53 protein-coding genes and 1 riboswitch (2 of these 54 only partly in view) are annotated in these 55681 nt (G+C 72.9%); of the genes, 32 read left to right on the top strand and 21 right to left on the bottom strand.

Features of this window, described 5'->3' with window-relative positions; translation table 11 throughout:
* A protein-coding gene (locus tag ACFRU2_RS13655; RefSeq protein ID WP_382971587.1) for a hypothetical protein crosses the window boundary here: on the bottom strand, window positions 1-249 show its beginning. 405 nt of this gene lie to the left of the window's left edge; the window shows 249 of its 654 coding nt (coding positions 1-249); it begins with the start codon at window positions 247-249; its stop codon lies off the left edge, out of view.
* 175 nt (window positions 250-424) lie between these two features.
* Between ACFRU2_RS13655 and ACFRU2_RS13650 the strand changes: the two genes are divergently transcribed.
* Together ACFRU2_RS13650 and ACFRU2_RS13645 are read left to right on the top strand one after the other, a co-directional pair.
* A complete protein-coding gene (locus tag ACFRU2_RS13650; RefSeq protein WP_382971585.1) occupies window positions 425-1672 on the top strand; it encodes a sensor histidine kinase in 1248 nt (415 codons plus the stop codon).
* 4 nt (window positions 1673-1676) lie between these two features.
* The gene (locus ACFRU2_RS13645; RefSeq protein ID WP_382971583.1) at window positions 1677-2351 is read left to right on the top strand and encodes a response regulator; all 675 of its coding nucleotides are present in this window, start codon (window positions 1677-1679) and stop codon (window positions 2349-2351) included.
* A 26-nt stretch (window positions 2352-2377) separates the two neighbouring features.
* On the opposite strand, the gene ACFRU2_RS13640 is transcribed toward ACFRU2_RS13645, so the two are convergent.
* Complete coding sequence (locus ACFRU2_RS13640; protein ID WP_382971581.1) at window positions 2378-4348, bottom strand: protein kinase; 1971 nt, start codon at window positions 4346-4348, stop codon at window positions 2378-2380.
* 127 nt (window positions 4349-4475) lie between these two features.
* Window positions 4476-4862, bottom strand: coding sequence for a hypothetical protein (locus ACFRU2_RS13635; protein ID WP_382971579.1), 387 nt, complete (start codon window positions 4860-4862; stop codon window positions 4476-4478).
* Between the two features lie 191 nt (window positions 4863-5053).
* On the opposite strand from ACFRU2_RS13635, the gene ACFRU2_RS13630 reads away from it, so the two are divergent.
* Window positions 5054-5938 (top strand): hypothetical protein, encoded by an 885-nt coding sequence (locus ACFRU2_RS13630; protein WP_382971577.1) that lies wholly within the window; start codon window positions 5054-5056, stop codon window positions 5936-5938.
* 74 nt (window positions 5939-6012) lie between these two features.
* Here ACFRU2_RS13630 and ACFRU2_RS13625 read toward each other — a convergent pair whose 3' ends face one another.
* Complete coding sequence (locus tag ACFRU2_RS13625; RefSeq protein WP_382971576.1) at window positions 6013-6765, bottom strand: hypothetical protein; 753 nt, start codon at window positions 6763-6765, stop codon at window positions 6013-6015.
* Between the two features lie 94 nt (window positions 6766-6859).
* On the opposite strand from ACFRU2_RS13625, the gene ACFRU2_RS13620 reads away from it, so the two are divergent.
* A complete protein-coding gene (locus ACFRU2_RS13620; RefSeq protein WP_382971574.1) occupies window positions 6860-7744 on the top strand; it encodes a LysR family transcriptional regulator in 885 nt (294 codons plus the stop codon).
* Between the two features lie 57 nt (window positions 7745-7801).
* On the opposite strand, the gene ACFRU2_RS13615 is transcribed toward ACFRU2_RS13620, so the two are convergent.
* A complete protein-coding gene (locus ACFRU2_RS13615) occupies window positions 7802-8779 on the bottom strand; it encodes a hypothetical protein (protein WP_382971573.1) in 978 nt (325 codons plus the stop codon).
* A gap of 274 nt (window positions 8780-9053) precedes the next feature.
* Here ACFRU2_RS13615 and ACFRU2_RS13610 point away from each other — a divergent pair, with 274 nt between their 5' ends.
* The gene (locus ACFRU2_RS13610) at window positions 9054-9647 is read left to right on the top strand and encodes an AAA family ATPase (protein WP_382971571.1); all 594 of its coding nucleotides are present in this window, start codon (window positions 9054-9056) and stop codon (window positions 9645-9647) included.
* Window positions 9648-9678: 31 nt separating this feature from the next.
* Here ACFRU2_RS13610 and ACFRU2_RS13605 read toward each other — a convergent pair whose 3' ends face one another.
* Entirely contained in the window at window positions 9679-10305 is a 627-nt protein-coding gene (locus tag ACFRU2_RS13605) for a hypothetical protein (protein ID WP_382971569.1), read from the bottom strand.
* A 181-nt stretch (window positions 10306-10486) separates the two neighbouring features.
* Here ACFRU2_RS13605 and ACFRU2_RS13600 point away from each other — a divergent pair, with 181 nt between their 5' ends.
* From ACFRU2_RS13600 to ACFRU2_RS13585, 4 genes are all read left to right on the top strand, one after another.
* Entirely contained in the window at window positions 10487-11128 is a 642-nt protein-coding gene (locus ACFRU2_RS13600; RefSeq protein WP_382971567.1) for a class I SAM-dependent methyltransferase, read from the top strand.
* A 249-nt stretch (window positions 11129-11377) separates the two neighbouring features.
* Window positions 11378-12364: an N-acetylmuramoyl-L-alanine amidase gene (locus tag ACFRU2_RS13595; protein WP_382971564.1), complete on the top strand. Its 987-nt coding sequence runs from the start codon at window positions 11378-11380 to the stop codon at window positions 12362-12364.
* 148 nt (window positions 12365-12512) lie between these two features.
* Window positions 12513-13328: a hypothetical protein gene (locus ACFRU2_RS13590; protein ID WP_382971563.1), complete on the top strand. Its 816-nt coding sequence runs from the start codon at window positions 12513-12515 to the stop codon at window positions 13326-13328.
* Window positions 13329-13431: 103 nt separating this feature from the next.
* On the top strand, window positions 13432-14442 hold the full coding sequence (locus ACFRU2_RS13585) for an LLM class F420-dependent oxidoreductase (RefSeq protein WP_250745660.1): 1011 nt from the start codon (window positions 13432-13434) through the stop codon (window positions 14440-14442).
* 35 nt (window positions 14443-14477) lie between these two features.
* On the opposite strand, the gene ACFRU2_RS13580 is transcribed toward ACFRU2_RS13585, so the two are convergent.
* A complete protein-coding gene (locus ACFRU2_RS13580) occupies window positions 14478-15428 on the bottom strand; it encodes an NADP-dependent oxidoreductase (RefSeq protein WP_382971561.1) in 951 nt (316 codons plus the stop codon).
* An 82-nt stretch (window positions 15429-15510) separates the two neighbouring features.
* On the opposite strand from ACFRU2_RS13580, the gene ACFRU2_RS13575 reads away from it, so the two are divergent.
* The gene (locus ACFRU2_RS13575) at window positions 15511-16455 is read left to right on the top strand and encodes an AraC family transcriptional regulator (RefSeq protein WP_382971559.1); all 945 of its coding nucleotides are present in this window, start codon (window positions 15511-15513) and stop codon (window positions 16453-16455) included.
* 2 nt (window positions 16456-16457) lie between these two features.
* On the opposite strand, the gene ACFRU2_RS13570 is transcribed toward ACFRU2_RS13575, so the two are convergent.
* Together ACFRU2_RS13570 and ACFRU2_RS13565 are read right to left on the bottom strand one after the other, a co-directional pair.
* Window positions 16458-16898, bottom strand: a complete 441-nt coding sequence (locus tag ACFRU2_RS13570; protein WP_382971557.1) for a hypothetical protein — start codon at window positions 16896-16898, stop codon at window positions 16458-16460.
* A 90-nt stretch (window positions 16899-16988) separates the two neighbouring features.
* Window positions 16989-17633 (bottom strand): hypothetical protein, encoded by a 645-nt coding sequence (locus ACFRU2_RS13565; RefSeq protein ID WP_382971555.1) that lies wholly within the window; start codon window positions 17631-17633, stop codon window positions 16989-16991.
* 126 nt (window positions 17634-17759) lie between these two features.
* Here ACFRU2_RS13565 and ACFRU2_RS13560 point away from each other — a divergent pair, with 126 nt between their 5' ends.
* Entirely contained in the window at window positions 17760-18062 is a 303-nt protein-coding gene (locus ACFRU2_RS13560; RefSeq protein ID WP_382971554.1) for a hypothetical protein, read from the top strand.
* Between the two features lie 21 nt (window positions 18063-18083).
* Here ACFRU2_RS13560 and ACFRU2_RS13555 read toward each other — a convergent pair whose 3' ends face one another.
* A complete protein-coding gene (locus ACFRU2_RS13555) occupies window positions 18084-18662 on the bottom strand; it encodes a hypothetical protein (protein WP_382971552.1) in 579 nt (192 codons plus the stop codon).
* Window positions 18663-18841: 179 nt separating this feature from the next.
* Here ACFRU2_RS13555 and ACFRU2_RS13550 point away from each other — a divergent pair, with 179 nt between their 5' ends.
* The 3 genes from ACFRU2_RS13550 (at window position 18842) to ACFRU2_RS13540 (ending at window position 22188) form a co-directional block, all read left to right on the top strand.
* Window positions 18842-19006, top strand: a complete 165-nt coding sequence (locus ACFRU2_RS13550) for a hypothetical protein (protein ID WP_382971550.1) — start codon at window positions 18842-18844, stop codon at window positions 19004-19006.
* A 153-nt stretch (window positions 19007-19159) separates the two neighbouring features.
* Window positions 19160-20476 (top strand): hypothetical protein, encoded by a 1317-nt coding sequence (locus ACFRU2_RS13545; RefSeq protein ID WP_382971548.1) that lies wholly within the window; start codon window positions 19160-19162, stop codon window positions 20474-20476.
* A 32-nt stretch (window positions 20477-20508) separates the two neighbouring features.
* The gene (locus tag ACFRU2_RS13540) at window positions 20509-22188 is read left to right on the top strand and encodes a hypothetical protein (RefSeq protein ID WP_382971546.1); all 1680 of its coding nucleotides are present in this window, start codon (window positions 20509-20511) and stop codon (window positions 22186-22188) included.
* A 71-nt stretch (window positions 22189-22259) separates the two neighbouring features.
* Here ACFRU2_RS13540 and ACFRU2_RS13535 read toward each other — a convergent pair whose 3' ends face one another.
* The 3 genes from ACFRU2_RS13535 to ACFRU2_RS13525 all read right to left on the bottom strand — a co-directional run bounded on the left by ACFRU2_RS13535 (window position 22260) and on the right by ACFRU2_RS13525 (window position 25562).
* A complete protein-coding gene (locus ACFRU2_RS13535; protein WP_382971544.1) occupies window positions 22260-23348 on the bottom strand; it encodes a prenyltransferase in 1089 nt (362 codons plus the stop codon).
* A complete protein-coding gene (locus ACFRU2_RS13530) occupies window positions 23345-24103 on the bottom strand; it encodes a class I SAM-dependent methyltransferase (protein ID WP_382971542.1) in 759 nt (252 codons plus the stop codon). Before ACFRU2_RS13530 ends, ACFRU2_RS13535 begins: the two co-directional genes overlap by 4 nt.
* Window positions 24104-24164: 61 nt before the next feature.
* Complete coding sequence (locus ACFRU2_RS13525) at window positions 24165-25562, bottom strand: glycosyltransferase family 4 protein (RefSeq protein WP_382971540.1); 1398 nt, start codon at window positions 25560-25562, stop codon at window positions 24165-24167.
* A 225-nt stretch (window positions 25563-25787) separates the two neighbouring features.
* Between ACFRU2_RS13525 and ACFRU2_RS13520 the strand changes: the two genes are divergently transcribed.
* Window positions 25788-26456 carry a TetR family transcriptional regulator gene (locus tag ACFRU2_RS13520; protein WP_382971539.1) on the top strand — a complete coding sequence of 223 codons (669 nt, stop codon included), beginning with the start codon at window positions 25788-25790 and terminating at the stop codon, window positions 26454-26456.
* Window positions 26457-26556: 100 nt separating this feature from the next.
* Here the strand turns inward: ACFRU2_RS13520 and ACFRU2_RS13515 are convergent, their stop codons facing one another.
* The 3 genes from ACFRU2_RS13515 to ACFRU2_RS13505 all read right to left on the bottom strand — a co-directional run bounded on the left by ACFRU2_RS13515 (window position 26557) and on the right by ACFRU2_RS13505 (window position 29090).
* On the bottom strand, window positions 26557-27195 hold the full coding sequence (locus ACFRU2_RS13515) for a hypothetical protein (RefSeq protein WP_382971537.1): 639 nt from the start codon (window positions 27193-27195) through the stop codon (window positions 26557-26559).
* Window positions 27196-27378: 183 nt separating this feature from the next.
* On the bottom strand, window positions 27379-27612 hold the full coding sequence (locus tag ACFRU2_RS13510) for a ferredoxin (RefSeq protein ID WP_266958309.1): 234 nt from the start codon (window positions 27610-27612) through the stop codon (window positions 27379-27381).
* A complete protein-coding gene (locus tag ACFRU2_RS13505) occupies window positions 27612-29090 on the bottom strand; it encodes an aldehyde dehydrogenase (RefSeq protein ID WP_382971535.1) in 1479 nt (492 codons plus the stop codon). Before ACFRU2_RS13505 ends, ACFRU2_RS13510 begins: the two co-directional genes overlap by 1 nt.
* A gap of 180 nt (window positions 29091-29270) precedes the next feature.
* Here ACFRU2_RS13505 and ACFRU2_RS13500 point away from each other — a divergent pair, with 180 nt between their 5' ends.
* The 7 genes from ACFRU2_RS13500 (at window position 29271) to ACFRU2_RS13470 (ending at window position 37535) form a co-directional block, all read left to right on the top strand.
* The gene (locus ACFRU2_RS13500) at window positions 29271-30353 is read left to right on the top strand and encodes an MBL fold metallo-hydrolase (protein ID WP_382971533.1); all 1083 of its coding nucleotides are present in this window, start codon (window positions 29271-29273) and stop codon (window positions 30351-30353) included.
* A 79-nt stretch (window positions 30354-30432) separates the two neighbouring features.
* Window positions 30433-30513, top strand: a riboswitch (cobalamin riboswitch).
* Between the two features lie 142 nt (window positions 30514-30655).
* Window positions 30656-31912 carry a prenyltransferase/squalene oxidase repeat-containing protein gene (locus ACFRU2_RS13495; RefSeq protein ID WP_382971532.1) on the top strand — a complete coding sequence of 419 codons (1257 nt, stop codon included), beginning with the start codon at window positions 30656-30658 and terminating at the stop codon, window positions 31910-31912.
* Window positions 31912-32589: an SCO2322 family protein gene (locus ACFRU2_RS13490; RefSeq protein ID WP_382971530.1), complete on the top strand. Its 678-nt coding sequence runs from the start codon at window positions 31912-31914 to the stop codon at window positions 32587-32589. Before ACFRU2_RS13495 ends, ACFRU2_RS13490 begins: the two co-directional genes overlap by 1 nt.
* Complete coding sequence (locus ACFRU2_RS13485; RefSeq protein WP_382971528.1) at window positions 32586-33932, top strand: energy-coupling factor transporter transmembrane component T; 1347 nt, start codon at window positions 32586-32588, stop codon at window positions 33930-33932. Before ACFRU2_RS13490 ends, ACFRU2_RS13485 begins: the two co-directional genes overlap by 4 nt.
* Before the next feature lie 9 nt (window positions 33933-33941).
* Window positions 33942-35903: an ATP-binding cassette domain-containing protein gene (locus ACFRU2_RS13480; protein WP_382971526.1), complete on the top strand. Its 1962-nt coding sequence runs from the start codon at window positions 33942-33944 to the stop codon at window positions 35901-35903.
* On the top strand, window positions 35900-36784 hold the full coding sequence (locus tag ACFRU2_RS13475; protein ID WP_382971524.1) for an ECF transporter S component: 885 nt from the start codon (window positions 35900-35902) through the stop codon (window positions 36782-36784). The genes ACFRU2_RS13480 and ACFRU2_RS13475 overlap by 4 nt, the downstream gene beginning before the upstream one ends.
* Before the next feature lie 295 nt (window positions 36785-37079).
* Window positions 37080-37535: a transglycosylase SLT domain-containing protein gene (locus ACFRU2_RS13470; protein ID WP_382971522.1), complete on the top strand. Its 456-nt coding sequence runs from the start codon at window positions 37080-37082 to the stop codon at window positions 37533-37535.
* Between the two features lie 121 nt (window positions 37536-37656).
* Here the strand turns inward: ACFRU2_RS13470 and ACFRU2_RS13465 are convergent, their stop codons facing one another.
* Window positions 37657-38826 (bottom strand): steroid 3-ketoacyl-CoA thiolase, encoded by a 1170-nt coding sequence (locus ACFRU2_RS13465; RefSeq protein ID WP_250745683.1) that lies wholly within the window; start codon window positions 38824-38826, stop codon window positions 37657-37659.
* A gap of 275 nt (window positions 38827-39101) precedes the next feature.
* On the opposite strand from ACFRU2_RS13465, the gene ACFRU2_RS13460 reads away from it, so the two are divergent.
* Complete coding sequence (locus tag ACFRU2_RS13460) at window positions 39102-40346, top strand: cytochrome P450 (RefSeq protein ID WP_382971520.1); 1245 nt, start codon at window positions 39102-39104, stop codon at window positions 40344-40346.
* Between the two features lie 166 nt (window positions 40347-40512).
* Window positions 40513-40863, top strand: coding sequence for a DUF6193 family natural product biosynthesis protein (locus ACFRU2_RS13455; protein WP_382971518.1), 351 nt, complete (start codon window positions 40513-40515; stop codon window positions 40861-40863).
* Window positions 40864-41285: 422 nt separating this feature from the next.
* On the opposite strand, the gene ACFRU2_RS13450 is transcribed toward ACFRU2_RS13455, so the two are convergent.
* A complete protein-coding gene (locus ACFRU2_RS13450; RefSeq protein WP_382971517.1) occupies window positions 41286-43226 on the bottom strand; it encodes a bifunctional glycosyltransferase 87/phosphatase PAP2 family protein in 1941 nt (646 codons plus the stop codon).
* 224 nt (window positions 43227-43450) lie between these two features.
* Here ACFRU2_RS13450 and ACFRU2_RS13445 point away from each other — a divergent pair, with 224 nt between their 5' ends.
* On the top strand, window positions 43451-43804 hold the full coding sequence (locus ACFRU2_RS13445; RefSeq protein WP_382971515.1) for an antibiotic biosynthesis monooxygenase family protein: 354 nt from the start codon (window positions 43451-43453) through the stop codon (window positions 43802-43804).
* 59 nt (window positions 43805-43863) lie between these two features.
* Here the strand turns inward: ACFRU2_RS13445 and ACFRU2_RS13440 are convergent, their stop codons facing one another.
* Window positions 43864-44259, bottom strand: a complete 396-nt coding sequence (locus tag ACFRU2_RS13440; protein ID WP_382971513.1) for a nuclear transport factor 2 family protein — start codon at window positions 44257-44259, stop codon at window positions 43864-43866.
* Between the two features lie 105 nt (window positions 44260-44364).
* Between ACFRU2_RS13440 and ACFRU2_RS13435 the strand changes: the two genes are divergently transcribed.
* Window positions 44365-44910 (top strand): GNAT family N-acetyltransferase, encoded by a 546-nt coding sequence (locus ACFRU2_RS13435; protein ID WP_382971511.1) that lies wholly within the window; start codon window positions 44365-44367, stop codon window positions 44908-44910.
* A 37-nt stretch (window positions 44911-44947) separates the two neighbouring features.
* Here ACFRU2_RS13435 and ACFRU2_RS13430 read toward each other — a convergent pair whose 3' ends face one another.
* Window positions 44948-47008 (bottom strand): DHA2 family efflux MFS transporter permease subunit, encoded by a 2061-nt coding sequence (locus ACFRU2_RS13430; protein ID WP_382971509.1) that lies wholly within the window; start codon window positions 47006-47008, stop codon window positions 44948-44950.
* A 200-nt stretch (window positions 47009-47208) separates the two neighbouring features.
* Between ACFRU2_RS13430 and ACFRU2_RS13425 the strand changes: the two genes are divergently transcribed.
* Window positions 47209-49410, top strand: a complete 2202-nt coding sequence (locus ACFRU2_RS13425; protein WP_382971507.1) for a peptidoglycan-binding protein — start codon at window positions 47209-47211, stop codon at window positions 49408-49410.
* Window positions 49411-49543: 133 nt separating this feature from the next.
* Window positions 49544-50224 (top strand): HAD-IA family hydrolase, encoded by a 681-nt coding sequence (locus ACFRU2_RS13420; protein ID WP_382971505.1) that lies wholly within the window; start codon window positions 49544-49546, stop codon window positions 50222-50224.
* Between the two features lie 1331 nt (window positions 50225-51555).
* On the opposite strand, the gene ACFRU2_RS13415 is transcribed toward ACFRU2_RS13420, so the two are convergent.
* Window positions 51556-52008, bottom strand: coding sequence for a VOC family protein (locus ACFRU2_RS13415; protein WP_382971503.1), 453 nt, complete (start codon window positions 52006-52008; stop codon window positions 51556-51558).
* A gap of 114 nt (window positions 52009-52122) precedes the next feature.
* Here ACFRU2_RS13415 and ACFRU2_RS13410 point away from each other — a divergent pair, with 114 nt between their 5' ends.
* From ACFRU2_RS13410 to ACFRU2_RS13395, 4 genes are all read left to right on the top strand, one after another.
* On the top strand, window positions 52123-52329 hold the full coding sequence (locus ACFRU2_RS13410; RefSeq protein ID WP_382971502.1) for a hypothetical protein: 207 nt from the start codon (window positions 52123-52125) through the stop codon (window positions 52327-52329).
* A 423-nt stretch (window positions 52330-52752) separates the two neighbouring features.
* The gene (locus ACFRU2_RS13405; protein WP_382971500.1) at window positions 52753-53424 is read left to right on the top strand and encodes an HNH endonuclease family protein; all 672 of its coding nucleotides are present in this window, start codon (window positions 52753-52755) and stop codon (window positions 53422-53424) included.
* 161 nt (window positions 53425-53585) lie between these two features.
* A complete protein-coding gene (locus ACFRU2_RS13400) occupies window positions 53586-55238 on the top strand; it encodes an alkaline phosphatase D family protein (protein ID WP_382971498.1) in 1653 nt (550 codons plus the stop codon).
* Window positions 55239-55395: 157 nt separating this feature from the next.
* On the top strand, window positions 55396-55681 hold the start of the coding sequence (locus ACFRU2_RS13395; protein ID WP_250745542.1) for a DedA family protein. Its footprint extends 341 nt past the window's final position; only the first 286 of its 627 coding nucleotides appear in the window; it begins with the start codon at window positions 55396-55398; the stop codon falls past the right edge of the window.

Raw genomic sequence — 55681 nt, 5'->3', positions numbered from 1 at the left:
CGGCTCGTCGGGCTCGGCCAGCGCGAAGCCGTGTGCGTCGAAGGAGAAGCGGACCTGCTGACCGTCCGCCCGGTACATCTTGGCGGAGCCGGTGAGACTCGATTCCTTCGGCGCCTTCCTCGCCTGGTCCGAGGCGGATGCGGAGGCGGAGGCGGAGGCAGAAGCGGAGGTGGAGACAGCGAGGCCGCCGATGACCGCCAGTGCGGTGAGCCCGACGACGGACGTACGGAGGGCGGTACTGCGCAGCATGATGAACTCCTATATCCCGGCGACCGGTTGAGCCGCCGTTCGGTGTGGCATCAGCCTCCGCCACCGGCCCGATCCGCAACCATCGGCCGATCGGTAGATCCGCTCGGGGGCTCGGCGGACCCTCTATGCCGTTCGGCAGAGGCCTCCGACCCGGACAGCGCCTAAGCTCGTGGAGGTGAAGATCACGGGCATGGCACACCGGGACCCTGCCGTCATCGCCGTGGCGACCGCAGCCTGCTGCACCGCCGCGGCCTTCCTGGGCCTGCGGCCGCTGCCGGCGCTCGTGGCCGTCGCCATCGCCCTCGGCACCTTCGGCTGCTTGCCCCGGTCGCGCCAGTGGACCGGGGCCGCCACGGGCGCCGCCGGTGGCCTGCTCCTGCTGGCCACCTTCGCCTGGCCCGGACGCGGAACGGCCCGGGGGTCGGTGTGGCAGTTGGTGGCCGTGGGAGCGGTACTGCTGCTCCTGACGGCTGCGGTGCGCTGGTCGCCCCGGCGCCCACTCCTTGCGGGCGGCGGGCTCGGCGCCGCGGCCGTCGCCGTGTGGACCGTCCCCCTCGTACCGGACGTCTCCTTCTTCGAATCGCTCGGGTTGACGGCGTTCTGGTCGGCGCCGGTGCTCGTGTCGGTCGTCGTCGGCGGCTATCCCCGCCTGATGGCGGACCGCCGCCGGCAGGCGGTCCTTGCCGCGCGCCGCGCCCAGCAGCTCGAACTCGCCCATGACCTGCACGATTTCATCGCCCACGACGTGAGCGGCATCGTCGTCCAAGCCCAGGCGGCCCGGTTCGTGGCCGAGCAGGATCCGGCGGCTGCGGCCCGGGCGCTGGAACGGATCGAGCGGGCCGGACTCGCGGCACTGGCCTCGATCGACCGCACGGTCCGGATGCTGCACGCCGCCGACGAGAGCACCGGCGGCGGCAACGGCGAAGCTGACGGTGACCGCGGCACACGTACGGCCCTCGCCGGCATCGACCAACTCGGCGAGGTCGTCGACCGGTTCGGCGAGACAGGACAGGTACGGGCCCGGCTCGACCTGGCCCCGGGTGTCGCCGACGCGCTCTCCCGCGAGGGCGCCGCCACGGTCCACCGGGTCGTGGTGGAGGCGCTCACCAACGTACGCCGTCACGCCCCGGGGGCGGCCGCCGTCCACGTCGCGCTCAGCACGGACCGTACGACCGTCGAGGTCAGCGTGACCGACGACGGCGGACGCAGCCGCACGTCGCACCTGCCCGCACTGCCGCGCCTCGACCGGGGCCCCCGGGGCGGCGGCGGACTGCTCGCGCTGGCCGAACGCGTGCGGGCCGGCGGCGGCACCTTCGGCTCCGGCCCCCACCAGGACGGCTGGCGCGTGACCGCGACCCTTCCCGCGGCCGGGACACAGCCCCCTGGACCGCACACCGCCGGACCACGGGTCACGGCATCATGATCCCGTGACCACCCGCATCCTGATAGCCGACGACCAGGAAGACGTGCGCAACGGCTTCCGCCTCATCCTCGACTCGCAGCCCGACATGACCGTCGTCGGGGAGGCCGCCGACGGCGCGTCCGCGGTGGAACTCGCCCGTGCACTGCGGCCCGACCTCGTCCTCACCGACATACGGATGCCGGGCCTGGACGGCCTGGAGGTGACGCGGCTCCTGGCGGGTCCGACCGCCGAACACCCCGTCCGCGTGGTCGTCGTCACGACCTTCGACCTGGACGACTACGTGCACACCGCCCTGCGCAACGGTGCCTGCGGATTCCTGCTGAAGCGGTCGGGTCCCAACCTGCTGATCGAGGGCGTACGGGCGGCGATGGCCGGGGACACTCTGATCAGCCCGCAGCTCACGGTCCGGCTGCTGCGCAGCCTCTCCGCGCCGCAGCACCTGCCGCAGCCCGCCCCCGAGGCACGCACCGCGACCGTGGACCCCCTGACCGCGCGGGAGCGCGAGATCGCCCTGCTCGTCGCACGCGGACTGACCAACGCCGAGGTCGGCGCCGAGCTGTTCATCTCGGCGGGCACCGCCAAGACCCATGTCGCCAACATCCAGGCGAAGCTGGCGGTGCGCAACCGGGTGGGCATCGCCGCGTGGGCCTGGGAGACCGGCCTGGCGGGCGGCGCCTGACACCGGCGCCTGACACCGCTCGGGCGTCAGGACTTCTCGTAGTAGTAGCCCTCGCCGTGCGAAGGGCCCACGTTGTGCTGGAGGCCGGCCGGCAGGCTCTTGGTGAAGAAGGAGGGGTCCAGGACCCCGCAGAACTGGCTGGTGGACTTGGACTTGTCCACCGCGGCCGCGCCGATGTTGATCCGGGTCCCGCCGGAGGCCAGCGAGGTCACCTTGGCGATGTTCTCGCAGTGCCCCATCTGGGACTCGTTGATCAGGCGGACCGCCCCGGACCGGGTGATGATCACCGTGCCCGGCTGGCCGATGTTGAAGTCGCCCTTGTAGGTCCAGGTCCCGGCGAAGTACGCGGGCACCGCGTCGCCGCCGCCGGAGCCGCCGCTGGGCGAACCTCCGCCGCTGGGGGAACCGCCGCTCGGGGAGCCGCCGCCGCTCGGGGAGCCCGCGCCCCCCGGGGTGGCGCCCGGGCTGGTGCCCGTACCGGTGCCTCCGCCGGCCGGGCCCCCGCCTCCGCCCTGGCTCGCGCTGCTGCCGCCCGGGGTGCCGGCGCCCCCGCCGGGGGTCCCCGCGCCCGCCGCCGCGCCCTGCCCGGCGGCGGCCTGGCCGTCCGGCGCCGGTACGGGCGGGCTCTGGGGGTTCTCGGAGGTCGGTGCGCCCGGGGCCGGTGAACCGCTCGCCGCCGAAGGGGAGCCGCCGGAGGCGCCGGGCACCACGGGCGCACTGCTCGCCGGGGGCGAAGCCAGCCGCCCGCCGCCGTCACCGCCGTCGAACGGCTGGAGCAGGGCCACCGTGCCCCCGCCGACGGTGAACACCAGGACGGCCGGCACCGCGACGGTCAACCGCCGCCGTGCCCCGCGCCGTTCCCGCGGCGCTGCACCGCCGGCGGTGGACGGCCCGGCTGCCGGCCCGGTCGCCGGGTCAGCGCCCTCGACGGCCCCGACGGCCGCGACGACCTCGACGACCTGCTCGCCGGACTCCCCCGCCGCTCCCGCCCGCAGCCCGAGCGTCCCCCTGTCGGGGGTCTGCGCCGCCGCCGGTGCCGCCTCCGCGTCGAGCAGTCGCGCCGCCTGCCGGGCCAGCCGTTCCACCACGCCGGGCGGCAGCCACGCCCCGCCGCGCGCCGCCGGGAGGACCCGCTCGGGGTCCGCCAGCAGCTCGTCCACGCCCGGCCGTTCCTCCACTCCCTTGACCAGGCAGCGGCCGATGAGCGCGCGCAGGGAGGCGTCCGCCACCCGCTCCAGGGCCGGTTCGCCCTCCACGATCTGGAACATCACCGCGTGCTGGTTGCTGGCGCCGTGCCCGAAGGGCAGCTCGCCCATGGCCGCGTACATCAGGACGCAGCCGAGCGTGAACACGTCGCTCTTCGCCCCGGCCCGCTGCCCGCGCACCTGCTCGGGCGACATGAACCCGGGCGAGCCGACGACCATGCCGGTGCTGGTGAGCAGCGATTCGACGGAGGTCTCCAGGGCGCGCGAGATCCCGAAGTCGATGACCCGGCTGCCTTCGACGGTCAGCATCACGTTCGACGGCTTGAGGTCGCGGTGCACGATCCCGGCGGTGTGGATGTCCTTGAGCGCGTGCAGCAGCCCGTCCGCGAGGGCGTGGACGGAGTCCACGGGCAGGGGACCGTACCGGCGCACGATCTGCTCCAGCGAGAGCCCGGGTACGTATCCGGTGGCCACCCAGGGCCGTTCGGCGTCGGGGTCGGCGTCCAGGACGGGGGCGGTGTACCGCTCGCCGACCTTCCGCGCGGCGTCGATCTCCCGGCGGAAGCGGGCCCGGAACTGCGCGTCGGCGACGTGCTCCTCGTGCACCACCTTCACCGCGACCGTGCGCCCGCCCTCGGAGCGGGCCAGGAACACCCGGCCCATCCCGCCGGCGCCGAGGCGCCCGAGCAGCAGGTACGGCCCGATCCGGCTCGGATCACCGGCCGCGAGCGGCTTTATGCCCCCGTCCGCGGTGTCGCCGTTGACGTCGTCGTCCCTGCGCGCGCTGCTCATACTGCCCGTCCCCCGATGGTCCGCCGCGGTCGACCGGACTGGCATGCCCGGCCGAACCCGCATCAGGGTAAAGGCAGTTACGTTCAGGATGAAGCTACGCCCCCCCACGGCACGGAGGGGTTCCCGCCTACGCGGCGGTGCAGACGACCCAGGCCGAAGCGGTGTTGCTCTGGCCGGTGTCGGTGTTCTTCACCCCCACCGTCCAACCCGAGGAACTGGGCAGGGAGTCGGTGAGGAGCGTGAGCGTGCTGCCGGTCTGGCCGCCTCCGCCGGTGGGCACCATGCCCGCCGGACAGCTCACGTGCGCGAAGGCGAAACCACCGGCCGGGATGAAGACGATGTCGCCCCGGTACTGCGGGTGCGCGCTCTGCGGCGCGACGATACCGGGGTCGGTGGGGGGCGCGGGCTTGGGCGGATCGCCTCCGGAGTCCCATGCGTTGGCCGAGAACGCGCTGCCGGCAAGGAGCACGAGCGAGGTCACGGCGGCCAGGGCGAGGGAGCGGGCGGGTTTCATGTCGGCCTTCCTTTGCACACGCGGGTTCGGGTCAGCCCTGGATTTCCCCGATCCCGCCGGGTGATCCGCCCGGCCACTCGTCCGGCGCAGGCAGAAACGTATGTGCGCATGCCGAACGAGTGACCCCCCGCATCACACGACCACGGCAGGGAACGTGTGGCCTTCGACCGCACCCCCACGAGGAGGCCGCAATGACGCGCCCGCGCCGTTTCCGAACCGCCGCACTGACGACCAGCGCCCTGTGCGCCGTCGCCCTCCCCTGCTCGGCCCCGTACGCGTGGGCCCACGGAGAGCCGGCGGCGGCGACCACGACAACCACCACGGCCACGGCCCCGGCATCCACGACAACCACGGCCCGCAGCGTGACGCAGCAGCCGGGCCACCCGATCATCCTGTACCCCGGCAGGCAGGGCACCGCGGTGGCGCCCTGCCCGGAAGGAACGAAACCCACGGGGGGAGGCGCGACGCTCGGCTTCAACCCCCTGGGCGCCGTCTTCTTCAAGGAATCGGCCCCGTCGGGAAACCTCTGGCGCGTGCGGGTCTACAACAGCACCGACGAGGTGCTGACCGTGCATCCCCGAGTGGTCTGCTCGACGGACACCACCCTCACCCATCAGGTCGGACCGGACGCGCCCCTGGAGCCCGGGGATCCGAACAACCCCAGCACCGCGAGGTGCGGCGACTCCCAGTACGTGGTGGGCGGCGGGTTCCAGGCCGGGGACCGCACCTACGCGAGCGCAACGACCTGGTCGAACGGAAACTGGACCGCGCGGGCCAAGTACACCAACTACGACCCGGACGCCCCGCTGTCCTTCGTCAGGGCGTTCATCAGCTGCTCCGACACCGCGGCCGCCCTCGCGTCGAGCGGCAGCGTCCCAGTGGAGGCCGGAGAGGTGGGGACGGCCCACGCGGAGTGCCCCGCCGGACAGGTGCCGAGCGGAGGGGGCGGATCCGGCGGCATCGACGTCCTCCTCACCACCTCGGGCCCGACGGAGACGGGCTGGACGGTCCGAGCCAAGAACACGGGCTCCGTCCGGAGCACCCTCTTCGCCGAGACGATGTGCACCGCCCCCTGAGGCCCTGCACCACCGGCCGTACGGGTACTCCCGTCGAGCCCGGCCGATTCGGGAGGGTTCGCACCCGAATCCGCCTACGGAAGGCGGCGGTTCCGCGCGTGCTCCACGGCCGCCGCCGCCAGGCCCGTGATGAGCGGGTGGGCGCGGGTGCCGTCGCCGTCCAGTTCGGGCTGGAAGAGGGTGGCCAGGAAGAAGGGGTGCTCGGCCAGTTCGGCGATGCGGATGTCGCCGGATTCGTCGGTGCCGGTGAAGGTCATGCCGTGGGCCCGGAGCAGGTCCAAGTGGAGGGGGTTGGGGCCGTAGTTGCAGTGGTACCGGGCCTGCGTGCGGTCCGCGCCGAGCAGCCGGGCGGCGCGGGATCCGGGGGTGACCCGTACGGTCCCCTCGTGGCCCACGAGCGAGCAGGCCAGCGGGACGACCACGGCGTCCGCCTCGGCGGTCGCGGGGTCGTTCTCGGCGTGGGCGGCCCGGTCCAGGCCGCAGACCGTACGGGCGAACTCCAGCAGGGCGTGCTGGAAGCCGCCGCAGGTGCCGAGGAAGGGGATGCCGTTCTCGCGGGCGTCCTGGATCGCCGTGAGCACGCCGCCCTCGCTGCGGTAGGGGCTGCCGGGCAGCACCCAGACGGCGTCGAAGCCGTCCATGCCCTCGCCGGCTTCCTCGGTGGGGATCCAGTAGGCGTCCAAGTCCAGGCCCTCGCGCAGGCGCAGCGCCTCCAGCAGGCCGGGGACGCGGGCGTGGGACCGTACGGCGTCGGAGCGGTCCGCGATCAGGGCGATGCGGGCGGGTGACGTCGTGCCGGCTGTGGTGGCGATGTGGTTCGCGTTCATGAGGACCATCCTCCGAGCCGCCGCCCCATCACGTCCAACGATGATCCGCGCTACCCGCATAAGCGATGCTGATGCCTGAGCGATACTGATGCCCATGGATCCGCATCTCCTCCGCACCTTCGTCGCGGTCCTCGAACACCGCTCCTTCTCCACGGCGGCCTCGGTCCTCGGCTACACGCAGTCGGCCGTATCCCAGCACATCGCCGCGCTCGAGGCCGACTTGGGAACCCGGCTGGTCGAACGCAGGCCCGTCGCCCCCACCGGGGCGGGGGTCCGGCTGATGGAGCACGCCCCCGCGCTGCTCCTGCGCCTGGACGCGGCCCGCGCCGACATCGCCCGCCTGCGCCGGGCCCCCGACGCCCGGCTGACGCTGGCCTGTTCCCCCGCGGCCTTCGGCCCGGAACTCGCGCGGGCCCTGGCCGGGCTCCGTGCCGCGGGGCCGGTGGAGGTCGACCTCCACGTCCTGGGGCGGGAGGCGGTGGTGGAGGAGGTCCTGACCGCCCGCGCCGACCTCGGCCTCGTGGACGGGGTGGCCGCACCCAGCGACCCCCTCCCGCTGCCGGACCTCGGTCCGACCGTCACCCTCGCCGTCGCCGAGGAGCCCCTGGCCGTGCTCTTCCCGCACAGCCACCCCCTGGCCCGGCGCCGTTCGGTGCGGCTGCCCGACCTCGCGCAGGCGCAGTGGATCGACGCCCCCGACACGGCGGTCCCCCTCGCCCGGCTCCGCGAGGTCAGCCACACCGCCGGCTTCCACCCCCGCATCCGCCACCACGGCACCGACCCGCACGCCCTGGCCGCGCTGGCCGCCGCCGGCCACGGCCTGACCTCCCTCCCCCTCTCCTTGGCCGCCACCTTCCCCGGCACCACGGCGGTCCCGGTCCACACCCCCCGCCTGGTCCACCGCACGGAACTCCTCCACCCCACGGACCCGACCCCGCACACGGCCGAGCTGGTGTCCTTCCTCACGGGCGCGGGGTAGACCCGGCCCGTCCGGAGGGGTCCCTGGGGGCGGCGGCGGGGAGTTCGCGCAGTCGCCCTACTTCCACTCCACGCCCTTCACCGACAACTTCGTGGCGTCGTAGGCATCGGTGGAGAGGACCGTCGCGGGTCCACCGCCCTGCGGGACCTCCACGACCGCCGTCACACTCCACACTTCCTCGACGCTGGCCCACTTGCGGCGGCCCCCGCCCAGCAGGGCTTCGGAGTCGCTCTTCGCATCGAACGTGATCCAGTTCTCCACGGTGCGGCCCCGGTCCCGGTACGTTCCTTCGAGCGTGCAGGTGACCAGGGAGCCGCCGTCCTTCAGCCGGAACACCGGCAGTTCCTCCCCCACCGGCCGGTAGGAGAAGCTGCGCTGCAGCTTCTCCTGGTTCCACCCGTTGAAGTGGTCCACCATCTTGCCGGTGAAGTCACCGGGTTCGAAGTACGGGGTGTCCGGCTTCCCCGACGGCGCGGTGAAGCTCAAGTAGTCCGCGTAGCGCCCGCACACAGCGGTGTCGGCCGTGGCTGTCGGCGACAGCTCCACGCTGCCGCCCGCTCCCCGTGCCGGCTCCGGCAGCACCTTCGGGCGGACCTTGATGACCCCGTCCTTGGGAGACACCGTCGGCGAGGGGCTCGGGTCCGCCGGAGGAGGCACCGTGACGACCCACGTGGCCACCACGGCCTTCCAATCCTTTCCGTCTCCGGCGTCTCCGCCGTCTCCGGCACGGGTGAAGTAGTGCAGGACGGAGCTCCGGTCCGTTTCCGCCCCCTCCCGCTTGCTCAGCACGGCGAACCCCCGGGGAGCCGGGGCGCCCTCCACCACCGGCGGAATCAGAAACGTCGGCTGCACGTACCGGACCGACGTGTCCTTGGTCCCCGCGGCCTGGTGCAGCCGCGCCGAAGCCCGGCTCTCCTCCAGCAGCCGACCGCCCTCCACACGGGCGATCGCCTCGGCGTCCCCCTTCGCGTCGGCCGCGGCGTTCTCCTGCACGTACTTCTCGAAGACCTCCTTGGCCTGCGCCTCCGTCAGCATCGGTGCGGCGCCGCCCGCGGTGCCGCCCCCGGCGCCGGCCGAAGGGCGGCCGGGGGATCCAGCGGCCCCGCCTCCGCTCGTGCACCCGGCCAGGACCGTCCCTGCCAGGACAACGGCTCCCCATGTACCCCACGTACCCCACGCACGACCACGCACGACCATCGCCCGCTCCCCCGTCGGTCCACCAAGATCGACGTGATCATAGAGTGCGGGGGGATGACCGCAGGGGTTCCAGGACAGCCCCCGGCCCCAGTGATCGACCGGAGAATTTCCCATGACCTTGCAGCTGATGCCCGTCGACCGTGAGCCGGCCCCGGGAGCCCTGCTCCTGACCGGTATCCCCGGGAGCGGCAAGTCCACCGTGGCCGCCGCGCTGGCCGCTCGGCTGCGGATGTCGGCCCATGTGGAGGTGGACGCACTCCAGGACATGATCGTCAGCGGCGGGCAGTGGCCGTCCCCGGCCGGGAACGCGGAGGCCGACCGGCAGATCTTCCTGCGGGCCCGCAACGCCTGCCTGCTGGCGGAGAGCTTCGCCCGGGCCGGGTTCGTCCCGGTGCTCGACGACGTCGTGGTGCGCCGTTCCCACCTGGACTTCTACCGTGCGACGCTGACGGCCGTGCCGCTGCACGTCGTCGTACTGGCCCCCGGCCCGGCGGTCGCGTGGCAGCGCAACCAGGCCCGCGAGAAGGCCCTCTCCGTGGACTGGTCCCCGCTGGACGAGGCGATGCGCGCCGAACTCCCGCACGAGGGAACGTGGATCGACAACGCCGCGCAATCGGTCGAGGAGACGGTCGAGGCGATCCTCTCCGCAACCGGCCTGGTCACCGAGGCCCGCCCCACGGACGGCGCCGAAGGCCTCGCTCGCTAGCCGCTCCCCACCGCACGCGCCGCCCGCGCCCTCAGGAAGCCGCCGGGCCGGTGGGCTCGGGGCAGCCCAGGAGGAATTCGGTGGCCCGGGCGATGGCCTCGGCGTACGTGGGGTGCACGGCCGGCGACTCCTCTTCCCGTCCGTCCGCGGCTTCGGCGGCGTACCACCAGGCGTCGGCGTCCGGGTCGTGGTGGATGACGGCGGTACCGCCCGCGTAGCGCAGCGGGATGGACTCGCCGGCGGAGCGCTTCGCCACCGCGTGGGGCCACTTGAGGCGGGCGGACTGGCGCTTGATGCCGCCCCAGGCCGCGCCGAGCTGCGCGTAGCTGGCTCCGCTGCGGCCGGCGACGGTCGCGGCGCTCTCCGCCATCCGGTCGACGGACCGCTTGGCTTCGTACAGCGCCCGCAGCAGGGCCAGTTGCACGTCGGGCGCGGCCATGAGGGCGGCATCGAAAGGCTTGCCGGCGGTGCGGTAGGCCTCTGCGCGCGTCGAGATGCGCTGGGCCAGCGGCCGGACCGCGTCGAGCACCTGGTCGTCCATGGCGAACGCCTCGTCCTCGGCGGGCTCGCTCCAGGGCGGCTCCACCAGGGCCGTGACGGTGGCCCAGAAGTCCTCGTCGTTCCTGTCGGGGGTCGGGATCGATGTCGCATCGCTCATGTGACACTTTTACCTGTCGAGAGCCCGAATGACAAGTAAAACTGTCAGCCGCCCCGGCGGGTCGCCCATCGCCCGCGGCCCCGGGCATGGCGTCCTACCAGCGGGTAAGGCAGCATGGGCCGCCGACGTGCGCCGACGTACGCCGTGTGCCGTATGCCGCCCAATCCGCAGGAGGAACACCATGGCCAGCCCCAAGCCGGAGACCCTCGCCGCCTTCGAGGCCGCCAAGGGGTTCATGCCCGTAGGGGAAGGGCTCGCGCTGTACGAGGCGGCCGCCTCCGCGGCGCGGCTCGGGCTGCCGCTGCTGGAGGTCGGGACCTACTGCGGGCGCTCCACGATCCTGCTCGCCGACGCCGCCCGCGAGGCCGGGGTGAGCGCGCTCACCGTGGACCACCACCGCGGCAGCGAGGAGCAGCAGCCCGGCTGGGAGTACCACGACCCGAGCGTCGTGGACCCGGAGATCGGGCTGATGGACACCCTGCCCACCTTCCGCCGGACCCTGCACAAGGCCGGTCTGGAGGAGCACGTCATCGCGATCGTCGGCCGCTCCCCGCAGGTCGCCGCGGCCTGGGGCGGCAAGCTCGGTCTGGTCTTCATCGACGGCGGCCACACCGACGAGCACGCCACCGGCGACTACGAGGGCTGGGCCCCGCACGTCGCCGAGGGCGGCACCCTGGTGATCCACGACGTGTTCCCCGACCCGGCCGACGGCGGCCAGGCCCCGTACCGCATCTACCTGCGCGCCCTGGCCTCGGGCGCCTTCGAGGAGGTCTCGGTGACCGACTCCCTGCGCGTCCTGCGCCGCACGGGCCCGGGCATCTGACCCGCCCCGGACACATCCAGCCCCGCCGGCGTCAGCCATACCCGGCCTCGCCGGCGTCAGCCACATCCAGCCCCGCCGGCGTTTGAGGCGCGGGGGTCCGGGGGCAGCGCCCCCGGCAACGGCGCCGCACCCGCGCACGGCGCTCACGGCCGAGGGGGTGCACCAGGCCAGCGGAGCATATAACCGCACCGCGCCCCCGGATGGCCCACGGTCCGTACACCCGACCGACCTCCGGTCTAGCATCGCCGGGTGCGCTACGACGAAAGCTCCCCGCCGCTCCCCGAGTCCGCGAGCTCCATCAGTCCGGACCGGCCCTGGTACGCCCGCCGGTCGACCCTGGTCGTCGCGGCGGCCGCGCTCGCCCCGGCCTGCCTGGCCGGGTGGGTCCTGACCGAGGTGCTGAGCGGGGGCGCGAGCGACGACTCCCGGCCGCCCCGGATCGTGATGCCGCTCTCGGCGTCGGCGGCGGCGTCCTCCGGGGCACCGACACCGGCACCGGCGCCCGTATCGGCATCCGCGCCGGCCGGGAGCCCGGCCCCCGGAGGAACCGGGGCGAACGCCCTCGCCGGCCGGACCGTCGTCATCGACCCCGGTCACAACACGGGCAACTTCAAGCACACCACCGAGATCAACCGCCAGGTGGACATCGGCACCAACCGCAAGGAGTGCGACACCACCGGCACGACCACCAACTCCGGCTACATGGAAGCCGAGTTCAGCATGGACGTGTCCCGGCGCCTGCGCACCGTCCTGGAGGCCAAGGGCCTCAAGGTGGTCCTCACGCACGAGGCCGGCAAGGAACGCCCCTTCGGCCCCTGCATCGACGAGCGCGCCCGCATCGGCAACGAGGCGGCCGCCGACGCCGTGGTCTCCGTCCACGCGGACGGGGTCTCCGCCGGCAGCCGCGGGTTCCACGTCATCCTCCCCGCCAAGGTCAAGGGCGGCGGCGCCGACACCGCTAAGATCATCGAACCGTCCCGGCAGCTCGGCGAGCGGATCGCCGGGAACTTCGCCCGGACCACCGGTTCCACCCCCGCCAACTACCTCGGCAGCGGCACCGGATTGGTGGTCCGCGACGATCTGGGCGGACTGAACCTCTCGACCCGCCCCAAGGTGTTCATCGAATGCGGCAACATGCGTGATGCCAAGGACGCGGCACAGCTGTCGAGTCCGGAGTGGCGCCAGAAAGCGGCCCAGGGCATCGCGGACGGCATCGTCGGCTTCCTCGGCGGGTAGGGCCACCAGGACCGTCCCTCCGGACGGCCCGCAGCCCCGATCCTCTCGGCCGCGGCGAAGCTCCGTACGATGGTGCCGCCCGCCACCTGCGTCACGGCGGGCACCCACGGCACCACGAGACGACGAGACCGAGAAGGACACCTAAGACGTGAACATCCGATCCCTCACTCGAGGCGACGGCGTGGTGATCGGAGCAGCGGCGTTGCTGTTCATCGCCTCGTTCCTCGATTTCTACTCCGCGCCCGGTGTCGACGCACCGAGCGCATGGGACACCGACGTGTACCGCCTGGCGCTGCCGAGCATCTTCCTGCTCGCGTTCATCGCCGTCGGCCTGCTCGTCGCCGCCCGCCTGCAGCCCGCCGGGCGCCAGCTCCTGGGCCTGCCCTTCCAGGCCTGGGGCACGGTCCTCTCCGTCGCGGCCGCCTGGTCCGCGCTCTGGGGGCTCATCACCTGCCCGACCGGGGCCGACCTCGGCGCGGGCGCCGTCATCGCCTTCCTCGCGACCTTCGCGCTGGCCGGCGTCACGCTCTTCGGCGCGAAGGTGCCCGCGCTCGCCGGGCAGCTGGTGCCGGACCCGAAGCCGGCCACGACCGCCGTCCCGCCGTACGGCCAGCAGCAGCCGGGCGCCGGGTACGGGTACCCGGGCGGCCAGGAGCCGCAGCCGTACGGGGCCGCCCCGCAGCCGGTCCCGCCCTACGGCGGCCAGGAGCAGGCCCAGGCTCCGCAGGACCAGGCCCCGGCCCCTGCCCCGGCCCCGGCGGCGGACTTCACGCCGTTCTGGTTCGCCGTTCCGGTGGCCCGCCCCCTCTTCGCCGAGGACGGCAGCCCCGCCCCGATCGCGGAACTCGCGCCCGGCACCTGGTACCTGGCCGTGGAACAGCGCGGTCCGGCCACCCTGATCGCGCAGACCCAGGACGGCCGCCGCGGCGTCCTGAACGACACCTCGGGCATCCAGCGCGGCTGATCCCGCGCACGCGCCTCATCAACGGCCCCCCACCCTTCCGGGTGGGGGGCCGTTGCCCTACAGTCACCTGACGCATCGTCAGATTCGTGGAGGGGACCGTCACATGCGCCTCGGACTCGCACTCGGCTACTGGGGCCGCGGCCCCAATCCGGACCACCTCGACCTCGCCGCCGAAGCCGAGAACCTCGGCTACGACTCCGTCTGGACCGCCGAAGCCTGGGGCTCCGACGCCTTCACCCCGCTCACCTGGATCGCCGCGCACACCTCGCGCATCCGCCTGGGCACCGCCATCGCGCAGATGGCCGCCCGCACCCCGACCGCCACCGCCATGCAGGCCCTGACCCTGGACCACCTGTCCGGTGGCCGGATGATGCTGGGCCTCGGCCTGTCCGGACCGCAGGTGGTCGAAGGCTGGTACGGACGCCCCTTCCCCTCCAGCCCCCTGACGGCGACCCGGGAGTACGTGGACGTCATCCGCCAGGTGCTGCGCCGCGAGGCGCCGGTCGCGCTGGACGGCCGCTTCCACAGCCACCCGTACCGGGGCGCGGACGGCACCGGCATCGGCAAGCCGCTCAAGCCCATCACCCACCCCCTGCGGGCCGACCTGCCGGTGCTGCTCGGTGCGGAGGGCCCCAAGAACATCGCCCAGACCACCCGCATCGCGGACGGCTGGCTCCCCCTCTACTGGTCGCCGACCCGCACGGACGTCTACCAGGCCTCGCTGTCCGAGCTCCCCGAGGGGTTCATGATCGCCCCGATGGCCCGCGCGAAGGTCTGCGACGACGTCGCGGAGGGACTCCTCCCGGTGAAGGCGATGCTGGGCTTCTACATCGGCGGGATGGGCCACGCGGCACGCAACTTCCACGCCGACCTCATGGGCCGGATGGGCTACGAGGAGGAGGCGCACCGGATCCAGGAACTGTTCCTGGCCGGGCGCAAGGAAGAGGCCGTCATGGCCGTCCCGGACGCGTTCGCGGACGAGATCTCCCTGGTCGGGCCGCGGGAGCGGATCGCCGAGCGCCTCGAACTGTGGCGCAAGGGCCCGGTGACCGACCTCCTGCTGACCGCCCCCGACCCGCACACCCTGCGGGTCCTGGCGGAGCTGAACAGCTAGGGGGTGTCCGCACAGGCCGTCCCCTTCGGTTCAGGTCAGAGGGACGCGGGGCGGCGGCCGGCGTCCGGGACCAGGACCGTCTTTCCGCGGACGAGGGTTCCCGCCTCCGCCTCCGCGTGTACGTCGGCCAGCTCGGCCAGCGGGCGGACCGCGGCGGGGGCGACCTCCAAGTCGCCCGCGTCCACCAGCGCGACCAGCCGGGCGAGCTGCCCGGTGTCCTGGCGGGCCACCAGGTGGAGGCCGCCGGGGATCGGGGTCGCGACGGAGACCGCCACCCCGCCCGGGCCGAGCAGGGCCGGCAGGGCGGCGGCGGCCCCCGGGCCGATCGGGGCCAGGTTGAGCACGGCGTCGAAGGGTTCGCCCGCCAGGGCCTCGTACAGGGGGACGGCGGTGTGGTCGATCACGCGGTGGGCCCCGTACCGCCGGACCGCGGCGGCGCTGCGCGGGCTCGCGGTCGCCACGACGGTGGCCCCGGCCCGGCGGGCGAGCTGCACGGCGAAGGCGCCGACTCCGCCGCCGGCCCCGTTGATCAGGATCCGGCCGCCCTCGCGGATCCGCGCCGCCTCGAACAGCGCCTGCCAGGCCGTCAGCCCGGCCACCGGGATCGCCGCCGCCGCCGTGAGGGGCAGGGAGCGGGGGGCCGGCACGAGCAGCTCCGGGGCGACGGACACGAACGGGGCGGCGGCTCCGCCCTCGTCCAGTCGGCCGATCACCCGCTCCCCGGTGGCGACGATCGTTCCCGCCAGGTCCCAGCCCGGGACGTGGGGCAGGTCCAGGGGCAGGACCTCGCGCAGCAGCCCGGCGCGCAGGGCGAGCTCGGAGGGGTTGAAGGAGGTGGCCGCCACCTGGACGAGGACCTCGCCGGGAGCCGGCACGGGGACCGGGACCTCCTCGTGGCGGATGACTGCGGGGCCCCCGTAGGCGTGGATGCGGGCCGCGAGCATCGTGGCGGCGGGCGTGGCGGCGGGCTGGCGTGTGTCGTTCATGGCGCCCACGCTAGGGAGCGGGAGGAAGACGATCCATGCGCGAGGATCTTGATTTCCTGCGCGTTCGTCTACGCTGCCCGGGGTGGACGTACTCAGCGATGTCATCACGCTCATGCGGACGGGCCGGCCCACCTCCGCACTCGTACGGTGGCACGCGCCCTGGGGCCAGCGCTTCCCCGCGGTCCCCGGCTCGGCGGGCTTCCAGGTGGTGCTGAGCGGGAGCTGCGTGCTGGACGACCCGTCGGGACCGGTCCCGCTGAACGCCGGGGACGTGCTGTTCCTGCCGCACGGGCACGGGTACACGCTGCTCGGCGAGCCGTCGGCGGAGCCGGCCGAACCCCGCTGGGACCCCGACCGCGAGCCCGCCCTGCTCGTCCGCGACACCGTCGGCGACGAGCACGGCGGCGGGCCGGTCACCGTCACCCTGTGCGGCGGGTACCGGATCGAGGCGGACCACACCCATCCGCTGCTGCGGGAACTGCCCGAGGTCCTCCACCTGCCCGCCGGGCGGCCCGGCGCGGCCGAGGCGGTGGCCCTGCTGGCCCGGGAGGCGGCGGAGCCCGGACTCGGCACGGACACGCTGCTCCCGGCCCTGCTGGACGTGCTGCTGCTGTACGTGCTGCGGGCCCACGTGGGCGAAGCCGGCGGAGCGTCGGCAGGGGCCGGGCGGACGGGCTGGGCGGCGGCGCTCGCCGATCCCCCGGTCGCCGCCGCGCTGGCGGCCGTGCACGCCGAGCCGGACCGCCCCTGGACGGTCGCCTCCCTGGGGGCGCGGGCCGGACTGTCGCGGGCCGCCTTCGCCCGCCGGTTCCACGAACGCGTCGGACAGCCGCCGCTCGCCTACCTGACGTGGTGGCGCATGACCACGGCCGCACGTCTGCTGCGCACCACCGACACGCCCCTGTCCGTCCTGGCGGCGCGCTCCGGCTACACCTCGGAGTACGCCTTCGCCCACGCCTTCAAACGGGCCTACGGGATCCCGCCCGGGCGCTTCCGCGCCGAGCGGCACCGGCCGCCGTCGGCCTAGGCCTAAGGCGTCTGCGGCGCGGCTCCGTCCGGCGCGGCTCCGTCCGCCTGCGGCACCGCGGCCAGCAGTTCCCGCAGGTCCAGCGGCATGACGGCGATCTCGATGCCGCCATCGCCGCCGACTTCGCCGCTGCCGTCGCCGAGGGTGCAGGTCACGATCCGCGAGCCCGGGTTGATGGAGATGCCCTCCTTCACCGAGGGCGCCCGGACGGCGGTGGCCCGGCCGCCGGTCAGCACCACGGGCTCGCCCCGGCCGGGTACCCAGCGGGCCTCGCCCTGGTCGGCGTACACCCGGCCGCTGCGCCAGCGGCCGATGCCCGCGGGCCGTCGCGCCATGCACGGGATCCCGGGCACGGGCGTCGCGGCCTGGCGGCTGCGGTGCTTGCGGCGCATCAGCCAGGCGGTTCCGGCGGCGGCTCCGGCGAGGACCACGTACTCGATCACCCACCCATTCAAACAGGTCGAACGGGCACACAGCAGGCCGGACCGGAATGCTCCGGTCCGGCCTGCTGCGAGAAGCGAGGACTCAGCCGGTCAGCCGGTCAGCTGGCCCGCGCTCGGGACCTTGTCGGTCACCGTGGCGCCCGCGCTCTTGCCGGCCTCCTTGACGCTGTTGATGACGTTCTCGAAGGCACCGATGTCGGCGTCGCCGGCCTGGCCCTTGCGCAGCTTGGAACCGAGCCCCTTGAGGGATTCGATGCCCGCCGTCAGCGGGCCCACGGCCTTCGAGAGCAGCGGGTCGCCCTTGGCGTTCTCGCTGGCCGCCTTCAGCCGGTTGTAGGCGAAGGCGCCCGCGAGGCCCGCCTTGACCAGGGCGAAGGTGCGGCCCTTGGCGCCCTTCTTGAACTTGCCGTCGCGGTACGGCTTGATGATCCACTGGTACGTGGCTCCGGCCGCGAGCCCCGCGTTGGCGACGAAGCGGGTCTTGGCGAACTTCTGCTTCTCTTCCGGGGTGCTCGCCGAGGGAGTGGCGGCGGCCGCTTCCGCGTCCTCTGCGGAGGCCGCGGCGTCGGCCTCGGCGAACGCGGCCATGGCCACCGAAACCTCGTCGGCCTGACCGGCGGCGACCTTGTCGCCACCGCCCGAGCCGCAGGCGGTGGCACCGCCGAGCAGGGCGCAGGACAGGAGCACCGCCGTGAGGGCACGGCGGAAGCGGACGGCTGTGGTGGGTAGGGACACGGGTTTCCTCCGGGGACTGAGGCGTCCCCCGCAGCCTCGCCCCGGGCACCCGACTCCGCCACCCGGGGGACCCGTTCGGGTTCACCCGAGGGGTTTACCCGGCCGGGGAACGGCCAGAAGCGCGGCATGCCCACACACACGCGAGCACACACCAGAGGAAGCAGCCAGGCGGGCCGCGCCGTCGCGGTCGTGGCGGACGTCATGGCCTTCGTGATCGGCCTGTGGATCCTGCTGTACCTGCTGGAGGCCAACCAGGGGAACGCACTGGTCGACTTCATCCACGACGCGGCGAGCTGGCTCGCCGGCTGGTCCTACGACCTCTTCACCTTCCACCGCGACTGGGTCCAGGTGGTGATCGGCTACGGCATCGCGGCCGTCGCCTACCTGGTCATCGGCCACGCCGTGGCGGGCCGCCTCTACCGCCGCTAGGCCGGCAGATCTCCGGCCACGTCACGGCAGACGTGAGACCAGCTGCTTGCGATGGCGGCTGCGGCGGACGGCGGTGACGAGGACGACGACGGCGCAGACGGTGATCCCGAGGACGGGGAGAGCGATGGCCAGCACCAGCCAGCCCGCGAGCGCGAAAAGGCCTCCGGAGTCCCCGATGGCATAAGCGGAGCGTGCGTGCGACGAGCAGGCGACCTCGTACTCGCCCGCTCGTCGCACGTCGATGGTGTAGAGCGGATTCCAGGTCTCGTCACGGGTGAGGAACACGTCGACTCCCGGATCGGTGAGCCCGGGGTCGCCCGGCCCGGTGATGCTGCACTTCGGGGCGGCGGACGGGCCGAATTCCTCGTCCCTGATCCAGATGGTCTTCTCGCTCCCCGCCTCGAGCCGAAGGGTGACGGTGTCGCCGTTGGCGAAGGGATGATCGGTGTCCACCGAGTCGATCGCGTCGTCGAACCGGAATGCACCGATGACCACGCCCATCACGATCAGCACGACGGCGATCGCTGCTGCCGCGGCATACCAGCGGCGGCTGGGCCGGAGTTCGTTGGCCGGTATCTGCGGTGGTGGGAAGGGATGCACGGGCACACCCTAGATCGCCCTGTCCGGCCGACGAGCCGCCGGGGTGTGCCGTCAGCGGCCGTGCGCTTCTTTTTCTTTCAGGAATTCCGGCATGCGAGGGCAACCATCCGGGCCGGCCGCGGGTCGTACGGGCGAGAGTTGATCAGGTTGATCGACTGGACTTCGCCCGGGGGGCTCTTTTGAAGAAGAACACCGCGCCGCAGGCGGCCTTGCCCGCCCGTGCCGCCACCGCCGCACCGGCCCAGGTGCCCGCGGCCCCGGGCGAGTCCCGCGTCGTCTTCCGGTTCGCCTTCCCCACCGAAGAGCGGACGCACCACCGCGAGGACTACGCCCCCGTGCGCTGAATCCTGCGCCGCACGGACGCATGTGGGGCGGGCAAGACCGGTACGGGGGTCCCGCCATGCCCGCCCCGCAGAAGCGAAGACAGAGCAGGACTCCGGGCAGGGCCGGACACGGCCCTGCCCTCGGACCATCATGAGACGGGAGGACATCCACCGATGTCCGCCAGGACAACTCGTACGGCAACGGCTCTCGTTGCCGCCTTCGGTATCGCCGCGACCATGGTCGCCGCCGCACCGGGAAGCCTCGCCGCCACGGCCGCCGACGCCTGTGACGTGGTGGCCGTGACCGATCTCGCGGATGCGGCCCGGGTACAGGTCGACGCCTTCGGCGCCCTGAAGGACCTCCGGGTCGACGTCCGCGCGCCGGGCACCACACAGGTGCTGGCCACCGCGCAGGGCTTCGAGTCCACGGCGCGGCCCGACTTCGGCGTGCGCCACCGCTCCGCCGCGCTGCCCGCACTCGCGTCGCTCGGCCGCTACGCCCTCGACGTCCGCTACACGGATGCGGCGGGCAAGGCCGTCACGTGCGCCGACAGCGGCGAGCTGCGCTACCTGCCCCACCCCGTGGTCACCCTGGATCCCGTGAGCGCGCCGGTCTCCTTGGAGAAGCCGACGGCGACCGTCACCGGCAAGCTGACCCTGCGCAATCCCCGCACCCGCGCCGAGACCCCGCTCAAGGGCCGCCAAGTGTGGCTACGCGGCGCGGAGATGTCGGAGTCGGTAGTTGCCGGAAGCGACGGCACGTTCTCCACCTCCGTCACCTATACCGCGCGGAGCACCAGCACGGCCGTGACGGCGAAGGCCGACGGCGCCGCCCCCACCACAACGGAACCTCCCGTCGAGAAGCGCAAGGTCGTCATCGCCCTGGACACCCCGTCCTCGGTGGCGCCGGGGTACGAAAGCCGCTTCCGCATCTCGGGCAAGGTCTTCTACCGGGGCGGGGACGGCGCACTGCACCCGCTCACGGGGACCGATTTCGTGACCGCGGGGGACACCTGCGAAACCTGGGGCGGCGAGGCGTGCGGAAAGCTCTCCCCGGGGGAATGGGGACGCACGTTCTACTGGGACCGGTACACCCTTCACGGAGACACCGTGCTCGTGGTGACGCACAGTCCCGGAGCACTGCTCGACGGTGTCACCCGGACTGCCGTCACCGTGAAGGTCGACCGGACCGTGGCCTTCTCGGGTCTGAAGGCGACCAAGGACGCGGCGGGCCGTCTGACCGTCCAGGGCAGCACCCGGCTCGGTTTCGGCACGAACAGCACGTACGACCTGTACCGCATCCAGCACTCGGCCGACGGCAAGACGGGGTGGAAGACCTACCGGAGCACGTACATCAAGCGCACCGGGTCGATCCTCCGCACGCTGGAGCCCGGCACCTTCCCCGCGGGCGGCGCCTGGCGCATCCACTTCGAGGGCTCCAAGGTACTCGAACCCGTCACCAGCCCCACCTTCACCGTGGTGACCCCGTGACACCCACACACATGCCGTCTCCTGGGGGATCGTTGAACAAGATGATGGCGTCGCTCGGCGTCGCCCTGGCCGTCACCGCGGCCGCGTCCGGCCTCGGGCTCGGGGCCGTGGCGCAGGCCGACGACACCGACGCTCGGCCCTGGGCCCGGGTGGTCCAGTCCGGCGGTGAGTTCCGCGTTCGGGTCAGTGCCGATCGGGCACCCAACGGGGACACAGTGGTCCGGGTCCGGCCCAAGGACGGTGAGACGTCCGTGGCCGAGGTCGGCGGGTTCGGCGCCTGGACGTGCGTGCCCGACATAGACGACAACTGCGGGTCGTACCGGAGCGACTCCGCCCCGTTCGCCCTCGACGACATGGGCATGTACGAACTCGACGTCGTCCTCCACAAGGGAAGCGCGGACGAGAAGGAGTTCCCGGAAGCAGGAGCGAGCTTCCCCTACGCGCTCAACCCCCGGTTCAGCTCTCTGGAGTCCAGCAACCCGGTGCTCTCCTACGAGCGGCGCACCGGGAAGGCCTCCGGCACCCTGTTGGCCGAGCACCCCCGTACCCACGAGGTGAAGCCGCTGGCGGACGCCCCGGTGGACCTGGTCCGCCGGTCTCGCTGGGGCAGTCATGCGACGGAGCGCCTGACCACCGACGGCGCGGGCCGCTTCGCAGGCCTCTTCCAGTACGAGGGCTCCGAACCGAACCCCAGCCTCCAGGTCCTGCTCGAATCGGGTTCCTACGGTCTCCCGACGCAGCGGACCCTGGACCTCGGTGTGCGGGCGACGCCCGTCCAGGTCACCGTCCGGCAGCCCGCCGGAGGGATCGTCGGGCGTTACGGCAGCACGGTACCCGTCCGGGGAGCGGTGACCTGGACCGCCTCCGACGGCACCGCCCGGCCGCTGCCGGGCACGACGGTGACCGTGTCCACCGAGGGGTGTGAGGGTTACGGGTGCGGGGTGGGCCGGACCAGTGACACCACCGGCGCTTTCGACGTGCCCTACACCGTCAAGCGGGACGGATACGCCCGCGTGGAACTGTCGTCCGACTACAACAACGGCTGGTTCACCGGCAGCCTCTCCACCCGCGTGTCCGTGGACGCCACGCACACCACCCTCTTCTCCCCGTTGAAGGTGACTGCGGACCAGAACCGGACGATCACCGTACTCGGCCAGCTGGCCGTCCAGCAGGGGTCCGCCCCCGTCGGCGCCAAGGCCACCGTCGACGTGCAGCTCTCCGCGGACGGCAAGACCGGGTGGAAGACGGTGAAGACCTTCACCACCCCCTTCGGAACGGCCTTCAGCCAGCAGCTGAAGCACACGCCCGACCAGGACGGTCACTACGTCCGCCTGCGCTACGCCGGCACCGCCGACATCGGCCCCGCCGCCCCGACGGTCCGGCTGACCCGCAAGACGACCCGGATCGTCCGCGACAACCTGGCCCCGGAGCAGGTCCCCGCCGGGACCAAGATCACTGCCAGCGGAGTCCTCCAGCAGAAGTCCGGCACCGCCTGGCTGCCGCTCGCCGGCCAGAAGGTCCGCGTCTACTTCAAGGCCAAGGCCCCCGGCTCCGCCTGGACCTACCAGGGCGCCGCGACGACCGCCGCCAACGGCTCCTTCAGCACGAAGGTCACCGCCCGCAGCGACGGCGCCTGGCAGATCCGCTACCTCGACGTCACCGCGCCGTACTACGTCGCCATCGGCCGCGAGGACTACGTCGAAGTGATCTAGAGCAGGTCGCGAAAACGGGAGTGGGCACGGGCCGCGTCAGCGCCCGTGCCCGCTCCCTTGAGCTTCAGCCCTCAGCCGCAGCAGTCCGGTTCCAGCCCGGACGGCAGCGTCAGCCCGCCGAAGACCGTGCCGGTGGCCTCGTCGCCGCCCAGGGCGGCCACCGCGAGGAGGAGCGAGCCCGCCGTCCAGGTGGTCTGCTCCACGGGCCAGACCGTACGGTCGTCGAAGACGTACCCGGTCCAGTACATGCCGTTGTCGGCCCGCAGGTGGCCGATCGAGCGCAGGATCTCCAGGGCCCGGTCGGACTCCCCCGTCGCCCACAGCGCGAGCGCCAGTTCGCAGGACTCCCCGCCGGTCACCCACGGGTTCGGCAGTACGCAGCGCACGCCGAGGTCGGGGACGACGAACTCCTCCCACCGCTCCTCGATCCGGGCCTTCGCCTCCGCGCCGGTCAGCGCCCCGCCGAGGACCGGGTAGTACCAGTCCATGGAGTAGCGGGACTTGTCGAGGAACCGCTCCGGGTGCCGGCGTATCGCGTGCCCGAGGGCTCCCGCGGCCAGTTCCCAGTCCGGCTGCGGATCGCCCCGGTACTCGGCGATGGCCAGCGCGCAGCGCAGCGCCTGGTGGATGGAGGAGGACCCGGTGAGCAGGGCGTCCGCGACGGGCTCGCCGGACGGTTCGCGCTTCCAGCCGATCTCGCCGCCCGGCTGCTGGAGCTGCAGGACGAACTCGACGGCCGCGTACACGGCGGGCCACATCCGGTCGAGGAAGGCGTCGTCCCCGGTGGACAGGTGGTGGTGCCAGACGCCGACGGCGAGGTACGCGACGAAGTTGGTCTCCCGGCTCGCGTCCTGCGGCTCGCGGGTGTCGACGCCGTCCTCGCGGTCGGCGTAGGCCGCGTACCAGGAGCCGTCGTCGTTCTGGTGGCGCACCAGCCAGTCGTAGGCCCGCTCGGCGGCCTCGTGCTCGCCGGCCGCGTCGAGGGCCATCGCGGCCTCGGTGTGGTCCCACGGGTCGAGGTGGTGCCCGCGGAACCAGGGTATGGCCCCGTCGGCGCGCTGCGCGGCGAGGATCCCGGCGACGGTGGCGGCGGCCTGATCGGCGGTCAGCACGCCGTCCAGGACCAGGTGTTCGGGTGCGGTGCGCCCGGGAGAGCTCACTGTGCGGCGCCCACGGGCTCGGTCGCGGCCGCGTCCACGGGCAGGTGCGGCTTGGTGGCGTAGGCGACGAAGCTCTTGCCTATGACCGGGTTCAGGGCCTGCTCCGCGAGCCGGGTGACCAGCGGCTTCTTCATGATGTCCCAGACCAGGAGCTTGTGGTACGCCTTGACGGGCAGCGCCTTGTCGTTGTCCACGCCGAAGGCGCACTTGAGCCACCAGTACGGCGAGTGCAGGCCGTGCGCGTGGTGGGTGCCGTACGGCTTGAGGCCCGCGGACTCCATCTTGCCGAGCAGCTCCTCCGCCTTGTAGATGCGGATGTGGCCGCCCTCGACCTCGTGGTAGGCGTCGGAGAGCGCCCAGCAGATCTTCTCGGGGCCGTAGCGCGGGACGGTGATGGCGATGCGTCCGCCGGGCTTCAGGACGCGGACCATCTCGGCGAGGACGCCCTTGTCGTCGGGGATGTGCTCCATCACCTCGGAGATGATGACGACGTCGAAGGACTCGTCGGGGAAGGGCAGCGCGAGGGCGTCGCCCTCCATCGCGGTGGCGGTGGCGCCGGCCGGGGCCTCGCCGGCCTCCTTCATCGCGGCGAACCACTTGGCGACCTCGCGGATCTCCTCGCCGTTGCGGTCGAGGGCGACCACCTGGGCGCCGCGCCGGTAGCACTCGAAGGCGTGCCGGCCTGCGCCGCAGCCCAGATCGAGTACGCGGTCGCCTGCGGCGAGCGGGAACCGGGAGAAATCGACGGTCAGCACGTGGTCCTGCCTTCGCGGTCGCGGGGTGGGGAGGGGAACTGCATCGGACGGAAGGTGAAGGTCACCGGGTCGTTGTCGTTGCGGCCGTCGTTGCGGCCGTCTGGGCCTGCCGGTTCTGCGGGGCCTTCGCGCCCGCCGCTGCCGCCCGCTCGATGGCGGCGCGGTAGTGGACGACGGTGCCCTCGGCGGCCTTGGCCCAGGTGAAGCGGGACAGCACCCGCTCGCGGCCGGCGGCGCCAAGCCGGGTGCGCAGTTCGGGGTCGTCCAGGAGCCGGCCCAGCGCGGCGGCCAGCGCGCCCGCGTCGCCGGGCGGCACGGCGAGACAGGACTCGCCGTCGGGGCCGGTGACCTCGGGAATCGCGCCGCCGGTGGTGGCGACCAGCGGGGTGCCGGTGGCCATGGCCTCGGCCGCCGGGAGCGAGAAGCCCTCGTAGAGGGAGGGCACGCAGGCGATCTGGGCGCTGCGGACCAGGTCGACGAGCTCGGTGTCGGTGATGCCCTTGACGAAGCGGACGGCGTCCTGGAGTCCGTACGTCTCGATCGCCCGGGCCACCGGCCCCTGTTCGGCGCGCTTGCCGACGACGACGAGGTGGGCGTCGGGCTGTTCGGTACGGAGCTTCGCGAGCGCCTCGACGAGGTGCACGAGCCCCTTGAGCGGGACGTCGGCGCTCGACGTGGTCACGATCCGTCCGGGCACCTCGGCCACGGAGGCGTCGGGCGACCAGAGGTCGGTGTCGGCGCCGATGTGGACGACGTGGATGCGCTCGTCCCGGACGCCGAGGTGCTCGGCGATCTCCTTCTTGGAGGAGCCGGAGACGGTGAGCACGGAGGCCAGTCGCCGGGCGACGCGGCCCTGCATGCGTGTGAACCCGTACCAACGCCGTACGGAGGCCCGCTTCCTGCGGTCCTTGGCGGCGGCCAGGTCCAGCTTGCGGTCGACGGTGATGGGGTGGTGGATGGTGGTGACCAGCGGGGCGCCGAGGTCGGCCAACAGCCCGTAGCCGAGGGTCTGGTTGTCGTGGATGACGTCGAACTCGCCCGCCCGTGCCGCCAGGTGGCGGCGGGCGCGGAGCGAGAAGGTCAGGGGCTCGGGGAAGCCGCCGGTCCACATGGTGGCGACCTCGACGGCGTCGATCCAGTCGCGGTACTCGTCGCGCTTGGGGGTGCGGAACGGGTCGGGGCTGCGGTAGAGGTCCAGGCTGGGCAGTTCGGTGAGGGTGGCGCCGGCGCCGGTGAGGGCGTCGGTGTCGAGCACCGGATAGGGCTGCGCGCCGATGACCTCGACGGAGTGGCCCAGCTTCACGAGCTCACGGGCGAGGTGGCGGACGTAGACGCCCTGGCCACCGCAGAACGGGTTCCCCTTATAGGTGAGGAGTGCGATCCGCAACGGGCGGCCGTCGTCGGCCGCGCCGCCCGTGGAAGGGCTCGTCGGGCTTGTCACCATGGCCTCTGCGGTCACTCCCGGCCCCCTTCTCCCTGCACTTTCGCCGGAGCGTAACCGCTCGGATAATGTAGAACAAGTTTCAGACTTGATCCGCTGAAGAGCATTGAATCTACCGGCCGGAAACCACACCGTAAGAGGGGTGGCAGGTGATTCGCGCCACGGATCGGGCGCCTGCCATGCTGGGCCGCCAAAGACATGAACGCCTTGGAACTGGAACGCCTCGGAACCGGAACGGGACAGATGACAGCGGAAGCGAAGGCCGTGACCCCAGCCGTCACCACACCGGCGTCTCCGCCCCTGACGGAGCGCCAGGAGGCACGGCGCAGGCGGATCCTGCACGCCAGCGCCCAGCTGGCCAGCCGGGGCGGCTTCGACGCGGTGCAGATGCGGGAGGTGGCGGAGTCCTCCAGCGTGGCCCTGGGCACCCTCTACCGGTACTTCCCCTCCAAGGTGCACCTGCTCGTCGCGACCATGCAGGACCAGCTCCAGCACATGCACGGAACGCTGCGCAAGCGCCCGCCGGCCGGGGACGAGCCCGCGGCCCGCGTCGCGGAGACCCTGATGCGCGCCTTCCGCGCGCTCCAGCGGGAGCCGCACCTGGCGGACGCCATGGTCCGGGCCCTCACCTTCGCGGACCGCAGCGTGAGCCCGGAAGTGGACACGGTGTCCCGCCTCACGACGGCGATCATCCTGGACGCGATGGGCCTGGAGGCCCCGCCGACGGCGGAACAGCTGTCGGCGGTGCGCGTCATCGAGCACACCTGGCACTCGGCCCTGATCACCTGGCTGTCGGGCCGCGCCTCGATCGCCCAGGTGAAGATCGACATCGAGACGGTCTGCCGCCTGATCGACCTCACGGCCCCGCAGCCCCCGGCGACGGCCCCTCAGGAGCCTCCGAAAAAGTCCTGATCCCGCCCTTGGCGGAGCGGGACCGGGCGGACCGGGCAGGAAACGTGCCGCCGGCACAGCCGCGAGCTGTTCGTCGGCCCGCCGGTCACGCGCATGCCGTTCACCCTTCGTGCTCCTCGAACCGCTCCTCGCACTCCGGGGTCTCCTTCAAGGCGAGCAGACTGAAGTAGTCCCTGCCGGTCGGCGCCTTGGCGAAGGCGTTGAGCTTCCAGCCACCCTTCTCCAGGGCATAGGCGAGCACCGGTTCGGTCATGCGCGAGTCGATGGTCCAGCCGCGGGCGACCAGTCCGTTCACGAGCCCGGTCAGCTGCTGGTCGCTCACGGGCTCGAAGCTGACGTAGTCGGCGGCGCAGTCGCCCCAGGCCTCGCGCAGCGGATTGCCCTCGCCGGCGTCCGGTCCGACTTCCGCGTCGGCGGTCACGACATCGAGGTCCTCCCACACCATCGCCTGCGTCGGCTCCGGCCCGGAGTACACGGGCTGCTGCTCGGACCTGGGCACCTTGGCCCAGTTGGCCCGGAGCGTCGCCGGGGACTCCTTCGGAGCCAGCAGCCCTCCGGCGACCAGCACCCCCACCCCGGCGGCCGCCACGGCCAGCACCTTGAGCCGCGTGACGGCGCGGCTCTTGGCGGGCCCGCCGCTTTCCCCGCCCTCTGCGGCCGCTTCGTTCCCTGGGGCCGCTTGGGCCCCATTGACCCCGTCGGCCCCTTCGGGCCTGCCTGTCCCGTTGGTCGCGCCCATGTTCATCCCACCCCTTGCGAAAGCCGCCGGGCGATGTTCGGCCCGGCGGCGGTCGCAGGAGTGTGACACGTTCCACTACGTGAAACGGGGCCGGGGTCGTCGGCCGGTCAGGGCGCCACCCGGGAGCCCGGGACCAGGGGGCCACACGTCCACCCCTCCGGCCCCGGCGCCGGTCCGGCCCGGTCACTCCTCCGGAGGGAACACCGCCTCGCCGCTGCCCAGGAGGGTGATCGCGATCGCTTCGACCGGGCACCCCTCCGCCGCCGCGAGCACCGGCTCGCTCGCGTCCGTCTCCGCCGCCCGCGGATGCGACTGCCGTGCCGAGTCGAGGGCGAAGCCGTCCGGGGCGTGGTTCACGCACATCCCCGAGCCGATGCAGACGCCGCGGTCCACCTCGACGTGCCAGCGGTCACCCATCACGCACCGGCCGCGGGGGGTACGTACCCTGCCGGGAGGTGGATCATCTTGTGCTCCAGGTACTCGCTCAGCCCCTCCGGGCCGAACTCCCGCCCGACGCCGCTGTTCTTGTAGCCGCCGAACGGCCCGAGCATGTCCAGGCTGAAGGTGTTCACGTTGAAGGTGCCGGTCCGCACCTGTCGCGCGAAGTCGATGCCGCGCTCCACGTCGCCGGTCCAGACGCTGCCGCTGAGCCCGAACTCCGAGTCGTTGGCGACCCGTACGGCCTCCGCCTCGTCCCCGTACGGGATCAGGCAGACGACCGGGCCGAAGATCTCCTCGCGGGCGATCCGCATCGAGTTGTCGACGTCTCCGAAGAGGGTCGGCTCCACGTACCAGCCCTGGTCCAGGTCCGAGCCGGCCGGACGCCCGCCGCCGGACAGGACCTTGGCGCCCTCTTCCTGGCCGATCCGGATGTAGTCGAGCGAGCGCTGCTGCTGCCGCCTGGCCACCAGCGGGCCGAGCTGCGTGGCGGGGTCCATCGGGTCGCCGACGACCAGTGCCGAGGCGGCGGCGGCGAGGGCTTCGGCGATCTCCTCGTAGCGGCTGCGCGGGGCGAGGACGCGGGTCTGGGCCACGCAGGCCTGGCCGTTGTTCATCCAGGCCGCGGGGACGATGCCGGCGATGGCGGTGTCGAGGTCGGCGTCGGGGAGGATGACGGCCGCGGACTTGCCGCCGAGTTCGAGGGTCACGCGGGTGAGGTTCTTGGAGGCGACCTCCATGACCCGCCGGCCGGCGCCCACGGAGCCGGTGAAGGCGACCTTGTCCACGTCGGGGTGGCCGACGAGGTACTCGCTGACCTCGCGGTCGGCGGGCAGGATCGACAGCACGCCCTCGGGCAGCCCGGCCTCGCGGGCGATGTCGGCGAGGATGTAGGAGTCGAGGACCGCCTCGGGGGACGGCTTGAGGATCACCGTGCAGCCGGTGAGCAGCGCGGGCGCCAGCTTGGCGGCGGCCACGAACTGCGGGACGTTCCACGGGATGACGGCGGCGACCACGCCGACGGCCTCGCGCCGGACGAGGATGGGGCCGAGGACGCCCTGGCGGTACTCCTCGTACGGGTAGTCGCGGGCCACGGTGATCGCGGCGTCGTAGACCATCATCGGGCCGAGGGCCTGGGCGAGGACGCTCCAGGAGTACGGGGACCCGTTCTGGGAGCTGATCGAGCGGGCGATCTCCTCGTGCCGGACGGCTATGGCGTCCTTGATCCTGGTCACCACCGCGATCCGCTCTTCGAGCGTGGTGCGCGGCCAGGGGCCCTCGTCGAAGGCCTTGCGGGCCACGGCGACGGCCCGGTCCACGTCCGCCTTCGAGGCGTGCGGGACGCTGCCGATGACCTGCCCGGTGTGGGGCGAGACGACCTTGATCGTGTCGGTGCCCAGCGGATCCGTCCATTCACCGCCGATGAACAGTTTTCCGTGTTCCACGAGCTCGGTCATGGCTGATGCCTCCTGCGGCTTGGCGTTCCAGAACTGATACCAGTTCTAGTTCTAGGAGTCCACGGAGCTGACCGAACCGCCTCGTACAACACATCGAAGATCCAACGACTAGTCAGATCGCCCCGAAGATGGTCGACTTGGGCTACTAATGCAACACGTTCTCGTGAGAGTGGAGCCAGAGTGGAGCCCTTCAAGGCAGAGGACACGACACAGGGCACCCCGACCCCCCACGTCACCGATCACGGCGGCGGCGTGTGGGGCATCAAGGTCCCCATCCCCGACAACCCGCTCGGCCACACCCTCGTCCACGTCCTCGACACCGACCGCGGCCCGGTCCTCATCGACACGGGCTGGGACGACCCCGAGTCCTGGGACACCCTCGTCGCCGGCCTCGGCGCCCTCTCCATCGCCGTGGCCGACGTGCACGGCGTCGTCATCACCCACCACCACCCCGACCACCACGGCCTGTCCGGCCAGGTCCGCGAGGCCTCCGGCGCCTGGATCGCCATGCACGCCGCCGACACCGAGGTCGTCGTCCGGACCCGGGCCTCCGAACCCGGCGTCTGGTTCGACTACATGAGCGAGAAGCTGGCCACCGCCGGAGCCCCCGAGGAGCACATCGCCCCGCTGCGCGCCGCCCGCGCGAGCGGCCGCATGCGCACCCTGCCCGGGCTGAGCGCCGCCGTCCCCGACCGGGAGATCGTGCCCGCCGAGCTGCTGCCGCTGGCCGGGCGCCGGCTCCGGGCGATCTGGACCCCCGGGCACACCCCCGGCCACGTCTGCCTGCACCTGGAGGAGAAGCATCCGGGGAACCTGCCCGGCAACGGCCGCCTCTTCTCCGGGGACCACCTGCTGCCCGGGATCTCCCCCCACATCGGCCTCTACGAGGACCCCTCCTCCGAGCGGGTCACCGACCCCCTCGGCGACTACCTCGACTCCCTCGAACGCATCGGCCGCCTCCAGCCCGCCGAGGTGCTCCCGGCCCACCAGTACGCCTTCACCGATGCGCAGGGCCGCGTACGGGAACTGCTGGACCACCACGAGGAACGCCTGACCGGGCTGCGGGAACTGCTCGCCGCCGAGCCGCTGACCCCGTGGGCGCTGGCGGAGCGGATGGAGTGGAACCGGCCCTGGGAGCAGATCCCGTACGGCTCCCGCAACATCGCCGTCTCCGAAGCGGAAGCCCACCTGCGGCGCCTGGTGAAGCAGGGCCGCGCCGAGGCGGTGCCGGGCAGCGACCCCGTGACGTACCGCGCCGTGTAAGGGGCGCGGGTGGGCGGCGCCACCCGGCACCGGAGCTACGGGCCGGTAGAGTATGGGCGTCGTCCACACTTCCGTACGGGGGGAAGCCGGTGCGAATCCGGCGCTGACCCGCAACCGTGACCCGCCCCGGCAGCATCGGGGGCGGGGAGCCGGATTGCCCCGTGCCGGAGGTGCGCGGCTCGTGCCGCCGGGTCCTCCGGCGGCCGGCACCGTCGAGGTAAACGGAGCCGGAGCCCGGTACCAGCCTCCCTCGCTGTGCTGCCTGCCTCCCGGTTCCCCAGCACGAGAGGCACCCGCCCCGCATGAACGTCCGCCGCAGCGCCGCCACGCTCGCCGTCTCCGCCGTGCTCTGCGTGGGCTCGGCCCCCGCGGCCCTCGCCGATGTCGCCACGCCGTCCCCGTCGCCCGTCGTCCCCTCCGGTCTCTTCGGCAAGGCCGACCCGTCGTACGACGGGGTGTGGCGGCAGTCGTTCGCGCTGCTCGCCCAGACCACGGTGGGCGAGAAGCCCGCGCTGCAGGCCGTGGACTGGCTGGTCGGCCAGCAGTGCGCCGACGGCTCCTTCGCCGCCTTCCGCGCGGACACCGCCAAGCCCTGCGACGCCTCGGCGTACATCGACTCCAACGCCACCTCGGTCGCCGTACAGGCGCTGGCCGCGGTCGGCGGGCACACGGACACGGTGAAGAAGGCGGTCGGCTGGCTGAAGTCCGTGCAGAACCAGGACGGCGGCTGGAGCAGCAACCCCGGCGGCGCCATGGACAGCGGTTCGGACGCCAACTCGACCGCCCTCGTGATCCGTGCCCTGGAGGCGGCCGGCGAGAAGCCGGCCGAGGTCAAGTCGAAGGGCAAGACCCCGTACGAGGCCCTCCTCACCTTCCAGCTGGGCTGCTCGGCCGAGCCGGCCGCCGACCGGGGCGCCTTCGCGTTCCAGCCGGCCGGCGGCAAGCTGTCCGCCAGCGCCGACGCGACGGCCGCCGTCGTGGTGGCCGGACTCGGTCTCGGCCCGGTCGTCTCCCCCTCCCCCCAGGACACCCCCGCGGCCCCGCTCGCCTGCCCGGCGACCGCCGGCGACCCGGTGGCGGCGGCCCAGGGCGGCGCCGGATACCTGGCGGAGGCCCTGAAGAAGGACGGCCACCTCACCGCCCTGACCCCGGGTGCCGACCAGTCGACCGCGGACCACGGCAACACCGCCGACGCGGTCATCGCCCTGGCCGCGGCCGGGCACAAGCAGTCCGCGGCGGGCGCCCTGGAGTGGCTGAAGACCAACTCCGCCGAGTGGTCCAAGGGCAACCCGGCCGGTCTCGCCACCCTGATCCTGGCCGCGCACGCGACCGGCACCGACCCGAAGTCCTTCGGCGGCACCGACCTGGTGACGGCGCTGAACGCGACGGGCCCGGCCCCGCAGGGCGCATCCGCGAACGCGTCGGAGCAGCCGGCGGAGAAGAAGGAGAAGGAGAAGGACTCCGGCAGCAACGTCTGGTGGATGATCCTCGCGGGCGCGGCGGCCGGCATGGGCATCGGCATCGTGCTGAGCGGCCGCCGCAAGAAGAACCAGCTCTGATGCAGCACCGCTCCCTGACCCTGCGGGCCCTCCTGGCCGGCATCGTCCTGACGCTGCTGGCCGCGTCCCCCGCCCTGGCGTCGACCTACCGCTACTGGTCGTTCTGGGACGGGGCGGGCGGCACCTGGGCGTACGCCACCCAGGGCCCCTCCTCGCTGCGTCCGGCGGACGGCTCCGTGCAGGGCTTCCACTTCGTGGTGAGCAAGGACGCGGCCGACCAGGCCGCCCCGCCGCGCACGGCTCCCGACTTCGCGGCCATCTGCTCGGCCACCGCCCCGGCGGCGGGCAAGAAGCGGATCGCGCTCGTCATCGACTTCGGCACGCCCGCCGAAGCCCAGGCGGGCGAAACCCCGCCGCAGGACGCTCCGCGCACGGCCTGTGCGCAGGTCGGCCCGGACGCCACGACGGCCGAGGCGCTGGCGGAGGTGGCCAAGCCGCTGCGCTACAACAGCGCGGCACTGCTGTGCGCGATCTCGGGCTACCCGAAGCAGGGCTGCGGCGAGCCCCTCGCGGATGCGGCGCCGGCGCCGGCTACGCCCACGGCCACGCCCGCCGCCGATGCTGCCGCCGGATCCGACGGCGGCGGCCCGTCGGCGGGCCTCCTCGCGGGCATCGCAGCGGTGGCAGCCCTGGGCGCGGCCACGCTCTGGCAGTCCCGCCGCCGCCGCACCCGATGACGGTGGTGGGCGGGAGCGGCGGGAGCGGCGGGAGCGGCGCGAGCGGCGGGACGGGCGCCGACGGCGCTCAGCCACCCACCGGGGCCAGCCGCACCCGCCCGTCCACCCGCACGGGTGGTGCGGGTGGGAACCCCGCCCGGCCGCAGGCCGGGCGCACCACCCACGGCGCGGAACGCGACGTCCCCACCCCGACCGGCCCGATCGCCGCCGACCGGGCAACCGGGAGCCCGCGGGTGCCGACGTACAAAAAATGGCGTGCCCCCGAGGCCACGCGTGGCAACGCCCTGCACGCGGGCGCCTGGTGGCTGTGGGCCCTCGGGCTCGCCACCGCCGCCTCGCGCACCACCAACCCCCTCCTCCTCGGCCTGATCGTCGGCGTCGCCGGTTACGTGGTCGCTGCCCGCCGCACCGACGCCCCCTGGGCGCGTTCCTACGGGGCGTTCGTCAAGCTCGGCCTCTTCGTCATCGCCCTGCGCCTCGTCTTCTCCATGCTCCTCGGCTCCCCCATCCCCGGTGTGCACACCCTCTTCACCCTCCCCGAGGTCCCGCTCCCGGCCTGGGCGCAGGGCATCCGGCTCGGTGGCCGGGTCACCGCCGAGCAGCTCGTCTTCGCCTTCTACGACGGCGCGAAGCTGGCCACGCTCCTCATCTGCGTCGGCGCCGCGAACGCCCTAGCGAACCCGGCGCGGCTGCTGAAGTCGCTGCCCGCGGCCCTGTACGAGGTCGGCGTCGCCGTGGTCGTCGCGATGACCTTCGCGCCGAACATGGTCGCGGACGTGGTCCGCCTCCGGACGGCCCGCCGGCTGCGCGGCCGTCCCACGGGCGGGATCAAGGCCATCCTCCAGATCGGCCTGCCGGTGCTGGAGGGCGCGCTGGAACGTTCCGTGGCCATCGCCGCCTCGATGGACGCCCGCGGCTACGGCCGCACCGCCCGCGTTCCCGCCGCCGTCCGGCACACCACCAACGTGCTCACCCTCGGCGGGCTGCTCGGCATCTGCGCGGGCACGTACGGCCTGCTGGCGGCGGAGGGCGCCGGCTACGGCCTCACCCTCCTCCTCGCCTCCCTCCTCCTGGCCCTGGCCGGGCTGCGCCTCGGCGGCCGCCGGTCGATCCGGACCCGGTACCGGCCGGACCGGTGGGGCGTACGGGCCTGGCTGGTCGCCGGGTCGGGCGCGGCGGTCGCGGCCCTGCTGATCCGGGCCGCGTCCCTGGACCCGGAGGCCCTGCGCCCCGGCGTCGTCCCCCTCGTCGCCCCCACCCTCCCGCTCTGGCCGGCGGCAGCGATCCTGATCGGCCTCCTCCCGGCCCTGGTGGCCCCACTACCCCCCTCGCAGGAGGCGTGAGCAGCCCCCATGATCCACTTCGAAGACGTATCGGTGACGTACGAGGGCGCGGCCGCCCCCTCCCTCGCCCACGCCGACTTCACGCTCCCGGAAGGCGAGCTGACCCTCCTGGTCGGCCCCTCCGGCGTCGGCAAGTCCACCCTCCTCGGGGCGGTCTCGGGCCTGGTCCCGCACTTCACCGGGGGCACCCTCAAGGGCCGGGTCACGGTCGCCGGCCGGGACACCCGCACGCACAAGCCGCGGGAACTCGCGGACGTGGTCGGCACGGTGGGCCAGGATCCCCTGGCCCATTTCGTGACGGACGTCGTCGAGGACGAGCTCGCCTACGGCATGGAATCCCTGGGCCTGGCGCCCTCCGTCATGCGCCGCCGCGTCGAGGAAACCCTCGACCTCCTCGGCCTGAACGACCTCCGGGACCGCCCGATCGCCACCCTGTCCGGGGGCCAGCAGCAGCGGGTGGCGATCGGTTCGGTCCTGACCCCGCACCCGAAGGTCCTGGTCCTGGACGAGCCGACCTCGGCCCTCGACCCCGCGGCGGCGGAGGAAGTCCTGGCCGTCCTGCAACGCCTGGTCCACGACCTGGGCACGACCGTCCTGATGGCGGAGCACCGCCTGGAGCGGGTGGTCCAGTACGCCGACCGGGTCCTGCTCCTCCCTTCCCCGGGCGCACCCGCCGTCCTGGGCACCCCCTCCGACATCATGGCCGTCTCCCCGGTCCACCCCCCGGTGGTGGCCCTGGGCCGCCTGGCGAACTGGTCCCCCCTCCCCCTTTCCATCCGCGACGCCCGCCGCCGCGCCACCCCCCTCCTCACCCACCTGACCCAAGCCACCGCCGGGACGCAGCCCCAGGCCCCGGGCAAGGCAGACCCGTCGGACGCCGGGGCGGAGCCCCTGACGGGGTCGGGGGCGCAGCCCCAGGCGGGGTCGGGGGCGGAGCCCCAGGCGGGGTCGGGGGCGGAGCCCCAGGCGGGTGCCGGGGCGCAGCCCCAGGCCGGTGCCGGGGCGCAGCCCCAGGCGGGGTCCGGGGCGGAGCCCCGCAAGGGGTCCGGGGCGCAGCCCCGGGGAACGGGCGAAGGGTGGGTAGGGGACGGCCGCCCGCAGGGCCCCCACACCGACCCCGGCCCCACGCACCGCCCCGGCCTGCTCGCCCGACTGCGCCGCCGAGGCCACCCCACCCCCCAGCCTGCCCACCCGATCGGCAAGGCCGCCCCGGCCACGGTCAAGGCCGTATCCCTCCGCCGCGGCCGCGCCGAAGTCCTCCGCGACATCGACCTCACCGTGGCGCCGGGCGAGACCATCGCCCTGATGGGCCGCAACGGCGCCGGAAAGTCCACCCTCCTCGCCACCCTCATCGGCACGCTGGAGCCCACCACCGGCCAGGTCACGGTCAGCGGCCGCACCCCCCACCGCACACCACCCGCCGAGATGGTGACCCGCGTCGGTCTGGTCCCCCAGGAGCCCCGCGACCTCCTCTACGCCGACACCGTCGCAGCCGAATGCACCGCCGCCGACCACGACGCCGGTCAGGCGCCCGGCACCTGCCGTGCCCTCGTCGCCGCACTCCTCCCCGACGTCCCCGACGACACCCACCCGCGCGACCTCTCCGAGGGCCAGCGCCTGGCCCTCGCCCTGGCGCTGGTCCTGACCGGCCGCCCGTCCCTCCTCCTCCTCGACGAGCCGACCCGCGGACTGGACTACGCCGCCAAGGCCCGCCTGGTGGAGATCCTGCGCGGGCTCGCCGCCGACGGCCACGCCATCGTCCTGGCCACCCACGACGTGGAGCTCGCCGCCGAGCTGGCCCACCGCGTGGTGATCCTGGCCGGCGGCGAGATCGTCGCGGACGGCCCGACCGCCGAGGTCGTCGTCTCCTCCCCCGCCTTCGCTCCGCAGGTGGCCAAGATCCTGGCCCCGGGCCACTGGCTCACGGTCTCCCAGGTCGAGGCGGCCCTCTCCGCCCGGGGCGCCTCATGAGCGCCCGCGGCGACGCGGCCACCCCCCGTACCCGCCCCCTCCGCATCGGCCCCCGCGCCGCCGCCGCCCTGGTCCTCGTCACCCTCATCGGCATCGCCGCCTTCGGCTGGCCGCTCCTCGCCGCCCGCCAGTCCGGCTTCGCGCACGCCCAGGACGCCCCCTGGCTCTTCGCCGCCCTGCTTCCGCTCCTCGTCGGCGTGGTCGTCGCGACCATCGCCGACGACGGCATGGACGCCAAGGCCGTCGCCATGCTCGGCGTACTGGCCGCGGTCGGGGCCGCCCTGCGCCCGATCGGCGCCGGTACGGCCGGCCTGGAGCCCATGTTCTTCCTGCTGGTGCTGAGCGGCCGCGTGCTCGGCCCGGGCTTCGGCTTCGTCCTGGGCGCGGTCACGATGTTCGCGTCGGCCCTGCTCACGGGTGGTGTCGGGCCGTGGATGCCGTTCCAGATGCTGGCCATGGGCTGGTTCTCGCTGGGGGCCGGCCTGCTGCCGGGTCCGGACCGGATCCGGGGGCGGGCCGAGCTGGCGATGCTCGCGCTGTACGGGTTCCTGGGCTCGTTCGCGTACGGCTTCGTCATGAACCTGCAGGGCTGGGTGATCATCCAGGGGATGGCCCAAGGCATCTCCTTCCACCCCGGGGAGCCGCTCCCGGCAAACCTGACCCGCTTCGTCGCGTACTACCTGGCGACCTCGCTGGGCTGGGACCTGGGCCGGGCCGCGCTGACCGTCGTACTGACCCTCACGCTCGGCGCGACCCTGCTGAAGGCATTGCGGCGGGCCACCAGAAAAGCGGCGTTCGATGCGCCCGTGGCCTTCGATCCGGGGGTCACAAATGCCCCCAAACCTTCCCCCGAAAGGGATATGACCCACCACGCACGGTGAGATCCGGGGCTCTCGGCGGTGACCCGCCCCACAGGACCTCGGTCACATACGAAGCGGAATAGTAGTCCTTAAACGGCCCTTACCCACCCCCTCATACCTGCCCCCACCTGCACCGATACCCATCCGCCCCCCGAGGGGTCGTTACGCCCCGGCTGCGAGGACCACTAGTAAGAGGGGTCGTTGCCAGGCGGGCTCTACCCCCGTAGAACTGGATGAGTCGCAAGGCGGACGGAGATCCCCCGGGCTCTCCCGCTCCCGCCGACGAACCCCTCTCCCTCGCGTGAGTGGCTCACGCATGCCTCTGGCATGCATGCGACTGCCCCTGTTCCCTTCGGAAGGTTCGTCCGTGTCCAACGCCGTCATCCGCCGCATCGCCGCTTCGAAGAAGACCCTCGCGGGTACCGTCCTCGCCCTGGGCGTTGCCGGCTCCATGCTGGCCGCGGTTCCCGCGCAGGCCGCCCCGATGAGTGCCAAGGCGATCGCCCAGCAGATGATCAAGGACCCGGCGCAGTTCGCGGCGTTCAACAACATCGTGTCCCACGAGTCCGGCTGGGACTACACCGCCACGAACTCCGCTTCCGGCGCGTACGGCCTGGTCCAGGCCCTGCCGGCCTCGAAGATGGCTTCGGCGGGCTCGGACTGGAAGACCAACCCGGCCACCCAGATCAAGTGGGGCCTGGACTACATGAACTCCCGCTACGGCAGCCCTGCCGGCGCCTGGACGTTCTGGCAGAACAACCACTGGTACTAAACCACCAGCGGCAGCAGACGAAACAGCACATGCGAAGGCCCCGGCAGCCGACCTCCCCAGGTCCGGCCACCGGGGCCTTTGCGATCCCATCCCACAGGGTTCAAAGGCGGCGCAGCAGGTGCTACAGCCGCTGGATGATGGTGCCCGTCGCCAGCGCGCCGCCCGCGCACATGGTGATCAGCGCGAACTCCTTGTCCCGGCGCTCCAGCTCGTGCAGGGCGGTGGTGATCAGACGGGCGCCGGTCGCGCCGACGGGGTGGCCGATCGCGATGCCGCCACCGTTGACGTTGACCTTCTCCAGGTCCTGGTCGAAGACCTGGGCCCAGCTGAGGACGACGGAGGCGAAGGCCTCGTTGATCTCGACGAGGTCGATGTCCTTGAGGGACATGCCGGCCTTGCCCAGCACGGCCCGCGTGGCGTCGATCGGCCCGTCCAGGTGGAAGTGCGGGTCGGAGCCGACCAGCGTCTGGGCGACGATCCGGGCGCGCGGCCGCAGCTTGAGCGCGCGGGCCATCTTGCGCGAGGCCCACATCACGGCGGCGGCGCCGTCGGATATCTGCGAGGAGTTCCCGGCGGTGTGCACGGCGGTCGGCATGACCGGCTTGAGCCGGGCGAGGCCCTCCATGGAGGTGTCGCGCAGGCCCTCGTCCCGGTCGACGAGCCGCCACATGCCCTGGCCGGCGGCCTGTTCGGCCTCCGTGGTGGGCACCTGCACGGCGAAGGTCTCCCGCTTGAACCGCTCCTCGGCCCACGCGGCGGCGGCCCGCTCCTGGGACAGGACGCCGAGGCGGTCCACGTCCTCACGGGTCAGGCCCCGGCGGCGGGCGATGCGCTCGGCGGCCTCGAACTGGTTCGGGAGGTCGACGTTCCACTCGTCCGGGAAGGGCTTGCCGGGTCCGTGCTTCGACCCCGATCCCAGCGGGACGCGGGTCATGGCCTCGACCCCGCAGGCGATGCCGATGTCCATGACACCGCCGGAGATCATGTTGGCGACCATGTGGTTGGCCTGCTGGGAGCTGCCGCACTGACAGTCCACGGTGGTCGCGGCGGTCTCGTACGGGAGGCCCATGGCCAGCCAGGCGTTGCGGGCCGGGTTCATCGACTGCTCGCCGGCGTGGGTGACGGTGCCGCCGACGATCTGCTCCACGCAGTCGGGCTGGATTCCCGTGCGGGCGAGGAGCTCGCGGTAGGTCTCACCGAGGAGGTAGGCGGGGTGAAGATTGGCGAGCGCGCCCCCGCGCTTGCCGATCGGGGTGCGTACGGCTTCGACGATGACGGGTTCCGCGGCCATGAGCTCGTCCTCTCCTGCTCCTGCGTAGCGCACAGCGCGCATCGGCTAGCGCGCCTCAGCTGACGGGCGGGCCGTCCCGGCGCCCCACCCGAACTAGTACGCGTTCTAGTTCTCCCCGCAGTCTTATGACCAGAACACCCGGTACGCAAGGGTCTTGCACGCGGCTTACACGGATTCCACACGCAACAGTTGGCGCGGGGCCCCTTGTCACTTCTAGAACTCGTTACTACCTTCAAGCCAACTTCTGATGGGCCGTCAGACTTTGGAGTCGCCCGATGACCTGCCCCGCGCTGCCCGAAGGCTTCGACGCCACCGACCCGGACGTTCTCCAAGACCGGGTCCCCTACCCCGAGTTCGCGCAGTTGCGGCAGACCGCACCCGTGTGGTGGTGCCCGCAGCCGCGGGGCGTCACCGGCTTCGACGACGAGGGGTACTGGGCCGTCACCCGGCACGCGGACGTCAAGTACATCTCCACGCACCCGGAGTTGTTCTCCTCCACCACGAACACGGCGATCATCCGCTTCAACGAGCACATCCAGCGCGATGCGATAGATGCCCAGCGACTGATCATGTTGAACATGGATCCGCCGGAACACACCCGCGTACGCCAGATCGTGCAGCGCGGCTTCACCCCGCGGTCCATCCGCGGACTCGAGGACGCCCTGCGCGACCGGGCCCGCAAGATCGTCGCGGAGGCCCTCGAAGCCTCGGCGGACGGCAGCTTCGACTTCGTCACCCAAGTGGCGTGCGAGCTGCCGCTCCAGGCCATCGCCGAGCTGATCGGCGTACCGCAGGAGGACCGGTCCCGGATCTTCGACTGGTCGAACAAGATGATCGCGTACGACGACCCGGAGTACGCGATCACCGCCGAGGTCGGCGGCAACGCGGCGGCCGAGATCATCGGCTACTCGATGAACCTGGCGGCGGAGCGCAAGGAGTGTCCGGCCAAGGACATCGTCACGCAGCTCGTGGCGGCCGAGGGCCAGGGCAACCTGGGCTCCGACGAGTTCGGCTTCTTCGTCCTCCTCCTGGCCGTCGCGGGCAACGAGACCACCCGCAACGCCATCAGCCACGGCATGCACGCCTTCCTGACCCACCCCGAGCAGTGGGAGCTCTACAAGCGCACCCGGCCCTCCACGGCCGCCGAGGAGATCGTCCGCTGGGCCACCCCCGTGGTGTCCTTCCAGCGCACCGCCACCCAGGACACCGAACTGGGCGGGCAGAAGATCAAGGCGGGCGACCGGGTCGGCATGTTCTACTCCTCCGCCAACCACGACCCCGAGGTCTTCACCGACCCCGACCTCTTCGACATCACCCGCGACCCCAACCCCCACCTGGGATTCGGCGGCGGCGGCCCGCACTTCTGCCTCGGCAAGTCGCTGGCCATCATGGAGATCGACCTGATGTTCAACGCCCTGGCCGACGCCCTGCCCGACCTGCGCCTCGTCGGCGAGGGCCCGCGCCGGCTGCGCGCGGCCTGGCTGAACGGCATCAAGGAACTCCGGGTCAGCCACGGCTGACGCCCACCGACTGACGCCTGACCCGTGATCCAGGACGGCAGGGGCCCCACCTCCCACGCCCGGCCCCTGCCGTCCCTCGGTTGTTACTCACCGGTCACCGGTCGTTACCGTCTCGCCGCCTTCGGGATCATTGCCTTGGCGGCGGGCCGGACCCCAGACTGCCCGGATGAACCTCGATGACCCCAGCGCGAGACGGTGGCAGCGGCTGCCCACGACGTGGCAGCGGATGGTCGATCTCGGCGGCGGGACCGAGCCCATGAGCCAGGGTGTCCTGGCCCTCATCGAGGCCGCCCGCGAGGAGCCGGAACTGCGCCGGCTCTACCCGTACACCAGCCACTTCACCCTGTGGTTCAGCGCCTCCACGGGCCACCCCTTCGCCGTGACCGCCCCGGCCGTGGAACCCCTCCCCGACGGCCGCTTCCGCGTCCGAGGCCCCCGCCAAACCACCGTCCTCGGCGAAGCCGACACGGCCCACGCGGCAATAGCCCTGGTCGTGGCCAACCTGCCGACGGACTAACCCGGCCGAACACCCCGGCCAACCCCAGCCCCGCCGGCCAACCCCAGCCCCGCCGGCGTTTGAGGCGCGGGGGCCCGGGGGCAGAGCCCCCGGCAACGGCGCCGCACAGGCGGGGTCCGGGGCGCAGCCCCGAGGGGGTCCGGGGCGCAGCCCCGAGGGGGTCCGGGGCGCAGCCCCGGGGAACGGGCGAAGGGCGGGTAGGGGACAACCCCGCAGGGCCCACCACCCCCCGCCGCCCCACCGACCCCGCCCCGAGTGGCGGAAGCCACCCCGCAGGCGGATCCTGACAGAACGCGGCGATCCATCGCGAAGGGGTGCCGGGACGGGCTGCTACACCGCCCCGGCACCCCTTCGTCATCCCGCCCCGGCCGCCCCGGCCGCGCAGGCCGCGCAGGCCGCCAAGGCAGCGGAAGCCACCCCGATCAGGCCCTGGTCCGCTCCACGGACCCCGCTCCGACCCGCTCCGGCCTCCGAGGCCGCGGCACGGCCACCCCAGCGGGCACCGCATCCCCCCGAGGCCCCGACAGCACGTAGACGAGCCCGAACCCGGCCCCGACGACGACCGCGCCGCCGACCGCGTCGAGCACCCAGTGGTTGGCGGTCGCGACGATCGCGCACACGGTGATCGTCGGATGCAGCGCACCGAGCAGCTTCTGCCACCCCTTCGGCGCGAGCGTCACGATCACGACCCCGCACCACAGCGACCAGCCGAAGTGCAGCGAGGGCATCGCCGCGTACTGGTTGGAGATCGCCGTCATGGCCCCGTAGCTCGGGTTCGCCAGGTCCTGCACCCCGTGCACGGTGTCGACGAAGCCCAGTCCGGGCATCAGCCGCGGCGGCGCCAGCGGATACAGCCAGAAACCTATGAGCGCGAGCACGGTCGCCAGCCCCAGCGACGCCCGCGCCCACCGGTAGTCCTTGGGCCGCCGCCAGTACAGCACCGCCAAGATCCCGAGCGGGACCACGAAATGAAAAGACGTGTAGTAGAAGTTGAAGAACGCCTCCAGCCAGGGCGTGTTCACCACCGCGTGGTTCACGGCGTGCTCGATGTCGATCCCGAGCGCCTTCTCGATCCCGTGGATCTGGCTGCCGTTGCCCTCCGCCAGGCTCCGGCTGGTGGGCGCGGCGGCCCGGATGTGCGAGTACAGCGAGTAGCCGACCCGTATCAGCAGCAGTTCCAGCAACAGGTTCGGACGCGACAGCACGCGCCGCCAGAACGGCAGCAGCGGGATCCGCGCCCACCGCGCGGGCGCGGGCCGCCCGTAGGCGGTGGGGACCGGCTCGCGCCAGTACGGGGAGGAGCGCGGCAGGAACGGCACCGCGCAGGCCGCCGCGAGGGCGGCGAGCAGCAGCACGTTGTCCCGTACGGGGGCCAGCGCGACCAGGTTGGGCAGCAGCACGTCGCTCGGCAGGGTCATGGCGAGCACCACGGCCACCGGCCACACCGGCCGGTCCGCGGCCCGCTTGCCGACCTTGCCCGCGACCGCCAGCAGCACCCACAGCAACTGGTGGCGCCAGCCCGTCGGGGACACGGCGACGGCCACGCAGCCGGTGATCGCGACGGCGAGCAGCAGCTGGCCGTCCCGGGCGTAGCGGGCGGCGCGGCGCAGGCCGATCCAGACGATCGGGGCCGCGAGGGCGACGTAGAGCAGGATCTCGCCGGGGCCGGAGAGGCCCAGGCGCAGCAGGGCGCCGTGCACGGACTGGTTGGCGAGCCCGTCGGGTGCGCCGCCGAGGCCGGTGCCGGCCAGGTGCTGGACCCAGTACGTCCACGAGTCGCTGGGCAGGGCCGCCCAGGACAGCGCGGTGGCGCCGGCGAAGGTCACGGCGGCGGAGCGCGCGGTGGCCCGGCGTCCGGACAGCCACAGCAGGGGCGCGAAGAGCAGCAGTGCGGGCTGGAGGGCTGCGGCCAGGCCGATCAGGAACCCTGAGGGGCGCTCGCTCGGGACCCGGAACACGGCGAGGAGCACCAGCAGCACCGGCAGCACGGCGGTCTGCCCGGGCAGCGCGGCTTCGCGGACGGGCAGCGAGACCATCATCAGCGCGACCAGCACGGGCGCGGCCAGCAGCGCGGTGCGCCGCGGCACGGGGTCGGGCAGGGCGCGCGCGGCGACCAGCCCGACGGCGGCGACGAGCAGCAGGGTCACGCAGGTCCAGGCCACCTCCAGGGAGGGCGCGGCGAGGCCCAGGAGCGGCTTGAGGACCAGCCCCGCGAAGGGGGTCCCGGTGAACTGGCCGTTCGTGTAGAGCGAGCCCGCCAGGCCGCTCGGGAGGTGGAAGCCGCTGAGCCACTCGCCCGGTGGCACGCGCAGCACGACCGCGGCCTGCCTGACGGCGAGCAGCAGGGCCAGCGCCCACAGCATGAGGCGTGCCGCCCCGAGTCTGCTTCCGCCGCTACCGCCTATGACCCCGGCATGTCCGTTCGCACCACTGTGCTCCGCCGCGTTAGCCACGCCTCGCCGGCCTCCCGCCCTGTTGACTGCAACCCTGACTTCGCCTGGCTGCCGCGTTTCGTACTGCGTTTCATACCGCGCGCTTCATTTACCCGGACGACGATATCCCCCGCGCGATACCTAGGATGGCGGGCATGAGCATCGTGAAGATCAACGCCCTCACCGTCCCGGACGCACAGCGAGAGGTTCTGGAGCAGCGGTTCGCCTCCCGTGCGGGCTCCGTGGAGAGCTCGGACGGCTTCGAATGGTTCGAGCTGCTGCGGCCCGTCGAGGGCACGGACCAGTATCTCGTGTACACGCGGTGGCGTTCCGAGGAGGACTTCCAGGCGTGGATGGAGGGGCCCATGAAGGCGGCCCACCAGGGTGGCGGCGCGGCGGGCGGTCCGGCGGGCGGCGAAGGCGGCGCGGAGCGGCCGAAGCCCGCTGCCACGGGCTCGTCGGTGTGGTCGTTCGAGGTCGTGCAGCAGGCGGCGCCGAAGCAGGGCTGAGCGTCGGAAAGGCCCGGAGCCGCGGCTCCGGGCCCTTCTCACATTCCTCTTGCTCCCCGTCAGGCCCAGAAGCTGTCGCTCTCCTCGATGTCCTCGGTGCAGACGTCGAGGTCGCTGATCTTTCCGGCGACGATCGTGAAGAAGATTCCCTCGTGGATCTCGATCCCGCGGTCGCCGCGGTCGGCGCGCGCTGTGTGGAAACTCATGACGTGGCCGCGGCCGTCGGCGAGCAGCTTGTCCAGATATACGTTGAATGTTCCGTTCGTCTCCTCGCCGAGCCGGCGATAGAGATCGAAGACGGCTTCCCGCCCCTTGTGGTGGCCCGAGAGGGGGCCGCTCCCGGGCATGTGCTGGATGACGTCGGCCGTCATCATCGTGCTCAGCTTCTCCATGTCGCCCTGGCCGAAGGCCTCGTAGCCGCGGCGGATCAGGGCACAGTCAGGATGCTCGGACATGACGGTCACGCCCTTCGTGGGTACGTTTTGCCCTTTTCCCTATCATCAGCCCGGCCCTGTGGATATTCCAACGCGGGCAGCGGGGCGCCGCTCCACAATGACGTCATGACCACCAGAGAGACGCTCCTCACCGCCACCTCCACCTCCATCTCCACGCCCACTCCCCCGGCCGGGACCTGGCAGGTCGCCACCGAACCGTTCACCACCCCGGACGCCACGCTGCTGCGCCGCGCGTACTACGCGGAGGTCGCCGGCCGGTACTGGGGGCGGTCCGTCACCGAGGCCGAGATCGACCAGGGCCTCCTGGACTTCCCCGACGACGAGCTCACGGGGCGGACGGGCCGGTTCGTGGTCGGCCGGCTCGACGGCCGGCCCCTCGCGTGCGGGGGGATACGTCTCCTGGACCCCGTCACCGCCGAGCTCACCCGGGTGTACGTGGACCCGTGCGCCCGCGGTACGGGCGGCGGGGCGGCCCTGCTCCGGGTCCTGGAGGACGCGGGCCGCGCGCTGGGCGCCGAGCGGGTCCGGCTCGACACCCGGTCCGACCTGGTGGAGGCCCGCGCGTTGTACGCGCGCCACGGGTACGCGGAGATACCCGCGTACAGCTCCGGCCCCTACGCCGAGCACTGGTTCGAGAAGCGCCTGGTCTGACCGTTCACCTGACGGAACCGTTGACCTGACGGAGCCGTCACCTGGCGGAATGGTCCCGGCGGGGCAAGGTCTCGTAGGGCTCCTCGTCGACGGAACCGCACAGCTCCGAGTTGATCTCCGCAACGAGCTCGGACAGGTCGGTCGGGCGGTCCGCGGTCCACCAGTCGCCGAGCAGCTCGGCGAGCGACTCCTCCCGCGCGGCGGACAGCTTCAGCGCGCTCTCACGGCCCTTCTCCGTCAGGACCAGCGGCAGCCCCTCGCGGACGGCCAGCCCCCGCTCCTCGATCTGGCGGCCCGCGTCCGTGATGGCCCGCAGCGGCACCATGGTCTTCTCCGCCAGTACGGCCGGATCGACGGTTCCGTACTTGTTGATCCGCAGCAGCATCCAGCTGGCGGCGGGCAGCAGGTCGTAGCCGGCCTTCGCGGTGATCTTCTCGTAGACGTGCTTGCGGCCCTGGAGGGTCCCGAGCACCGTCAGGGCGCGGGCGACCTCCTCCCGCGAGGAGCGCTGGACGGGGTTGGAGGCGAGGGTCTCGGTGACATCGGGAGCCGTCACCGAACCGCGCAGCTTGTCCTCCTTCAGGAACCAGGCCACGACGAAGGCCACCAGCACCACGGGCGCCGCGTAGAGGAAGACGTCCGTGATGGAGGTGGAGTAGGCGTCGAGCACCCGCGGCCGCAGCACGGCGGGAAGTGCGCCGATGGCGCGCGGGTCGGCCTCCAGCCGGCTCGCATCGATCCCCGGCGGCAGCGGGATCCCCTTGAGCGCAGCGGCCAGCTTGTCGTCGAGCCGGTTGGTGAAGATCGTGCCGAAGATGGCGACGCCGAAGGAGGCTCCGATGGAGCGGAAGAAGGTGGCGCCCGAGGTGGCGACACCGAGGTCGGCGTAGCTGACCGAGTTCTGCACCACCAGGACGAGCACCTGCATGACCAGTCCGAGGCCGGCGCCGAAGACGAAGAAGTAGAGGCTCATCTCCCAGGTGGAGCTGGTGCGCTCCAGCTGGTGCAGGAGCAGCAGCCCGACCGCGGTCAGTGCCGTACCCGCGATCGGGAAGACCTTCCAGCGCCCGGTACGGCTGACGATCTGGCCGGACACGGTGGAGGTGATCAGCAGTCCGAGCACCATCGGCAGCATGTGGACGCCCGACATGGTCGGGGAGACGCCCTGGACCACCTGGAGGAAGGTCGGCAGGTAGACCATCGCACCGAACATCGCGAAGCCGACGATGAAGCTGATCAGCGAGCAGAGGGTGAAGGTCCGGATCCCGAACAGCTTGAGCGGGAGCACCGGCTCCACGGCCCGCCGCTCGACGAGGACGAAACCGACCAGCAGGACGAGCCCGAGGACCGCGAGCCCGATGATCTCGGGCGAGCTCCAGCCCCACGTACCCCCGAGCGAGGCCACGAGCACCAGGCAGGTCGCGACGGAGGCGATGAGGAAGGTGCCGAGGTAGTCGATGGTGTGCTTCTCGGTCCGTACCGGGATGCGCAGGCTCGTGGCGATGACGATGAGGGCGACGAACCCGATGGGAAGGTTGATGTAGAAGACCCAGCGCCACGACAGGTGGTCCACGAACAGTCCGCCCAGCAGCGGACCCAGCACGCTGGTGGCTCCGAAGACCGCACCGAAGAGTCCCTGGTACTTGCCGCGTTCGCGCGGCGGGACGATGTCCCCGACGATCGCCATCGACAGCACCATCAGCCCGCCGCCGCCCAGCCCCTGCAGCGCGCGGAAGCCGATGAGCTGCGGCATGTTCTGCGCCAGCCCGCACAATGCGGAACCGATCAAAAAGATCACGATGGCGGACTGGAAGAGCTTCTTGCGCCCGTACTGGTCCCCGAGCTTGCCCCACAGCGGCGTGGCGGCCGTCGAAGCGAGCATGTAGGCCGTGACCACCCACGACAGGTGCGACATCCCGCCGAGATCGCTGACGATCGTCGGCAGGGCCGTCGACACGATCGTCTGGTCGAGCGAAGAGATGAGCAGCCCCAGCAGCAGCGCACCGATGGAAACGAGCACTTCCCTCGAGGCGTGTTCGGCGCTGGGGCCGGATGTCCGCTTGCGCGGGTCGGGCTCCGTGGTCACGTCTTGCACCATCGGCTCCTCCTCGGGCCTGATCGACTCCTCCATCCTGAGCGGTGTGTCCCGTTATGGCCTCTCGGGCGGGTTGGGCGGGTTACCGGGGGTCTGCATAATCGCTGGCATCAGCCAGGGGAGGGATTCGAGTGAGCACTGAGCACTGTCCGGAATGCGGCACGACGGAAGGAACCTGCGACTGCACACCAGGCTTCCAGCCCTTGCGCGTCCGCCCCTACATCACCCTCCCCAACCCCACGACGCCACACCCCGACCCGCCGGTCACGCCACCACCGCACGCAGGCACACCGGACACCACTCCGCCGCCCGGCTGGACGGGCGCCGCGTCGGCGCGCCCCGGCCCGGCGGACACCGCGCCGCGCCCCAACCCGGGCACCACCTCCGCACACCCCGGCCCGGCCGCCGCCCCGCCGGCGCACACCGGCCCGACTGGCACGACGGCCCACCACTCCGCCCCCGCTGGCACGACACCGCCCCACGCAGGCATACCGGACACCACTCCGCCGCCGCCCGGCTGGACGGGCACCCCACACCCCGGCCCGGCCGCCGTCCAGCCGACGCACACCGGCCCGGCCGGCACCACGGCCCACCACCCCGGCCCCGCCGGCACGACACCACCGCACGCAGGCATACCGGACACCGCCCCGCCGCACCCCGGCTGGACGGGCACCACCTCCGTACGCCCCGGCCTGACCGACGCCCAGCCGACGCACACCAGCCCGGCAGGCACGAGACGGCCCCACACGGGGCGGCCGGACACCGCTCCGCCGCCTCCTGGCCCAGCGGGCACCGCTCCGCGCCCCGACCCGGGCGCCACCCCGCCGCACCCCGGCCCGGCGGCCATCCCGGTGCACGACCCCGGCCATGCGGTCACGACACCGCCTCGTGCAGCCCGACCGGACACCACTCCGCCGCCGCCCGGCCGGACGGGCGCCACCTCCGCGCACCCCGGCCCGGCGGACACCCCGCCGACGCACACCAGCCCGACCGGCACCGCTGCGGGCACGACCCGGCCAGCCGGGCTGCCACCGCACCCCCACCCGGGAGCCACCCCGCCGCCCTACCCCGACCCGGCGAGCACCGCTGCGAGCACGAGCGCTGCGGACACCGCCGCAACCGCCACCGGCCCCGCCGACACCACTGCGCGCCACGTCTCCCCACACCCGGCACCGCAGCCAGGCCACCCGACCGGCCTGCCGGCCTACCCGGGGCCGACGGGCACCCCGTCGCCGCACTCCGACTCGACCGGCGCCACTGCACTGCACGACGCACCCGGTTCCGCTCCGCACCCGGGCCGGGCGCCCGGCCTGCCATCGCACCCCGGCCAGGCGAACACCCCTGCGCCCCCCACCGACCCGGTGGGCGACACCTCGGCGGGCCCCGGCCCGGCCGACGCCCCGCCGACGCGCACCAGCCCGACGGACACCGCCGCACCCCAGAGCCGGACAGTCGACTTGCCGCCCTACCCGGGCCCGGCGGGCCCGGCTGCGCACCCCGGCCCGACGGCCGTCCTCCCGGCCTATCCAGGCCCGACCTACCCGGGCCCGGCGGATCCCGCGTCACCGCACTCACCCGCCACCAGCGGACCCCGCACCGCGCCGCTGCCGCCCGGGGCTGAGACTCCCGCGTACGGAACACCCGTAGCGTCCCTGCCCGAAGAAACGATGCAGCTGCGCCCGGTCCCGCCGTACGACCCGTACGCGACACCCGGCCCCCACGGCTCGTACGGGTCACCCACGGCCCACCCCGGGGGCATGGGCGGCCCGGCGTACTCGGCACACGGGATGGGCGGCGCGGACGGGGCGGAGGGGGCGGACGGGGCGCACTCCCCCGGGCCCCCGCGGCGCCGCATCCGCCCGCTCGCCGTCATCGCGGCCGCCGCCGTCGTGGTGATCGGCGCGGCCGTCCTCGCCCTGCGAGTCGCCTCGGGACCCGCCGCGCCGGAGACCACGCTCGTCGACGCGAAGCCCTCCTCCCCCTTGACCAGCCTCACCCAGATCGCCCCGTCACAGGCCACCGCCAGCACCGGCCCGACCCCGTCGCCCTCCCCCTCCACCAGCCCCTCCCGGTCCGCCTCCGCATCCGCGTCCCCTTCGCCCTCCCCCACCCCGAGCCGTTCGTCGACCCCGTCGGCCACCCCGTCCCCCACCCCGAGCCGCACCTCCCGACCGACCTCGCGGCCCCCCACACAGGCACCGACCCTCCAGTACGGGGATTCGGGCCCCGAGGTGGAGAAGCTCCAGCGCCTGCTGGCAGCGCAGGGCATCTACCACGGCAAGTACGACGGGCGGTACGGCGCCCGTACGGAATCGGCGGTCTCGACGTTCCAGGCGTACAACGGCATCGACGAGGACCCTTGGGGCGTCTACGGTCCGGCGACCCGTCGCGCTTTGGAGGGATAGAACACACCGCATCCGGTGGCGAGCACCCCTCCGCGTTTTGTATTCTTCAGGAACAAAGTGGTTCCGTCCTCACTCCCTGACCGGTGGACGGAACCACTTGTTCTCTTTTCCCGTCCCGTCTGGAGCCCCTCCGATGCCGGCCAGCACCACCACCGCCCCCGCCGTCCTGACCGCCAAGGCCCTGCTCCTGGACATGGACGGCACCATCGTCAACTCGGACGCGGTGGTCGAGCGCTGCTGGCACGACTGGGCCGTGGCCCACGGCCTGGATCCGAAGGAAGCCCTCAAGGTGGTCCACGGCCGCCAGGGCTACGCCACGATGGCGATCCTCCTCCCGGACCGCCCGATGGAGGAGAACCTCGCCGAGAACGCGGTGATGCTCGCCCGCGAGACCGCCGACACCGAGGGCGTGGTCCCGATCGGCGGCGCTCCCGCCTTCATGGCCGCCCTCAGCACCCTCCCGCACGCGCTGGTCACCTCCGCCGACGCGGCCCTGGCCACGGCCCGGATGACGGCCGCCGCCCTGCCGATGCCCGAGGTCCGGGTCACCGCCGAGTCCGTGCAGGCCAGCAAGCCCGACCCGGAGGGCTTCCTGATGGGCGCCGCCGCCCTCGGCGTGGACCCGGCCGACTGCATCGTCTTCGAGGACTCCGCCGCAGGCATCGCCGCAGGTCAGGCCGCGGGCATGCGGGTCATCGGCGTCGGCCCCCGCGCCGCCGCCCACGGCCCCACCGCCCACGTCCCCGACCTCACCGCCGTAGCCGTCACCACCTCCCCCGACGGCTCCATCACCCTCACCCTCGAAACGGCCTGACCAAGCCCACCCGAAGGACGCCCCACCCGGGCAACCCGACGGACGGCACCCCGGGGACAACCGGCCAGGCGGCCTACTCGGAGCAACCCGACAGGCGACCCACCCCGGGGGCAACCAACCAGACGGCCCGCTCCGGACAACCCGACAGATGGCCTTCCCGGGTAACGCGACAGGCAGCCCACCCGGGGACAACCGGCCAGGCGACCTACTCGGAGCAACCCGACAGGCGACCCACCCCGGCGGCAACCAACCAGACGGCCCGCTCCGGACAACCCGACAGATGGCCTTCCCGGGTAACGCGACAGACAGCCCACCCGGGGACAACCGGCCAGGCGGCCTACTCGGAGCAACCCGACAGGCGACCCACCCCGGCGGCAACCAACCAGACAGCCCGCTCCGGACAACCCCACGGATGGCCTCTCCCGGCAACCCGACAGACAGCCCACCCCGGGGACAACCGGACCAACGCCCCCTCCGCGCAAGCCGACGGACGCCCCCTCCGGACCTCCCGCCAGAGGGCCCGCCCCACGACGGCTCCACCGCACGACGGTCAGAGGCACGGCAGCCAGGGTCGCGGCGGCCAGCCCCACAGCAACCCCACCGCACGACGGTCACGGGCACGACGGCGCCGGGGTCACGGCGGCCCGCCCCACGGCGCCGGACAGGCGGCCGGGCCGGGCTGATCCAAACCTGGTGGCCAGACCCTGCTCACCGGTCCGGCAGCCACCCCCAGGGCCGCCAGACCGAGAAGCCAATCCCAGCCGGGTAGCCCCCGCCGCCGAAATCACCCCGCCCACCCGGCCAGGCAAACGCCCCTCCACCGGACTCGCCCCGCCCACCCCAGCCGGGCAAGCCCCCGCCGCCGAACCCGCCCCGGCGGGCCAGGCCTCGACAGCCGGACGCACGCCAACCGACGTGCCGAGGCGGGCCGACCCGCCCAGCACACCGGGCCACCCACCGGCCAGCCCCCGCCCCGCCTTCGAGCTCACCCAGAGGCAGACCGGACCCCCGGCCGAGCACCACCCCCCGCCCCCGCCTTGCGGACCTTCCCCCCCCAGAGTCAGATCCGGGCCACCAGCCCCGAGCGACCAGACTCGCCCCGCCCACCCCAGGCCGGCCGAACCTCGACAGCCGGACGCTCACCGACCCAACCCACCGCCCTGCCCGAGCAGCCCAAACCCAGCAGGCGCACCGGACCCGCCCGGCCAAGCCCCATCAGCCGAGCCCTCCCCGCCCCGCAGGCCCACCCCCACCGGGCCCGGCCAGCCCGGCCGAGCCGAACCCACCCCGCGGCCCGTCGGCCCGCTATAAGCCCCCCGGAGACCCAGGGCTCAGGCGACGCAGAACTCGTTCCCCTCGGGGTCCTGCATCACCACCGCATAGTGCGTCTCCAACTCGTCCAGCACGCGCAGCACAACCGCCCCCGCACCGGTGAGCCGCTCCACCGTGTCGTCGACCCGCAGCCTCCGCAGCTCCATCGGAACCCCGCGCCCACCGCTGACCTTCAGATCCAAGTGCAGCCTGTTCTTGCCGGCCTTGGGCTCCGGGACCTGCTGGAACCACACCCGGGGCCCCCGCCCGGACGGATCCACGATCGACTCCGGCAACTCCCCCACTCCCTCGGGCAGCTCATCCGCAGGCACCCCCATGCCCTCCCAGTACGCCCGCCAGGTCGCATGCCCGTCCGGCGCCGGCTCCGGCACGTACCCGAGCGCTTCGACCCAGAACGTCACCATCACCCCCGGATCGGCGCAGTCGATCGTCAGTTGCAACGTGGTCTCCATGACCTCAGCCTCGCAGTCAGGTCTGACAACGGAAGGTACGGTCGACCGTGGCGCACCGGATCACCGGATCACCGGGGCGCACAGGCCGAGAGCGTGACCACGGGGGGAAATGTCATGACCGAATTGATCGTCCTGTTCAGCCTGATGGGGCTCGCCGCGCTGTACCTCATCATCAAGGTGCTGCGCCGGGAGAGCCGCCGCAGCTCGGCAGCGTCGGAGGGAATCGTGATCGAGCTGGAGCGCACCGAGCAGCTGCGCAAGGACCGGACCACCTACCACTCCAACGCGGTCCACAACAACCCCTACACCACCGGGCTCTGATTCCACATCACGGCGCCGCCCCCGGAACGACCGGGCGCGGCGCCGTTGCCATGCCCGCTCCCGCCACCACCTCCACCGCCCCCGCGACGAGCACAGAAGCAGGCCCAGAAACAGGCGCAGAAACAAGCCCAGGACCGGACTCAGCCCCAAGGCCGGGCCCAGGACCGAACCCAGGCCTCGAACAGGGCCCGGAACATTAACCCCACCCCCACCCAACCCACCCCAGAACCCCAACTCCCCCCACCCCAAAGCCCGTCACCAACCTCGCCATGACATGCTCATGCCTTCAGACTGTCACTTCACGCCCATCCCCCCGAAACCCGGCGCGGCCAGCATGGCCACGCCGCACCACACACCCTCACCCTCGCCCTCACCCTCAGCGCCCCCGGCGCCCACCACCCCTGCCCCCACCCAGGAGCCCTCATGTCCTCCACCCCCTCCGGGACTTCCACGCCCTCCGTCTACGCGCGTCGACTCGGCACGCTCGCCTCCATACTCGCGGCGGCCTCCCTGACCACCCTCCTCAGCGCCCCCACCGCCGCCGCCTCCCCTCCCACCCCCATCAGCGCCGCGGCCGCCCGCTCGTACCTCGCCACCGTCACCCCGAAGACCGAAGGCTCCACCAGCGGTTACAGCCGCGACCTCTTCCCCCACTGGAGCACAGTCTCCGGCACCTGCAACACCCGCGAGACCGTCCTCAAGCGCGACGGTTCGGGCGTGGTCCAGGACTCCGCCTGCGCTGCCGTCAGCGGCAGCTGGTACTCCGAGTACGACGGCGCCACCTGGACGGCCGCCTCCGACATCGACATCGACCACATGGTCCCCCTCGCCGAGGCCTGGCGATCCGGCGCCAACTCCTGGACCACCGCCAAGCGCCAGCAGTTCGCCAACGACCTCACGCGCCCCCAGCTCATCGCGGTCACCGACAACGTGAACCAGGCCAAGGGCGACCTCGACCCCGGCAAGTGGCTGCCGCCGCGCACCGCCTACCGCTGCACGTACGCGCGCATGTGGGTCGAGGTCAAGCAGTACTGGGCCCTGAGCATGGACTCGACGGAGAAGACGGCCCTGGTCAACATCCTCAACGCCTGCTGACACCCAGGCAGCCCCGCACACCCCCGCGCACCACGCACCACGCACCACCCCACCACCCCACCCCTGGCCAAGGATCTTTCCCCCGCCAGGGGGAGGTGGATCACCCCTTCCCCGTCGTACGGTGATCGAACGGCAACGCCGGACGAAGGAGGGGGAGTTACATGGGGGCATTGCGCCTGGGACCACTGCTGCGCCACGTCGACTGGGACACGGGCGACTCCGCCACGCTGTGGATCGAGGCGGACCGCCCGTGCACCGCCGAGGTGCGGTGCGCCGACGGTTCCGGCGGGAGCGTCCACACCTTCCAGATAGCCGGCCACCACTACGCCCTGATCACCGTCACCGGCCTCACCCCGGACTCCACCACGGCCTACGAGGTCCTCCTCGACGGCCTCCGGGTCTGGCCGCTGCCCGACAGCCCGTTCCCCGCGAGCACCATCACCACCCCGCCCGCGGGACGGCGCGGCTCCACGACCGCTCCCGACCTGCGCCTGACCTTCGGCTCCTGCCGCCAGGCCGCCCCGCCGGCCGACCGGCGCGGACCGCACGGCCCCGACGCGCTCGACACCCTCGCCGCCGATCTGTCCGCCGACCCGGAGGCGGTGCGGCCCGACGTCCTGCTCCTCCTCGGCGACCAGGTGTACGCGGACCAGCTCTCCCGCTCCACCCGCCAGTGGCTGGCGGCCCGGCGGGACCTCCGCGAGGCCCCCGGCGCCCAGGTCGCGGACTTCGAGGAGTACACCCGGCTCTACTACGAGTCCTGGCTCGATCCGGAGATCCGCTGGCTGCTCTCCACCGTCCCCAGCCTGCACATGTTCGACGACCACGACGTCATCGACGACTGGAACACCAGCGCCGCGTGGCTGGCGGAGATGCGCGCGACCCCGTGGTGGCAGGAGCGGGTGGTCAGCGGCCTCATGACGTACTGGGTGTACCAGCACCTCGGCAACCTCTCCCCCGCCGAGCTGGCGGCCGACCCCGTGTTCGAGGCGGTACGGGCGACCCCCGACGGCACCGACGCGCTACGGGCCTTCGCCACCTCGGCGGACGCCGACCCGACCACGGTGCGCTGGAGCTACCGACGCGACTTCGGCCGAACCCGGCTGCTGATGGTGGACACCCGGGCGGCCCGGGTGCTCGCCGAGGACGGGCGGGCCATGCTCGACCCGGCGGAGCAGCAGTGGCTCCGCGAGAACGCCCTGGACGGACACGGGACGTACGACCACCTCCTCATCGGCTCGTCGCTGCCCTGGCTGATGCCGCCGCTCGTGCACGACGCGGAGGTGTGGAATGCCGCGCTGTGCCGCGGGGAGCGGGGCCCGAGGTGGGCTCGGATCGGGGAGGACCTGCGCCGGCGGAGCGACCTCGAGCACTGGGCGGCGTTCCCGGCCTCGTTCGCGATGCTCAGCGACCTGATCGAGGAGGTGGGCACGGGCCCGAGGGCGCCTGCGACGGTGTGCGTGCTCTCGGGGGACGTGCACCACGCGTACGTGGCCGAGCCCCGAATACCCAGCACGGCGCGGGTGTTCCAGCTGACGTGCTCCCCGGTCCACAACTCCATCCACACCGCCGTGAAATGGGGCTTCCGGCTGGGCTGGTCACGGCTCGGCCGGTGGCTGGGCCGGGGTTTCTCCCGGCACGGCCGGACGGGCCGGCCTCCGCTGAGCTGGCGGCGTACGGGCGGCCCGTTCTTCGGCAACCAGCTCATGACGCTCGCGCTGTCGGGGCGCTCGGCGCGGCTGCGCCTGGACCAGGCCCGCAAGGGCCCCCGCCTGGTGACGGTCCTGGACCGCGACCTCACGCCGCCGCGCTGACGCACGGCGGGGCGACCCGTCACGCGGAGCACCGACCCGGGCGTCCGGTCCGTGGACACCCGGCGTACGCTGTTCCGCTGTCAGCCGCCCCTGCCGCTCCCCGCGACGTCGCGGCGCCTCACGCCGAGGCACGTCAACCGGACTGGGGAGTCCCGTTTTGCTTGAGACTCTGGGCTCGATGACTTCGAGCCCGTGGATCTACGCCCTCGTGGCGCTGTCCATCCTGCTCGACGTGTTCCTCCCGGTGCTGCCGAGCGGGGTGCTGGTGGTCACCGCCGCGGCGGCTGCCGCCGCGGCAGCCGGGGCGGCGGGACCCGTGCCAGTGCAGTCCCAGGTGCCGGACATCCTGGCGCTGCTGGTGACGGCCGTCACCGCCTCGGTACTGGGTGACATGGCCGCGTACCGGCTGGCCCGCCGGGGCGGGGCCCGTCTCGACCGCGCCA

Origin of the sequence: Streptomyces sp. NPDC056883, assembly GCF_042788835.1 — a bacterium.
Lineage (GTDB): Bacteria > Actinomycetota > Actinomycetes > Streptomycetales > Streptomycetaceae > Streptomyces > Streptomyces stoeckheimensis.
Note: the sequence above shows the minus strand (reverse complement) of the source record. Positions and strands in the feature narration are given on the sequence as shown.

Bases quoted from the DNA above. Each gene is read 5' to 3' on its own strand.
- ACFRU2_RS13640 (WP_382971581.1), bottom strand. From the start codon at position 4,348: ATGAGCAGCGCGCGCAGGGACGACGACGTCAACGGCGACACCGCGGAC.
- ACFRU2_RS13635 (WP_382971579.1), bottom strand. From the start codon at position 4,862: ATGAAACCCGCCCGCTCCCTCGCCCTGGCCGCCGTGACCTCGCTCGTG.
- ACFRU2_RS13630 (WP_382971577.1), top strand. From the start codon at position 5,054: ATGACGCGCCCGCGCCGTTTCCGAACCGCCGCACTGACGACCAGCGCC.
- ACFRU2_RS13625 (WP_382971576.1), bottom strand. From the start codon at position 6,765: ATGAACGCGAACCACATCGCCACCACAGCCGGCACGACGTCACCCGCC.
- ACFRU2_RS13620 (WP_382971574.1), top strand. From the start codon at position 6,860: ATGGATCCGCATCTCCTCCGCACCTTCGTCGCGGTCCTCGAACACCGC.
- ACFRU2_RS13615 (WP_382971573.1), bottom strand. From the start codon at position 8,779: ATGCTGACGGAGGCGCAGGCCAAGGAGGTCTTCGAGAAGTACGTGCAG.
- ACFRU2_RS13610 (WP_382971571.1), top strand. From the start codon at position 9,054: ATGACCTTGCAGCTGATGCCCGTCGACCGTGAGCCGGCCCCGGGAGCC.
- ACFRU2_RS13605 (WP_382971569.1), bottom strand. From the start codon at position 10,305: ATGAGCGATGCGACATCGATCCCGACCCCCGACAGGAACGACGAGGAC.
- ACFRU2_RS13600 (WP_382971567.1), top strand. From the start codon at position 10,487: ATGGCCAGCCCCAAGCCGGAGACCCTCGCCGCCTTCGAGGCCGCCAAG.
- ACFRU2_RS13585 (WP_250745660.1), top strand. From the start codon at position 13,432: ATGCGCCTCGGACTCGCACTCGGCTACTGGGGCCGCGGCCCCAATCCG.
- ACFRU2_RS13580 (WP_382971561.1), bottom strand. From the start codon at position 15,428: ATGAACGACACACGCCAGCCCGCCGCCACGCCCGCCGCCACGATGCTC.
- ACFRU2_RS13560 (WP_382971554.1), top strand. From the start codon at position 17,760: ATGCCCACACACACGCGAGCACACACCAGAGGAAGCAGCCAGGCGGGC.
- ACFRU2_RS13545 (WP_382971548.1), top strand. From the start codon at position 19,160: ATGTCCGCCAGGACAACTCGTACGGCAACGGCTCTCGTTGCCGCCTTC.
- ACFRU2_RS13520 (WP_382971539.1), top strand. From the start codon at position 25,788: ATGACAGCGGAAGCGAAGGCCGTGACCCCAGCCGTCACCACACCGGCG.
- ACFRU2_RS13515 (WP_382971537.1), bottom strand. From the start codon at position 27,195: ATGGGCGCGACCAACGGGACAGGCAGGCCCGAAGGGGCCGACGGGGTC.
- ACFRU2_RS13510 (WP_266958309.1), bottom strand. From the start codon at position 27,612: ATGGGTGACCGCTGGCACGTCGAGGTGGACCGCGGCGTCTGCATCGGC.
- ACFRU2_RS13505 (WP_382971535.1), bottom strand. From the start codon at position 29,090: ATGACCGAGCTCGTGGAACACGGAAAACTGTTCATCGGCGGTGAATGG.
- ACFRU2_RS13495 (WP_382971532.1), top strand. From the start codon at position 30,656: ATGAACGTCCGCCGCAGCGCCGCCACGCTCGCCGTCTCCGCCGTGCTC.
- ACFRU2_RS13490 (WP_382971530.1), top strand. From the start codon at position 31,912: ATGCAGCACCGCTCCCTGACCCTGCGGGCCCTCCTGGCCGGCATCGTC.
- ACFRU2_RS13485 (WP_382971528.1), top strand. From the start codon at position 32,586: ATGACGGTGGTGGGCGGGAGCGGCGGGAGCGGCGGGAGCGGCGCGAGC.
- ACFRU2_RS13480 (WP_382971526.1), top strand. From the start codon at position 33,942: ATGATCCACTTCGAAGACGTATCGGTGACGTACGAGGGCGCGGCCGCC.
- ACFRU2_RS13475 (WP_382971524.1), top strand. From the start codon at position 35,900: ATGAGCGCCCGCGGCGACGCGGCCACCCCCCGTACCCGCCCCCTCCGC.
- ACFRU2_RS13470 (WP_382971522.1), top strand. From the start codon at position 37,080: ATGCCTCTGGCATGCATGCGACTGCCCCTGTTCCCTTCGGAAGGTTCG.
- ACFRU2_RS13465 (WP_250745683.1), bottom strand. From the start codon at position 38,826: ATGGCCGCGGAACCCGTCATCGTCGAAGCCGTACGCACCCCGATCGGC.
- ACFRU2_RS13460 (WP_382971520.1), top strand. From the start codon at position 39,102: ATGACCTGCCCCGCGCTGCCCGAAGGCTTCGACGCCACCGACCCGGAC.
- ACFRU2_RS13455 (WP_382971518.1), top strand. From the start codon at position 40,513: ATGAACCTCGATGACCCCAGCGCGAGACGGTGGCAGCGGCTGCCCACG.
- ACFRU2_RS13450 (WP_382971517.1), bottom strand. From the start codon at position 43,226: ATGCTGTGGGCGCTGGCCCTGCTGCTCGCCGTCAGGCAGGCCGCGGTC.
- ACFRU2_RS13445 (WP_382971515.1), top strand. From the start codon at position 43,451: ATGAGCATCGTGAAGATCAACGCCCTCACCGTCCCGGACGCACAGCGA.
- ACFRU2_RS13440 (WP_382971513.1), bottom strand. From the start codon at position 44,259: ATGTCCGAGCATCCTGACTGTGCCCTGATCCGCCGCGGCTACGAGGCC.
- ACFRU2_RS13435 (WP_382971511.1), top strand. From the start codon at position 44,365: ATGACCACCAGAGAGACGCTCCTCACCGCCACCTCCACCTCCATCTCC.
- ACFRU2_RS13430 (WP_382971509.1), bottom strand. From the start codon at position 47,008: ATGGTGCAAGACGTGACCACGGAGCCCGACCCGCGCAAGCGGACATCC.
- ACFRU2_RS13420 (WP_382971505.1), top strand. From the start codon at position 49,544: ATGCCGGCCAGCACCACCACCGCCCCCGCCGTCCTGACCGCCAAGGCC.
- ACFRU2_RS13415 (WP_382971503.1), bottom strand. From the start codon at position 52,008: ATGGAGACCACGTTGCAACTGACGATCGACTGCGCCGATCCGGGGGTG.
- ACFRU2_RS13410 (WP_382971502.1), top strand. From the start codon at position 52,123: ATGACCGAATTGATCGTCCTGTTCAGCCTGATGGGGCTCGCCGCGCTG.
- ACFRU2_RS13405 (WP_382971500.1), top strand. From the start codon at position 52,753: ATGTCCTCCACCCCCTCCGGGACTTCCACGCCCTCCGTCTACGCGCGT.
- ACFRU2_RS13400 (WP_382971498.1), top strand. From the start codon at position 53,586: ATGGGGGCATTGCGCCTGGGACCACTGCTGCGCCACGTCGACTGGGAC.